This window comes from Tabrizicola sp. (genome assembly GCF_016793705.1).
GTDB lineage: Bacteria > Pseudomonadota > Alphaproteobacteria > Rhodobacterales > Rhodobacteraceae > Tabrizicola.
Genome location: NZ_JAEULO010000066.1, coordinates 1 through 55,223, shown reverse-complemented (window position 1 = coordinate 55,223; position 55,223 = coordinate 1). Strand labels below are relative to the sequence as shown.

At 66.9% G+C, this 55,223-nt stretch carries 55 protein-coding genes, 1 tRNA gene and 1 other RNA gene (1 of these 57 running past the window's edge); 36 read left to right on the top strand and 21 right to left on the bottom strand.

Annotated features, from left to right (window positions below; translation table 11 throughout):
• Positions 1-959, bottom strand: partial view of a type I polyketide synthase gene (locus JNJ68_RS16750; RefSeq protein ID WP_294984047.1) — the 5' portion only. Its footprint begins 5,368 nt before the window's first position; 959 of the gene's 6,327 nt are visible here — the first part of the coding sequence; its start codon is at positions 957-959; its stop codon lies off the left edge, out of view.
• Between the two features lie 413 nt (positions 960-1,372).
• On the opposite strand from JNJ68_RS16750, the gene JNJ68_RS16745 reads away from it, so the two are divergent.
• Genes JNJ68_RS16745 through JNJ68_RS16735 form a run of 3 tightly spaced genes read left to right on the top strand, consistent with a single transcriptional unit; the run spans position 1,373 to position 4,788 of the window.
• Positions 1,373-2,443 carry an AAA family ATPase gene (locus JNJ68_RS16745; RefSeq protein WP_294984044.1) on the top strand — a complete coding sequence of 357 codons (1,071 nt, stop codon included), beginning with the start codon at positions 1,373-1,375 and terminating at the stop codon, positions 2,441-2,443.
• Complete coding sequence (locus JNJ68_RS16740; protein ID WP_294984043.1) at positions 2,440-3,990, top strand: lipopolysaccharide biosynthesis protein; 1,551 nt, start codon at positions 2,440-2,442, stop codon at positions 3,988-3,990. The genes JNJ68_RS16745 and JNJ68_RS16740 overlap by 4 nt, the downstream gene beginning before the upstream one ends.
• Before the next feature lie 6 nt (positions 3,991-3,996).
• Positions 3,997-4,788: a CpsD/CapB family tyrosine-protein kinase gene (locus tag JNJ68_RS16735; protein WP_294984040.1), complete on the top strand. Its 792-nt coding sequence runs from the start codon at positions 3,997-3,999 to the stop codon at positions 4,786-4,788.
• A 141-nt stretch (positions 4,789-4,929) separates the two neighbouring features.
• On the opposite strand, the gene JNJ68_RS16730 is transcribed toward JNJ68_RS16735, so the two are convergent.
• Positions 4,930-5,004, bottom strand: a tRNA-Gly gene (locus JNJ68_RS16730).
• Positions 5,005-5,310: 306 nt separating this feature from the next.
• Here JNJ68_RS16730 and JNJ68_RS16725 point away from each other — a divergent pair.
• A complete protein-coding gene (locus tag JNJ68_RS16725; protein ID WP_294984037.1) occupies positions 5,311-5,559 on the top strand; it encodes an EF-hand domain-containing protein in 249 nt (82 codons plus the stop codon).
• A gap of 159 nt (positions 5,560-5,718) precedes the next feature.
• Positions 5,719-5,916 (top strand): CsbD family protein, encoded by a 198-nt coding sequence (locus JNJ68_RS16720; protein WP_294984034.1) that lies wholly within the window; start codon positions 5,719-5,721, stop codon positions 5,914-5,916.
• A 37-nt stretch (positions 5,917-5,953) separates the two neighbouring features.
• Here JNJ68_RS16720 and JNJ68_RS16715 read toward each other — a convergent pair whose 3' ends face one another.
• Complete coding sequence (locus tag JNJ68_RS16715) at positions 5,954-9,394, bottom strand: pyruvate carboxylase (protein WP_294984032.1); 3,441 nt, start codon at positions 9,392-9,394, stop codon at positions 5,954-5,956.
• A gap of 202 nt (positions 9,395-9,596) precedes the next feature.
• Between JNJ68_RS16715 and JNJ68_RS16710 the strand changes: the two genes are divergently transcribed.
• From JNJ68_RS16710 to JNJ68_RS16630, 17 genes are all read left to right on the top strand, one after another.
• On the top strand, positions 9,597-11,978 hold the full coding sequence (locus tag JNJ68_RS16710) for a UvrD-helicase domain-containing protein (RefSeq protein ID WP_294984030.1): 2,382 nt from the start codon (positions 9,597-9,599) through the stop codon (positions 11,976-11,978).
• Between the two features lie 180 nt (positions 11,979-12,158).
• Positions 12,159-12,800 (top strand): nucleoside/nucleotide kinase family protein, encoded by a 642-nt coding sequence (locus JNJ68_RS16705; protein WP_294984027.1) that lies wholly within the window; start codon positions 12,159-12,161, stop codon positions 12,798-12,800.
• Positions 12,801-12,944: 144 nt separating this feature from the next.
• Positions 12,945-14,108: a putative peptidoglycan glycosyltransferase FtsW gene (locus JNJ68_RS16700; RefSeq protein ID WP_294984026.1), complete on the top strand. Its 1,164-nt coding sequence runs from the start codon at positions 12,945-12,947 to the stop codon at positions 14,106-14,108.
• The gene (locus JNJ68_RS16695) at positions 14,105-15,199 is read left to right on the top strand and encodes a UDP-N-acetylglucosamine--N-acetylmuramyl-(pentapeptide) pyrophosphoryl-undecaprenol N-acetylglucosamine transferase (RefSeq protein WP_294984240.1); all 1,095 of its coding nucleotides are present in this window, start codon (positions 14,105-14,107) and stop codon (positions 15,197-15,199) included. Before JNJ68_RS16700 ends, JNJ68_RS16695 begins: the two co-directional genes overlap by 4 nt.
• On the top strand, positions 15,196-16,605 hold the full coding sequence (gene murC, locus JNJ68_RS16690; RefSeq protein ID WP_294984023.1) for a UDP-N-acetylmuramate--L-alanine ligase: 1,410 nt from the start codon (positions 15,196-15,198) through the stop codon (positions 16,603-16,605). The genes JNJ68_RS16695 and murC overlap by 4 nt, the downstream gene beginning before the upstream one ends.
• A gap of 79 nt (positions 16,606-16,684) precedes the next feature.
• Positions 16,685-16,951: a DUF2484 family protein gene (locus JNJ68_RS16685; RefSeq protein ID WP_294984021.1), complete on the top strand. Its 267-nt coding sequence runs from the start codon at positions 16,685-16,687 to the stop codon at positions 16,949-16,951.
• Positions 16,951-17,193: a DUF2484 family protein gene (locus tag JNJ68_RS16680; RefSeq protein ID WP_294984018.1), complete on the top strand. Its 243-nt coding sequence runs from the start codon at positions 16,951-16,953 to the stop codon at positions 17,191-17,193. Before JNJ68_RS16685 ends, JNJ68_RS16680 begins: the two co-directional genes overlap by 1 nt.
• Before the next feature lie 4 nt (positions 17,194-17,197).
• Positions 17,198-17,464 carry a hypothetical protein gene (locus JNJ68_RS16675; protein ID WP_294984016.1) on the top strand — a complete coding sequence of 89 codons (267 nt, stop codon included), beginning with the start codon at positions 17,198-17,200 and terminating at the stop codon, positions 17,462-17,464.
• 40 nt (positions 17,465-17,504) lie between these two features.
• Complete coding sequence (gene murB / locus JNJ68_RS16670) at positions 17,505-18,431, top strand: UDP-N-acetylmuramate dehydrogenase (protein ID WP_294984013.1); 927 nt, start codon at positions 17,505-17,507, stop codon at positions 18,429-18,431.
• A gap of 39 nt (positions 18,432-18,470) precedes the next feature.
• Positions 18,471-19,391: a D-alanine--D-alanine ligase gene (locus JNJ68_RS16665; protein ID WP_294984011.1), complete on the top strand. Its 921-nt coding sequence runs from the start codon at positions 18,471-18,473 to the stop codon at positions 19,389-19,391.
• Positions 19,392-19,414: 23 nt separating this feature from the next.
• Positions 19,415-20,275 carry a cell division protein FtsQ/DivIB gene (locus JNJ68_RS16660; RefSeq protein WP_294984008.1) on the top strand — a complete coding sequence of 287 codons (861 nt, stop codon included), beginning with the start codon at positions 19,415-19,417 and terminating at the stop codon, positions 20,273-20,275.
• Positions 20,272-21,606: a cell division protein FtsA gene (gene ftsA, locus JNJ68_RS16655; RefSeq protein WP_294984005.1), complete on the top strand. Its 1,335-nt coding sequence runs from the start codon at positions 20,272-20,274 to the stop codon at positions 21,604-21,606. The genes JNJ68_RS16660 and ftsA overlap by 4 nt, the downstream gene beginning before the upstream one ends.
• Before the next feature lie 197 nt (positions 21,607-21,803).
• The gene (ftsZ, locus tag JNJ68_RS16650; protein ID WP_294984003.1) at positions 21,804-23,447 is read left to right on the top strand and encodes a cell division protein FtsZ; all 1,644 of its coding nucleotides are present in this window, start codon (positions 21,804-21,806) and stop codon (positions 23,445-23,447) included.
• Positions 23,448-23,641: 194 nt separating this feature from the next.
• Positions 23,642-24,562 (top strand): UDP-3-O-acyl-N-acetylglucosamine deacetylase, encoded by a 921-nt coding sequence (gene lpxC, locus JNJ68_RS16645; protein WP_294984237.1) that lies wholly within the window; start codon positions 23,642-23,644, stop codon positions 24,560-24,562.
• A gap of 126 nt (positions 24,563-24,688) precedes the next feature.
• Positions 24,689-25,531 (top strand): outer membrane protein assembly factor BamD, encoded by an 843-nt coding sequence (locus tag JNJ68_RS16640; protein ID WP_294984001.1) that lies wholly within the window; start codon positions 24,689-24,691, stop codon positions 25,529-25,531.
• 33 nt (positions 25,532-25,564) lie between these two features.
• The gene (recN, locus tag JNJ68_RS16635) at positions 25,565-27,220 is read left to right on the top strand and encodes a DNA repair protein RecN (protein WP_294983999.1); all 1,656 of its coding nucleotides are present in this window, start codon (positions 25,565-25,567) and stop codon (positions 27,218-27,220) included.
• A 128-nt stretch (positions 27,221-27,348) separates the two neighbouring features.
• Positions 27,349-27,510: a DUF3563 family protein gene (locus JNJ68_RS16630; RefSeq protein WP_294983997.1), complete on the top strand. Its 162-nt coding sequence runs from the start codon at positions 27,349-27,351 to the stop codon at positions 27,508-27,510.
• Here JNJ68_RS16630 and JNJ68_RS16625 read toward each other — a convergent pair whose 3' ends face one another.
• A complete protein-coding gene (locus JNJ68_RS16625; protein ID WP_294983994.1) occupies positions 27,511-28,887 on the bottom strand; it encodes an FAD-linked oxidase C-terminal domain-containing protein in 1,377 nt (458 codons plus the stop codon).
• A gap of 97 nt (positions 28,888-28,984) precedes the next feature.
• Between JNJ68_RS16625 and purQ the strand changes: the two genes are divergently transcribed.
• The 5 genes from purQ (at position 28,985) to JNJ68_RS16600 (ending at position 36,995) form a co-directional block, all read left to right on the top strand.
• Positions 28,985-29,653, top strand: coding sequence for a phosphoribosylformylglycinamidine synthase subunit PurQ (purQ, locus tag JNJ68_RS16620; RefSeq protein WP_294983991.1), 669 nt, complete (start codon positions 28,985-28,987; stop codon positions 29,651-29,653).
• Between the two features lie 46 nt (positions 29,654-29,699).
• Positions 29,700-31,460: an ATP-binding protein gene (locus tag JNJ68_RS16615; protein WP_294983988.1), complete on the top strand. Its 1,761-nt coding sequence runs from the start codon at positions 29,700-29,702 to the stop codon at positions 31,458-31,460.
• Positions 31,461-31,470: 10 nt separating this feature from the next.
• Entirely contained in the window at positions 31,471-32,799 is a 1,329-nt protein-coding gene (locus tag JNJ68_RS16610; RefSeq protein ID WP_294983986.1) for a sigma-54 dependent transcriptional regulator, read from the top strand.
• Positions 32,800-33,019: 220 nt separating this feature from the next.
• Positions 33,020-33,889, top strand: coding sequence for a hypothetical protein (locus JNJ68_RS16605; protein WP_294983983.1), 870 nt, complete (start codon positions 33,020-33,022; stop codon positions 33,887-33,889).
• A gap of 427 nt (positions 33,890-34,316) precedes the next feature.
• The gene (locus tag JNJ68_RS16600) at positions 34,317-36,995 is read left to right on the top strand and encodes a ribonuclease E/G (RefSeq protein ID WP_294983981.1); all 2,679 of its coding nucleotides are present in this window, start codon (positions 34,317-34,319) and stop codon (positions 36,993-36,995) included.
• A gap of 54 nt (positions 36,996-37,049) precedes the next feature.
• Here JNJ68_RS16600 and JNJ68_RS16595 read toward each other — a convergent pair whose 3' ends face one another.
• Complete coding sequence (locus JNJ68_RS16595) at positions 37,050-37,280, bottom strand: sulfurtransferase TusA family protein (RefSeq protein WP_294983978.1); 231 nt, start codon at positions 37,278-37,280, stop codon at positions 37,050-37,052.
• 111 nt (positions 37,281-37,391) lie between these two features.
• On the opposite strand from JNJ68_RS16595, the gene JNJ68_RS16590 reads away from it, so the two are divergent.
• From JNJ68_RS16590 to JNJ68_RS16580, 3 genes are all read left to right on the top strand, one after another.
• A complete protein-coding gene (locus tag JNJ68_RS16590; RefSeq protein WP_294983976.1) occupies positions 37,392-38,147 on the top strand; it encodes a cytochrome c biogenesis protein CcdA in 756 nt (251 codons plus the stop codon).
• A 64-nt stretch (positions 38,148-38,211) separates the two neighbouring features.
• On the top strand, positions 38,212-39,429 hold the full coding sequence (locus tag JNJ68_RS16585) for a hypothetical protein (RefSeq protein ID WP_294983973.1): 1,218 nt from the start codon (positions 38,212-38,214) through the stop codon (positions 39,427-39,429).
• Complete coding sequence (locus tag JNJ68_RS16580) at positions 39,426-40,769, top strand: cytochrome P450 (protein ID WP_294983970.1); 1,344 nt, start codon at positions 39,426-39,428, stop codon at positions 40,767-40,769. The genes JNJ68_RS16585 and JNJ68_RS16580 overlap by 4 nt, the downstream gene beginning before the upstream one ends.
• Positions 40,770-40,837: 68 nt before the next feature.
• On the opposite strand, the gene purS is transcribed toward JNJ68_RS16580, so the two are convergent.
• Positions 40,838-41,077: a phosphoribosylformylglycinamidine synthase subunit PurS gene (gene purS / locus JNJ68_RS16575; protein WP_294983968.1), complete on the bottom strand. Its 240-nt coding sequence runs from the start codon at positions 41,075-41,077 to the stop codon at positions 40,838-40,840.
• Positions 41,078-41,141: 64 nt separating this feature from the next.
• Positions 41,142-41,894 carry a phosphoribosylaminoimidazolesuccinocarboxamide synthase gene (locus JNJ68_RS16570; protein ID WP_294983965.1) on the bottom strand — a complete coding sequence of 251 codons (753 nt, stop codon included), beginning with the start codon at positions 41,892-41,894 and terminating at the stop codon, positions 41,142-41,144.
• A gap of 179 nt (positions 41,895-42,073) precedes the next feature.
• Between JNJ68_RS16570 and JNJ68_RS16565 the strand changes: the two genes are divergently transcribed.
• From JNJ68_RS16565 to JNJ68_RS16555, 3 genes are all read left to right on the top strand, one after another.
• A complete protein-coding gene (locus JNJ68_RS16565; RefSeq protein ID WP_294983963.1) occupies positions 42,074-42,388 on the top strand; it encodes a DUF1476 domain-containing protein in 315 nt (104 codons plus the stop codon).
• 183 nt (positions 42,389-42,571) lie between these two features.
• Positions 42,572-43,585, top strand: coding sequence for a betaine--homocysteine S-methyltransferase (gene bmt, locus JNJ68_RS16560; RefSeq protein WP_294983960.1), 1,014 nt, complete (start codon positions 42,572-42,574; stop codon positions 43,583-43,585).
• Entirely contained in the window at positions 43,585-43,953 is a 369-nt protein-coding gene (locus tag JNJ68_RS16555; RefSeq protein ID WP_294983957.1) for a DUF4260 domain-containing protein, read from the top strand. Before bmt ends, JNJ68_RS16555 begins: the two co-directional genes overlap by 1 nt.
• Before the next feature lie 24 nt (positions 43,954-43,977).
• Here JNJ68_RS16555 and JNJ68_RS16550 read toward each other — a convergent pair whose 3' ends face one another.
• Positions 43,978-45,063, bottom strand: a complete 1,086-nt coding sequence (locus JNJ68_RS16550; protein ID WP_294983955.1) for a PA0069 family radical SAM protein — start codon at positions 45,061-45,063, stop codon at positions 43,978-43,980.
• 155 nt (positions 45,064-45,218) lie between these two features.
• Between JNJ68_RS16550 and JNJ68_RS16545 the strand changes: the two genes are divergently transcribed.
• The 3 genes from JNJ68_RS16545 to JNJ68_RS16535 all read left to right on the top strand — a co-directional run bounded on the left by JNJ68_RS16545 (position 45,219) and on the right by JNJ68_RS16535 (position 46,787).
• Positions 45,219-45,917, top strand: coding sequence for a B12-binding domain-containing protein (locus tag JNJ68_RS16545; protein WP_294983952.1), 699 nt, complete (start codon positions 45,219-45,221; stop codon positions 45,915-45,917).
• A gap of 75 nt (positions 45,918-45,992) precedes the next feature.
• Positions 45,993-46,151, top strand: a complete 159-nt coding sequence (locus JNJ68_RS16540) for a hypothetical protein (RefSeq protein WP_294983949.1) — start codon at positions 45,993-45,995, stop codon at positions 46,149-46,151.
• A 9-nt stretch (positions 46,152-46,160) separates the two neighbouring features.
• Positions 46,161-46,787 carry a DUF1638 domain-containing protein gene (locus tag JNJ68_RS16535; protein WP_294983947.1) on the top strand — a complete coding sequence of 209 codons (627 nt, stop codon included), beginning with the start codon at positions 46,161-46,163 and terminating at the stop codon, positions 46,785-46,787.
• Here the strand turns inward: JNJ68_RS16535 and JNJ68_RS16530 are convergent.
• From JNJ68_RS16530 to ssrA, 13 genes are all read right to left on the bottom strand, one after another.
• Positions 46,784-47,821, bottom strand: coding sequence for a zinc-dependent alcohol dehydrogenase family protein (locus JNJ68_RS16530; RefSeq protein ID WP_294983944.1), 1,038 nt, complete (start codon positions 47,819-47,821; stop codon positions 46,784-46,786). The genes JNJ68_RS16535 and JNJ68_RS16530 overlap by 4 nt on opposite strands.
• On the bottom strand, positions 47,821-47,922 hold the full coding sequence (locus JNJ68_RS16525; protein ID WP_363166037.1) for a ribbon-helix-helix domain-containing protein: 102 nt from the start codon (positions 47,920-47,922) through the stop codon (positions 47,821-47,823). The genes JNJ68_RS16530 and JNJ68_RS16525 overlap by 1 nt, the downstream gene beginning before the upstream one ends.
• Before the next feature lie 124 nt (positions 47,923-48,046).
• Positions 48,047-48,607, bottom strand: coding sequence for a porin family protein (locus JNJ68_RS16520; RefSeq protein WP_294983940.1), 561 nt, complete (start codon positions 48,605-48,607; stop codon positions 48,047-48,049).
• 105 nt (positions 48,608-48,712) lie between these two features.
• Entirely contained in the window at positions 48,713-48,943 is a 231-nt protein-coding gene (locus JNJ68_RS16515; RefSeq protein ID WP_294983937.1) for a ribbon-helix-helix domain-containing protein, read from the bottom strand.
• 102 nt (positions 48,944-49,045) lie between these two features.
• Positions 49,046-49,276 carry an N-(5'-phosphoribosyl)anthranilate isomerase gene (locus JNJ68_RS16510; RefSeq protein ID WP_294983934.1) on the bottom strand — a complete coding sequence of 77 codons (231 nt, stop codon included), beginning with the start codon at positions 49,274-49,276 and terminating at the stop codon, positions 49,046-49,048.
• 47 nt (positions 49,277-49,323) lie between these two features.
• On the bottom strand, positions 49,324-49,503 hold the full coding sequence (locus JNJ68_RS16505) for a DUF4169 family protein (protein ID WP_294983931.1): 180 nt from the start codon (positions 49,501-49,503) through the stop codon (positions 49,324-49,326).
• Positions 49,503-50,897: a class II fumarate hydratase gene (gene fumC, locus JNJ68_RS16500; RefSeq protein WP_294983929.1), complete on the bottom strand. Its 1,395-nt coding sequence runs from the start codon at positions 50,895-50,897 to the stop codon at positions 49,503-49,505. The genes JNJ68_RS16505 and fumC overlap by 1 nt, the downstream gene beginning before the upstream one ends.
• Positions 50,898-51,000: 103 nt before the next feature.
• Positions 51,001-51,552: an rRNA adenine N-6-methyltransferase family protein gene (locus tag JNJ68_RS16495; protein ID WP_294983926.1), complete on the bottom strand. Its 552-nt coding sequence runs from the start codon at positions 51,550-51,552 to the stop codon at positions 51,001-51,003.
• Entirely contained in the window at positions 51,552-52,010 is a 459-nt protein-coding gene (locus tag JNJ68_RS16490; protein ID WP_294983924.1) for a ClpXP protease specificity-enhancing factor SspB, read from the bottom strand. Before JNJ68_RS16490 ends, JNJ68_RS16495 begins: the two co-directional genes overlap by 1 nt.
• A gap of 84 nt (positions 52,011-52,094) precedes the next feature.
• Positions 52,095-53,345, bottom strand: a complete 1,251-nt coding sequence (chrA, locus tag JNJ68_RS16485) for a chromate efflux transporter (protein ID WP_294983922.1) — start codon at positions 53,343-53,345, stop codon at positions 52,095-52,097.
• On the bottom strand, positions 53,342-54,139 hold the full coding sequence (locus JNJ68_RS16480) for a sulfurtransferase/chromate resistance protein (protein WP_294983920.1): 798 nt from the start codon (positions 54,137-54,139) through the stop codon (positions 53,342-53,344). Before JNJ68_RS16480 ends, chrA begins: the two co-directional genes overlap by 4 nt.
• Before the next feature lie 110 nt (positions 54,140-54,249).
• Entirely contained in the window at positions 54,250-54,900 is a 651-nt protein-coding gene (locus tag JNJ68_RS16475) for a DUF1194 domain-containing protein (RefSeq protein ID WP_294983918.1), read from the bottom strand.
• A gap of 116 nt (positions 54,901-55,016) precedes the next feature.
• Positions 55,017-55,223: a transfer-messenger RNA gene (gene ssrA, locus JNJ68_RS16470) on the bottom strand; the annotation flags it as partial.

The window sequence follows — 55,223 nt, the reverse complement described above, 5'->3', positions numbered from 1 at the left end:
CATTCGACATAGTCCAGCGTCTCGGCCGGGGTCCCCGCGACGGCAAGCGCCGTCGCGATGCAGGCCGACTGCCCCTCCACCGAAGGGGCCAGATAGCCTGCCTTCGCAGCCCCATCGTTGTTGACCGCGGACCCCTTGATGATGCCCCAGACATGGTCGCCATCCGCCAGCGCATCGTCCAGCCGCCGCAGCAGCACGGTCCCCGCGCCCGAGCCGAAGACCGTGCCCTGCGCCCGGTGGTCAAAGGCGTGGCAGACCCCGTCGGGCGACAGGACCTCACCCTCCTTGTAGATGTAGCCCCGGCCCTGGGGCAGGTCGATGGTCACGCCCCCCGCCAGCGCCATGTCGCATTCGCCGTTCAACAGCGCCTGGATCGCGTAGTGCGTGGCGACCAGCGAGGTCGAGCAGGCCGTCTGGAGCCCGAGGCTTGGCCCCTTGAGGTCGAAGACATGGCTGACGCGGGTCGACAGGAAGTCCTTGTCGTTGCCGGTATGGCGGAGGAGGAACATGCCGGTGCTTTCGACCAGCGCGGGGTTCGAGCAGAGGTTGAAGTAGAAATAGCTGCCCATGCCGCAACCGGCGAAGACGCCGATGCGGCCCTTGAAGCCTTCGGGCGTGTGGCCGGCATTCTCCAGCGCCTCCCAGGCAACTTCCAGGAACTGCCGGTGCTGCGGGTCCAGGATCGCGGCCTCTTTCGGCGAGAAGCCGAAGAATTCCGCATCGAAGCGGTCGAAGCCTTCCAGCAGCGCGGCCGCCGGGACATAGTTCGGATTGCGCAGCAGGGCGGGGCTTTCGCCCGAGGCAAGGATTTCCTCCTCGCTCAGCTGCCGGACAGCGCTGCGCCCGTCACGCAGGTTTTCCCAATACGCCTGGATGTCGGCCGCACCAGGCAGGTGCGCGGCCATCCCCACGATCGCAATGTCGGTGTCTGCGGGGGTGTCCTGCATCACGTCCTTCATGCACCTGCCCTCTCGACATGGCTGCGGCGGCCTGCGCCAAGGCCGCCAGTCGCTATTCGCGGCGGCTCGAATTCATTCCCCGGCCCGGTCGGTGCCAAGGTGACACTATGTGTCGGCACAAACCCACCTACTTTGCAACATCCCGAAAACCGGGCGGAGACCAGGACCATCAACGATTCGCGAGCCGACAAAATTTCCTTGAGCTTTCCTACATGACTCTGCTTGGATACGCACGGATATTGGGTAAGAAAATGGCCATTCCTGGGGCAAAACCGGCCCTAGCCTGCTGATTTCCATACTTTGTTTCCAGCCCGGCACCAGTACTCTGGAAGCCGTCGCCATGCCGGGGAAGTTTGCTTATTAGAGGGGGGACAAGTCCCCCTGAGTCCGGGGAATTGCTTAAAGGTGAGTAGATGACGCGCAGCAGGTCCCGCAAGTTGTTGTCCCGCATCCTGTGGCTGGACCCGGGTGCCGCAGACGACGACCCGCCCGGGGCCGAGCTGACCCCCGCGCCGCCACCTGTCGCCCTTCCTGCAGCCGAACCGTTCCCCCAGCCAGCCCCGCCCAAGCCCGCCGTCAGCACCCGCAGCCGGTCGCGCTATATGTTCGATGCGCCCGCCTCGGCCCGGACCGCCGACATCTACACCGAGCATTTCGGTCTGACCGCGCGGCCTTTCGCGCTGACGCCCGACCCCGATTTCCTGTTCTGGCCGCAGTCGCACCAGCGCGCCTACACGATGCTGGAATACGGCGTGCACGCCCATGCCCCGATCACGCTGATCACCGGCGAAGTCGGCGCGGGCAAGACGACGCTGCTTCTGCACCTCGTCCGCTCGCTTGGCCCGGAGGTCCGTGTCGGCCTGATCTCGAACCCCCACGGCTCGCGTGCCGAGCTGTTGCGTTGGGTCCTGCACGCACTGGAGCAGCCCGCCGAGATCGACGAAAGCTATGTTGATCTCTTCTCGCGCTTCCAGAGCTTCCTGCTGTCGGAATACGCGGCGGGCCGGAATGTCGTGCTCATCTTCGACGAGGCGCAGAACCTCAGTGCCGAGGCTCTTGAGGAGCTGCGGATGTTCATCAACATCAACTCCGGCAAGGACGAGGTGCTGCAACTCGTGCTGATCGGCCAGCCTGAACTGCGCGATCTGGTGTCCCGGCCGGGGATGCGGCAATTCGCGCAGCGCGTGGCGGCCAGCTATCATCTTGCGGCGATGGACCTGAAGACGGTGCGCGGCTACATTCCACATCGGCTGAAGGTGGCCGGCTGCGACCGGCGAATCTTCAGCGCGACGGCGGTGAACCTGATACATGAGGTGAGCGGGGGTGTTCCCCGCCTGGTCAATCAGCTATGCGACCTTTCGCTGGTCTACGCCTTCACCAGGGGAAAGCAGGTCGTCACCCAGGCGACTGTCCAGCAAGTCCTTGATGACGGTGTATTCTTTTCCGCGAATGCCACAAGCCCGGCGAATGAGACTGTCGAATGACTTTTGATCCGCGATTCTATCTCTCCCTGATCCTGCGGCGGCTGCCGATCATCATCGCCATCGTCTTCACGGCGACCATGGCCGGCATCCTCTATGCGCTGTCCATGTCTCCGGTCTACCGGGCCGAGGCACGCCTGCTGATCGAAAGCCCGCAGATTCCCGACAACCTGGCCGCCTCGACCGTGGTGTCCACCGCCGACGAGATCCTGCTGGCGATCCAGCAACGGATCATGACGCGCGAGAACCTGCTGAGCATCGCCACTGCGCACAATCTGTTCGAGGGCATGACCCAGGAAACCGAGGAACAGAAGCTGGCCCAGATCGGCAACCGGGTGGCGATCTACATGCCGACCAACCAGGGCAACACCGGAGTGGTCATCGTGTCCTTCGCCGCGCCCGAGCCCGAGCTGTCGGCCAGCGTGACCAACGAGATCGCCCAGCAGGTCCTGGCCTGGAGCACGGAACTGCGCACCCAGGCTTCGGGCAATACCCTGGACTTCTTCGAGCAGGAGGTCCGTCGTCTGACCGCCGAGCTGGCGCAACAGAACGCAGAAATCCTGGAGTTCGAGCAGAAGAACCGCGATGCGCTGCCGGAAAGCCTGGAATACCGCCGCACGCGGCAGGCCTCGCAGCAGGAGCGGCTCTTGCAGGTCAACCGCGAACTGGCCGCATTGCGCGACCGGCGCGACCGCCTGACCGAGCTTTACGACCAGACCGGCCGGCTTGTCTCGTCGGGCGTGGACCGCACACCCGAGGAAATCCGCCTGGAAACCGCCCGGCAGGAGCTTGCCTCGGCCCTGGTGGTGATGTCGTCCACCAACCCGCGGGTGAAGGCGCTGCAACAGGAAGTCGCCGCGCTGGAAGAGGCGGTGAAGTCGCAGCTGGGCGCCAGCACCGGCGGAAAGCTGTCGGCCTTCGAGGTTCAGATGCTGGATATCGACGGGCAGATCACCTACCTCGCCGAGCAGAAGGCCGGGCTGGAGAAGGACCTCGAGGCGCTTGAAACCTCGATCGACGCAACGCCGGCGAACTCGATCCGGCTGGCGGAGCTGCAAAGCAACTACGAAACGTTGCGCGTGCAGTACGAGCAGGCGGTGGCCAGCCTGTCCGAGGCGCGGATGGGCGACCGGATCGAGGTCACCGACCGCGGCCAACGCATCACCGTGATCGAGGCGGCAGTGCCTCCTGCCTACCGCTCCGAGCCGAACCGCAAGCGCATCGCCATCGCCTCCTTCGGGGCCGGAGTGATCCTGTCGGGCGCGCTTCTGCTGTTGCTGGAAGTCCTGAACCAGACGGTCCGGCGCCCGTCGGAACTGGTCAAGGCGCTGGGGGCGCCGCCCTTCGGCACCATCGGCTATCTGGACGGCGCGCCTCCCCGGCACCGCTGGTCGGCCAACCGGCTGGCGACGCTGGCTGTCTTCCTGATCAACATCCCGATCATCCTTCTGGTTGTCCATATGTACATCGCCCCGATCGGCACGCTGATCGGCCTTGCGCCGAACCCGCCCGCGGCGGGTGACGCCCCCGCCCCTGTGAAGACCGAGTAGACCCAGATGGAACGGATCCAGTCAGCCCTCGCCAAGGCACGTTCGGCCCGCGACCGCAAACTTCAGACCGGGACCCCCGCCGCCGACAGCGGCCCCTGGCAGGAGCTTGCCGAGATTCGCCCGGACCAGATGCTGCTGGCACGCAACCGAATCGTGACGCGGAACCCGGGGAAGAACGCCGCCAGTTTTGACGTGATGCGCACCAATCTGCTGCGGGCCCTGCGCGCAAATTCCTGGACCCGGGTCGCCGTGACCTCGCCGACCCCGGGAAGCGGCAAGTCGACGGTCGCGCTGAATCTGGCCTTCAGCCTGGCTCGACTGACCGACAAGAGGGTGCTTCTGGTCGAACTTGACCTGCGGCGACCGTCGCTGTCGGGCATTCTGGGCCTGTCCGACGTGCCGCAGTTCGCCACGCGGCTGCGGGAGGGGCAACTCGACATGACCCAGGTCAGGCGCGTCGGGTCCAATCTGGCGCTCGCGCTCAGCGGGACTGGCGTGACAAGCCCGGCCGAGCTTTTGTCGGCCCCGCGCACCGCGGACCTGATTGATGCGCTCGAGGCGCGGCTGCGCCCGGATGTCATCCTGTTCGACATGTCGCCGATGCTGGTCAGCGACGACGCGCTTGCCTTCCTCGACCAGGTCGACTGCGCGCTGATGGTTGCTGCGGCCGAGGAAACGACCGTTGCCGAGATCGAGAAATGCGGCAAGGATCTCGCCATGCGGACCCAGGTGCTGGGCGTGGTGCTGAACAAGTGCCGTTACATGGAAGACGAGGAATCGCGCGCCTATTCTGACTGAGCCGCGCTTTCGGTGCTTCCGCATCACGCGCCGCCGCGAAGGCCTGGCCACCACCGGGACGAGCATCGCAGGACTTCGACTGTCCGGCAGGCATGAAAAAGCAAATGGCGCCCCGGAGGGCGCCATTCCTGCTGACCAAACTGGAGCGGGCGATGAGATTCGAACTCACGACCCTAACCTTGGCAAGGTTATGCTCTACCCCTGAGCTACGCCCGCACCGTCTGGACGAGAGGGGATTTATAAAGACCAGCGGGGGGCCGCAAGAGGGAAAGTGCAGTACGATGAAAATTTCTCGCACCAAGGCCCGGGCCGGGTCTGCTGCTCCTGCGGGTCGGTTTGCGCAGATGATGCAATCGCGGCGTCAAGCCTTGTTTAGGCAGTGTAAAATCGCTGTGAGGTTTGCGCAAACAGCGGCGGAATCATCTTGGATTCTAAAACGTTATTAATAGTTTGCGCGACGAAGGCAGTGACGCCTTCTCGCGCGGCTGCGCATGCTGCGTTGCCGCAAACTGGAGAAAGACCATGACCAAATTCGCCCTCGTTCTGGCCGCTTCGGCCCTGACCGCCACGGCCGTCTTCGCTCAGGAGGCTGCCGCCCCGGTCGTTGCCGACGCCGATGCGAACGGCAGCTTCTCGCTGGCCGAAGTGCAGGCCGTCTACACCGCCGTCACCGAAGAGGCCTTCAAGGCCGCCGACACCGACGCTTCGGGCGAACTGTCGGCTGAAGAACTCCAGGCCGCCGTCGACGCGGGCGCCTTCACCGCCGCCTGATCGGCAGCGCTGCCGGACCGGGCCGTCCTTCGGGGCGGCCCTTTTCATATCGCATGGCGCCGCCGATCGGTACATGCGTCGGGAACCGCGCCCGGTGCGGATCGTTGTCCCGGCATGAAGGCCGCGCCCGACGCGCCGCCATCGGACAGGAGAAAGACGATGAACCAGGACCAGATCGCGGGCAAATGGAAGCAGCTCAAGGGCGAGGCGAAAGTCATGTGGGGCAAGCTGACCGATGATGAGCTTGACCAGGCCGAGGGTCAGGCCGATAAGCTGGCCGGGCTGATCCAGGAACGCTACGGCAAGACCAAGGAAGAGGCGCAGACCGAAGTCCGCAAGTTCTTCGACCGGGTCTGACGACAGGCAGGGCGGGGACTGATCCCCGCCCGATGCCTTATTCCAGCTCGATCAGCAGGTCCTTGGCCTCGATCTGGCTGCCCGGATGGACATGAATCGCCTTGACCGTGGCCTCACGGTCGCAGTGCAGGCCCGTCTCCATCTTCATCGCCTCGATGTTCAAGAGCAGATCGCCGGCCCGCACCTTCTGACCCACCGTAACCGCAATGGACGCCACCGCCCCCGGCATCGGCGCGCCGATATGGGCGGGGTTGCCTTCTTGCGCTTTCGGCTTCGCTGCCGTCTTCGCCTTGATCGCCCGGTTCGGCACCCGGATCACCCGGGGCTGGCCGTTCAGTTCGAAGAAGACCCTTGCGTCGCCTTCCTCGGTCGTTTCGCCCACCGCCTGCAGCCGGATTTCAAGCGTCTTGCCGGGGTCGATCTCGACCGCGATCTCGTCGCCGGGCTGCATGCCGTAGAAGAAGGTCGGCGTCGGCAGGGTGCGGACCGGGCCGTATTGACGGTGGCGGCCCATGTAGTCGAGGAAGACCTTGGGATACATGAGATAACCGTTCAGGTCCTCGTCATCGACGGTGATCCCGTTCATCTCGGCCGAGACCTTCTTGCGCGTGGCCTCCAGGTCCACCGCAGGCATCGACTTGCCCGGCCGTTCGGTCAGCGGCTTCTCGCCCTTCAGCACCTTCTTCAGGATGCCTTCGGGCCAGCCGCCATGTGGTTGCCCCAGGTTGCCTTTCAGCATGTCTGCCACGCTTTCGGGGAAGGCGACGTCGACCTTGGGGTCCTCGACCTGCGCGCGGGTCAGCCCCTGCGCCACCATCATCAGCGCCATGTCGCCCACGACCTTTGAGGACGGCGTGACCTTCACGATGTCGCCGAACATCCGGTTCGCATCGGCATAGGCCTGTGCCACCTCGTGCCAGCGCTCTTCCAACCCCAGCGACCGCGCCTGCGCCTTGAGGTTGGTGAACTGCCCGCCTGGCATCTCGTGCAGGTAGACTTCCGAGGCCGGGGCCTGGAGGCCGCTTTCGAAGGCCGCGTACTGCTTGCGCACCGCTTCCCAGTAGTCCGAAATCTGCCGGATCGCCGCGATGTCCAGCCCGGTGTCCCGGTCGGTGTTCCGCAGCGCCTCGACGATGGACCCCAGACAGGGCTGCGAGGTCCCGCCCGAGAAGGCATCCATCGCCGCGTCCACCGCGTCCACCCCCGCATCGCAGGCTGCCAGCACCGTCGCCGCCGCAGCCCCGCTGGTGTCATGGGTGTGGAAGTGGACCGGCAGGCCGATCTCCTGCTTCAGCGCCTTGACCAGGACGCGGGCAGCGGCAGGCTTCAACAGCCCCGCCATGTCCTTCAAGCCCAGCACATGCGCGCCCGCCGATTTCAGCTCTTTCGCGCGGTCGAGGTAGTATTTCAGGTCATACTTCGACCGGGCGGGGTCCAGGAGGTCGCCGGTATAGCAGATCGTCCCCTCGCAGAGCTTGTTCGCCTCCAGCACGGCATCCATCGCGACGCGCATGTTTTCGACCCAGTTGAGGCTGTCGAAGACGCGGAACACATCGACCCCGGTCTTGGCGGCCTGCAACACGAAGGACCGCACAACGTTGTCGGGGTAGTTGGTGTAGCCGACGCCGTTCGAGGCGCGCAGCAGCATCTGCGTCATCAGGTTCGGCATCGCCGCCCGCAGGTCGCGCAACCGCTGCCAGGGGCATTCCTGCAGGAAGCGGTAGGCCACGTCGAAGGTGGCGCCGCCCCAGCACTCCACGCTGAACAGCTGCGGCAGGTTCGCCGCATAGGCGGGCGCGACCTTGATCATGTCGATCGACCGCATCCGGGTCGCGAGCAGCGACTGGTGGCCGTCGCGCATGGTGGTGTCGGTCAGAAGAACCTTGGTCTGTGCCTTCATCCAGTCGGCCACCGCCTGCGGACCCTTCTGTTCCAGCAGGTTGCGCGTGCCCATCGCAGGGTCCGCCTTGGGCAGCGGCGCTTTCGGCGGCTTTGCTTCCGCCGGAGGCTTGGCGCGCCCCGCCGTCTCGGGGTGGCCGTTCACGGTGATGTCGGCGATGTAAAGCAGGATCTTCGTCGCCCGGTCACGCCGCTTCTTGAAGGCGAACAGCTCGGGCGTCGTGTCGATGAACTTGGTGGTGTAGGTGTCGTCCAGGAAGGTCTTGTGCTTCAAGAGGTTGATCACGAACTCTATGTTCGTCGCCACCCCCCGGATGCGGAATTCGCGCAGCGCCCGGTCCATCCGGGCGATCGCCTTCTCCGGCGTCTGGGCATGGGCCGTCACCTTCACCAGCAGCGAGTCGTAGTACCGCGTGATGACCGAGCCCGCATAGGCCGTGCCGCCGTCGAGCCGGATGCCGTTGCCGGTGGCCGAACGATAGGCCGTCAGACGCCCGTAGTCGGGGATGAAGTTGTTCAGCGGGTCTTCCGTCGTCACCCGGCATTGCAGCGCATGGCCGTTCAGCTTCACGTCTGCCTGCGATGCCACTCCGGTCGCCTCGGGCAGCGATTTGCCCTCCTCGATCAGGATCTGCGCCTGGACGATGTCGATGCCGGTCACTTCCTCGGTGACGGTATGCTCGACCTGCACCCGGGGGTTCACTTCGATGAAGTAGAAATGCCCCGAGTCCATATCCATCAGGAACTCGACCGTTCCCGCGCATTCATAGGCCACATGGCCGCAGATGCGCTTGGCCATCTCGCAGACCTCCTCGCGCTGTTCCTGCGTGAGGTAGGGCGCTGGGGCGCGTTCGACGACCTTCTGGTTCCGCCGCTGGACGGTGCAGTCGCGTTCCCACAGGTGCCAGACATCGCCCTGCTTGTCGCCGAGGATCTGAACCTCGACGTGGCGGGCGCGGGTGATCATCTTTTCGAGATAGCCTTCGCCATTGCCGAAGGCCGCCTCCGCCTCGCGCCGGCCTTCGCGAACCTTGGCTTCCAGCTCCTCCTCCGACAGGATCGGCCGCATCCCCCGCCCGCCGCCGCCCCAGCTGGCCTTGAGCATCAGGGGATAGCCGACCTCCTTGGCCTGCTTCTTGATCAGCGCCATGTCATCGCCCAGCACTTCCGTTGCCGGGATGACCGGGACGCCTGCCTCCATCGCCACCCGCCGGGCGCTGGCCTTGTCGCCAAGCGCGCGCATTGTGTCGGCCTGCGGGCCGATGAAGGTGATCCCGGCCTGATCGCAGGCATCGACGAAATCCGGGTTCTCGGACAACAGGCCATAGCCCGGATGGATCGCATCCGCCCCCGCCATCCGTGCGACCCGGATGATCTCGGGGATGCTCAGGTAAGCGCCCACGGGGGACAGCCCCTCGCCGATCCGGTAGGCCTCGTCCGCCTTGAAGCGGTGCAGGCTCAGCTTGTCCTCCTCGGCATAGACCGCGACGGTCTTCTTGCCCATCTCGTTCGCCGCCCGCATGACGCGGATCGCGATCTCGCCGCGGTTGGCGACCAGAATCTTCTTGAACTCGGGCATCGGCGGCTCTCCCCAGGCAGCAGGACGGGTGCACATTAGGGGTGCTGCGCTGCAGCGCAAGAGACTTTGACGGCGATTTCCAACTGAATTGCGACATGGACGGATGTCGCAACCGATGCTGCACAGGGAAGCAACGGCCTGCAAGAACAATGAAGGAACGCTGGCCCTTTCCCCCCGCGCCGATCCCGCTATACTGCCGGGCATGACCGGATGGGACGAAGACCAGGCTTTTGAGGCCGCCGTCGTTCCGCTGTCGCAGCGCGCGATGGCGGCGCGGGCGCAGCCATCGGGACGCGAGGATTATCTCGACGGCCTGAACCCCGCGCAGCTGGACGCCGTCCGTGCGCTGGATGGTCCGGTCCTGATGCTCGCTGGGGCGGGGACGGGCAAGACCAAGGCCCTGACCGCCCGGATCGTCCATCTCCTGCACCAGCGCCGCGCCCGCCCGAACGAAATCCTGGCCGTAACCTTCACCAACAAGGCCGCGCGCGAGATGAAGGAGCGGGTCTACCGGATGCTGGGCGAAGTGGCCGAGGGGATGCCCTGGATGGGCACCTTCCACTCGCTCTCGGTGAAGATCCTGCGGCGGCATGCCGAACTGGTGGGGCTGAAGCCGAACTTCACCATCCTCGACACCGATGATCAGATCAGGCTTCTCAAGCAACTGGTGCTGGCGGCGAACATCGACGAAAAGCGCTGGCCCGCTCGCCTGCTCGCCAGCCTGATCGATGGCTGGAAGAACCGCGCCTGGACGCCGGAGAAGGTGCCGTCCTCCGAGGCGTCAGCCTACAACAACCGGGGAACCGAGCTTTATGCGGCCTATCAGGACCGGTTGAAGACCCTGAACGCGGTGGATTTCGGCGACCTGCTGCTGCATTGCGTCACCATCTTCCAGACCCGCCCCGACGTGCTTCAACAATACCAGCGCTGGTTCCGCTACATCCTCGTCGACGAATATCAGGACACCAACGTCGCCCAATACCTCTGGCTGCGGCTGCTGGCGCAGGCGCACCGGAACATCTGCTGTGTCGGCGATGATGACCAGTCGATCTACGGCTGGCGCGGGGCCGAGGTCGGCAACATCCTGCGCTTCGAGAAGGACTTCCCCGGCGCGCAGGTCATCCGGCTGGAACAGAACTACCGCTCCACCGGCCATATCCTTGCGGCGGCAAGCGGCATCATCGCCAAGAACGCTGGCCGCCTCGGCAAGACGCTGTGGACCGCCGGAGAGCTTGGCGAGAAGGTCCGCCTGATCGGCCACTGGGACGGCGAGGAAGAGGCCCGCTGGATCGGCGAGGAGATCGAGGCGATCCAGCGCGGCACCCGCGGCATGGAGCCAGTGGACCTGAACCACCAGGCGATCCTCGTCCGTGCCTCCCACCAGATGCGGGCCTTCGAGGACCGTTTCCTCACCATCGGCCTGCCTTACCGTGTGATCGGCGGCCCGCGCTTCTACGAACGCCAGGAAATCCGCGATGCGATGGCCTATTTCCGGCTGGCGGTCAGCCCCGACGACGACCTCGCCTTCGAGCGTGTGGTGAACCTCCCGAAACGCGGCCTCGGCGACACCGCGCAGTCGAAGATCAACGTGCTGGCGCGCGGGGCAGGGGTGTCCTTGCTGGACGGCGCGCGCGAGGCGCTGGCGAAGGGGGTGATCCCCGGCAAGGGGGCCTCGCAGCTGCGGGCCTTTGTCGATGGGATGGACCGCTGGCATGTGGCGACGCTGCACCCGGAGTACGACCACATCCGCCTGGCCGAAACGATCCTCGATGAGTCCGGCTACACGGAAATGTGGCAGACCGACAAGACGCCGGAGGCTCCGGGGCGGCTCGACAACCTCAAGGAACTGATCAAGGCGCTGGAGCAGTTCGACAACCTGCAAGGCTTCCTGGAACACGTCTCGCTCATCATGGACAACGAGACCGAGGGGGCGGAGGAGAAGGTCACGATCATGACCCTTCACGCCGCCAAGGGGCTGGAGTTTCCGGTGGTCTTCCTGCCGGGCTGGGAGGACGGGCTGTTCCCCAGCCAGCGCAGCATGGATGAGAGCGGGCTGAAGGGACTGGAGGAGGAGCGGCGGCTGGCCTATGTCGGGATCACCCGGTCCGAGGAGCTATGCACGATCAGCTTCGCCTCGAACCGGCGGGTCTATGGCCAATGGCAGAGCCAGCTTCCCTCCCGCTTCATCGACGAACTCCCGCAGGATCATGTCGAGGTCCTCACCGCCCCCGGCCTCTACGGCGGCGGCTACGGGGCGGCGGCTCCGGTGGGGTTCGGGTCGAGCCTGGAGGACCGGGTCTCGAAGGCCGACGTCTACAATTCCCCCGGCTGGCGGCGGTTGCAGGAGAACCAGTCGCACCTGCCCATCCGGCAGCCGCAGGAGGCGCGGCATGTGGTGATCGATATGGACGCGGCCTCGCCCTATGTGATCGGGGACCGGGTGTTCCACCAGAAGTTCGGCTATGGCGAGATCATGGGGATCGAGGGCGACAAGCTGGACGTGGAGTTCGACCATGCCGGGTCGAAGAAGGTGGTGGCCCGCTGGGTGATCCCGGCGGATCAGGTGGATGACGTGCCGTTCTGAGGCGCGACGTGTCCACGGTGGACATTTTCGGATTATACCGTATAAACAGTAGCTTGGTCGTGAGTGCTTACGGTTTCTTAACTTCTGTCCGCAGGGCCGCGAGGCGGCAGGGGAACGGGCCTGTCTTGCGTGCACTCTGCGACTTCGTGCAAGGTCGCGCAAATCCGGGGGAGGGGCGGAATGACGGCGGAAACCACCGAGATCGCGGCACTGGCCGATCTGCTGGAAGCGCGCGCCGCCACCGGAGGACGGGTCATCGCGGCGTTGGCGGGCGCTCCCGGATCGGGGAAATCCACCCTTGCCGACAAGCTGGCGGGCAAGCTGAACGGTCGGCAGGTGGGGTTGGCGGCGGTGTTGCCGATGGACGGGTATCATTATGATGACCTGCATCTGGTGCCTGCCGGGCTGCGGCCCCGGAAGGGCGCGCCGATGACCTTCGACGTGGGCGGGCTTTACCACACGCTCCTCCGCCTGCGGGCGCGGGAGGAGGCGGAGGTCGCCGTTCCGGTCTTCGACCGCAAGATCGAGATCGCCCGGGCGGGAGCGCGGCTGATCCCGAAAGAGGTGCCGGTGATCCTGGTCGAGGGGAACTGGCTCTTGCTCAACCAGTCGCCCTGGGACAGGCTGCGCCCGATGTTCGACCTGACGGTGATGGTCGAGGTCCCCGAACACGCCCTGCGCGCCCGGTTGCGGGGGCGGTGGGAAAGGCTGGGGCTGACGGAAGCCGAAATCATCGAGAAGCTCGAGGAAAACGACCTGCCGAACGGGCGCTGGGTGCGCGACGGGTCGATCGCGGCGGACCATGTGATCCGCAACGGATAGGCGTTACGGCGCGACAAATTCCCCGCTGAGAAGACTTGCATTCGCGCTGGCCTTGCAAAGGGTTTGGCGCTAGTCTGACCAGCGAAGACCCGGGGAATACACTCGGGCTTCCAAAGGCAGAGCAGGCGTAACAGGCGGTTTTCCATGACTGAAATGGTCTATGGCTCCAATCCCGTTCGGGTGTCCGAGCCGGTCATCCCACGCTGGTGGCGCACGATCGACAAGTGGACGCTGACCAGCGTCTTCATCCTGTTCGGGGTCGGGCTGTTGCTGGGTCTGGCGGCCTCGGTGCCGCTCGCGACGCGAAACGGGCTGGAGCCGTTCTACTATGTGCAGCGCCAGGCCTTCTTCGGTGGGGTGGCGCTGGTGGTGATGCTGGGCATCTCGATGATGCCGCCCGACATGGTGCGGCGGTTGGGGGTGATGGGCTTCGCGGTGTCGATGCTGGCACTGATGCTGCTGCCTTTGTTCGGGACGGATTTCGGCAAGGGCGCGGTGCGCTGGTTTTCCTTCGGGTTCGCCTCGGTCCAGCCGTCCGAGTTCCTGAAGCCGGGCTTCGTGATCGTGGTGGCCTGGCTGATCGCGGCGAGCCAGGACCTGAACGGCCCGCCGGGCAAGCTTCTGTCCTTCGCGCTGACGCTGGTCGTGGTCGGTTTCCTGGCGATGCAGCCGGACTTCGGCCAGTCGGCGCTGGTGCTGTTCGCCTGGGGGGTGGTCTATTTCGTCGGCGGGGCGCCGATGCTGCTGATTGCGGTGGTGGGTGGTCTGGTCGCGGGCGGCGGGCTGTTGTTCTATGAAAGCTCGGAGCATTTCGCGCGGCGGATCGACGGGTTCCTGTCGCCGGATGTCGACCCGCGGACGCAGCTTGGCTATGCCGCGAACGCGATCCAGGAGGGCGGGTTCTTCGGCGTGGGCGTGGGCGAGGGGCAGGTGAAATGGTCGCTGCCGGATGCGCATACCGACTTCATCATCGCGGTGGCGGCTGAAGAATATGGCCTGCTGCTGGTGCTGGGCATCCTCGCGCTTTACTGCGTGATCGTGGTGCGGTCGCTGTGGCGGCTGCTGCCCGAGCGCGACCCGTTCGCGCGGCTGGCGGGGGCGGGTATGGCCTGTATCTTCGGGGTGCAGGCGATGATCAACATGGGCGTGGCGGTGCGGCTGCTGCCTGCCAAGGGGATGACGCTGCCCTTCGTGTCCTACGGCGGGTCGTCGGTCATTGCCGCGGGGATCACGCTGGGGATGCTCTTGGCGCTGACGCGGGAACGGCCGCGCGGGCAGATGAGCGACGTCTTCCGGCGGGGTCGCTGATGGCGAAGCTTCTCCTGATCGCGGCGGGGGGCACGGGCGGGCATATGTTCCCGGCGCAGGCCCTGGCCGAGGCGATGCTGGCGCGTGGCTGGCGGGTGAAGCTGTCCACCGATGATCGTGGCGCGCGCTATGCCGGCGGGTTCCCGGCCGAAGTGACGGTGGAGAAGGTGGCGAGCGCCACGTTTGCGCGGGGCGGGGCAGCGGCAAAGCTTCTGGTGCCGTTCCGGATCATCGGCGGGGTCTTTGGCGCGATCTGGTCGCAGCTGCGCGACAAGCCGGCGGTGGTGGTGGGGTTTGGCGGCTATCCCTCGATCCCGGCGCTGTCGGCGGCCTGGGTCTTGCGGCGGCCGCGGATGATCCATGAGCAGAACGGGGTGCTGGGCCGGGTGAATCAGGTCTTTTCCCGGCGGGTCGACAAGGTGGCCTGCGGGACATGGCCGACGGCGCTGCCCGTGGGCGTGACCGGGGAGCCGGTGGGCAATCCGGTGCGGCAGGCGGTGCTGGACCGGGCCGCGGCGCCTTATATCCCGCCGGGGGACTATCCGATGGCGCTTGTGGTGATCGGGGGATCGCAGGGTGCGCGCATCCTGTCCGATGTGGTGCCCGCGGCGGTGGCGCTGTTGCCGGAAGCCTTGCGGGCGAACCTGCGCGTCGCGCATCAGGCGCGGGACGAGGACGGGGCGCGGGCGGCGGCTGCCTACGAGGCGGCGGGGGTCAGGGCCGAGATCGCGCCGTTCTTCACCGACATTCCCCGGCGGTTGTCGGAGGCGCAGCTGGTGATCAGCCGGTCGGGCGCGTCCTCGGTGGCGGACATCAGCGTGATCGGGCGCCCGGCGGTGCTGATCCCCTATGCGGCAGCGACCGGGGATCACCAGACGGCGAATGCGAAGGGGCTTTCTGACGCAGCGGCGGCGGTGATTGTGCCGGAGAGCGCGCTTGACGCGGGCTCGCTTGCGGGCCACATCGCCGCGATCCTGAGCGATCCGCACCGGGCCGAGACGATGGCGAGGGCGGCGTTGGGCGAGGGCAAGCCGGACGCGACGGCGCGGCTGGTGGCATTGGTTGAAGAGTTGGCCGGAGACGCAAAATGAACGCAGCGACGAAGCTTCCGCTGGAGCTGGGGCCGATCCATTTCGTCGGCATCGGGGGCATCGGGATGTCGGGCATCGCCGAGGTGCTGATGACGCTGGGCTATCCGGTGCAGGGCTCGGACGCGAAGGCGTCGAAGATCACCGACCGGCTGGTGAAGCTGGGCGCCACCTTCTTCGAGGGGCAGCGGGCCGAGAACATCGGCGACGGCGTGTCGGTGGTGGTGATCTCCAGCGCGATCAAGAAGGGCAACCCGGAACTGGAAGAGGCGCGGCGCCGGAAACTGCCGGTGGTGCGCCGGGCCGAGATGCTGGCGGAACTCATGCGACTGCGGTCGAACATCGCGATTGCCGGGACGCATGGCAAGACGACGACGACGACGATGGTGGCGACGCTTCTGGACAAGGGCGGGTTCGATCCGACGGTGATCAACGGCGGGGTGATCCACGCCTATGGGTCCAACGCTCGCGCGGGGGCGGGGGAGTGGATGGTGGTGGAGGCGGATGAGTCGGACGGGTCGTTCAACCGGCTGCCCGCGACCATCGCCATCGTGACCAACATCGACCCCGAGCATATGGAGCATTGGGGGACCTTCGACGCGCTGCGGAAGGGGTTCCTGGATTTCGTGTCGAACGTGCCGTTCTACGGGCTGGCGGTGTGCTGCACGGATCATCCCGAGGTGCAGGCCTTGGTCGGGCGGGTGACGGACCGGCGGGTTGTCACTTTCGGCTTCAACGCGCAGGCGGATGTGCGGGCGGTGAACCTGAGTTACGAGAACGGGGTGGCGCATTTCGACGTGGCGCTGCAGGGCGAGGGTGGAGTGATCGAAGGCTGCACCCTGCCGATGCCGGGGGATCACAACGTCAGCAACGCGCTGTCGGCGGTTGCGGTCGCGCGGCATCTGGGGATGAAGAAGGACGAGATCCGCGAGGCGCTGGCCGGATTCGCCGGCGTCAACCGGCGGTTCACCCGGGTGGGCGAGGTGGGGGGCGTCACGATCATCGACGACTACGGCCATCACCCGGTGGAGATCGCCGCCGTGCTGAAGGCGGCGCGGCAGGCGACCAAGGGGCGGATCATCGCGGTGCATCAGCCGCATCGGTATACTCGTCTCAGCCATCTGTTCGAGGAATTCTGCACCTGCTTCAACGAGGCGGATGTGGTGGCGATCGCCGAGGTCTACGCGGCGGGCGAGGACCCGATCCCGGGTGCGAGCCGCGATGATCTGGTGGCTGGGCTGATCGCCCATGGGCACCGCCATGCGCGGGCCTTGCAGGACGAATCCGAGCTGGTGCGGCTGGTGAAGGAACAGGCGCGGTCGGGGGACATGGTGGTCTGCCTGGGCGCGGGGACGATTTCTGCCTGGGCCAATGCGCTGCCTGCGAAGCTGGTGGGGCAGGCGGTATGAGGGGAGACAAGACTTTTCGAAAAGTCTTGCAAATTCCTTCGAAGGAATTTGGTCCCCTGAACCGAACGGTTCGCGCCGTATGAGCACACCGCTGATCCTCGGCTGCCTTTGGGTGCTGGCGGCCGCCGCCACCGCGATGCTGCCGATGCGGTGGCAGATGGTGCCGGGACTGATGCTTCTGGTCGCGGCCCCGGTGCTGTTGGCCTGGATCGGCACGGCCCATGGCTGGCTCTGGCTGGCCATCGGGCTGTTCGCCTTCCTGTCAATGTTCCGCAATCCGCTGCTTTACTTCCTGCGCCGGGCAACGGGCCGTCCGGCCCGGTCGCCGAAGGAGCTGGAGAAGTGATGCTGCCCCTGGCCCTGTGTCTGGTCTGGCTGATCGCGGCGAATGTGATCGGGATGTTCCCTTCACGCGACCTGCATTGGCGGGCGGCCTATGTGATGATCGCCATCGGCGTGCCGCTCCTGGGCTGGGCGACGTGGGAGAGCGGTCCGGTGGTTGGCCTTGTGCTGCTGGCGGCGGGGGCGTCGATCCTGCGCTGGCCGGTGGTCTTCTTCTGGCGCTGGCTGCGCCGTCAGGTGGGCTAGGGCGATGCCGGGTCTGGTCTGGGTGATCGGAGGGGGGACCATCGTCTTCGCCGGGGTTATCGCCCATGCCATGACGCGGCGCTACGGCTGGGGCGCGGCGCTCGCGCTCCCGGTGCTTGCGCTGGTCCTGATGATCGCGATGCAGTGGCAACGACGAGGGCTGTCTGTCGCCGAAGGGGTGCAGATGGCCAAGGCGACCCTGGTCTTTGCGGCCCCGATCCTGCTGGGTGTGGCGATCGGGATCACGACCGCACGGCTGCGGCGCCGCTGAGGGCTTGCGTGGGGCGCGAAACCGCCGCAGAAACCTGGCCATGACCAAACTTCCCGAGACGCGCGGTGTGCTGACGCCGGATCGCCCGCTGGCCGACCTGACCTGGCTGCGGGTGGGTGGCCCGGCGGACTGGCTTTACCAGCCGGCGGACGAGGCCGATCTGGCGGATTTCCTGGCGGCACTGGACCCTGCGGTCGCGGTGTTCCCGATGGGCGTGGGGTCGAACCTGATCGTGCGGGATGGCGGGTTGCGGGCGGTGGTGATCCGGTTGGGGCGAGGGTTCAATCGGATTGAGGTTCAGGGCGACCGGATTATCGCGGGGGCGGCGGCGCTGGATGCGCATGTGGCGAAACGGGCGGCGGAGGCGGGGCTGGACCTGACCTTCCTGCGCACCATTCCCGGCAGCATCGGCGGGGCCGTGCGGATGAATGCCGGGTGCTACGGGTCCTATGTGGCCGATGTGCTGGAGGAGGTTCGGATCGTCACCCGTGACGGGAGGATCGAGACGCTGCCTGCCAGCGCGCTGCACCTGCGCTACCGGCAGAGCGAATTGCCTGCGGGGGCGGTGATCGTGCAGGCTGTGTTCCGGGCGGGAACGGGCGACCCGGCGGCTTTGGAGGCGCGGATGGCGGAGCAGATCGCCAAGCGCGATGCCAGCCAGCCGACGAAGGAGCGCAGCGCGGGGTCGACCTTCCGCAATCCGGCGGGGTTTTCGTCTACCGGGAAGGCGGATGACAGCCATGAATTGAAAGCCTGGAAGGTGATCGACGACGCCGGAATGCGCGGGGCGCGGGTCGGCGGGGCGCAGATGTCCACCATGCATTCCAACTTCCTGATCAATGCCGGAGGAGCGACAGCCGCCGATCTGGAAAATCTGGGCGAGGAGGTCAGGAAAAAGGTTTACCAATCAAGCGGTATCACGCTAGAGTGGGAAATCATGCGGGTCGGAGAATATCCGCGCGAATAACAAGTCACGGGTCGGCAACAGACCCGGATGAGGCAGTGTATGGCGGGCGCATCGAGCAGGATGGCCCCCAAAGTGGCGGTTCTGATGGGTGGGCTTTCCGCTGAGCGGGAGGTTTCCCTCGTCTCCGGGCGCGCATGCGCCAAAGCCCTTGGGGAGGCCGGGTATGGGGTGATCGAGGTCGATTGCGGCCCCGATCTGCCTGCGCGGCTGGCCGAATTGCGCCCCGACGTCTGTTTCAACGCCTTGCATGGCCGCTGGGGCGAGGATGGCTGCGTCCAGGGCCTGCTGGAATGGCTTGGCATCCCCTATACGCATTCCGGCGTGCTGGCCTCGGCCCTGGCGATGGACAAGGTGAAGACCAAGGAGGTCTACCGCGCGGCCGGGCTGCCGGTGGTGGAAAGCGTGCTGGCGACGCGGGAAGAGGTAGAGGCGGGGCATGTGCTGCCGGCTCCTTACGTGGTGAAGCCTTACAACGAGGGGTCCTCGGTCGGGGTCTATATCGTGCGCGAGGGGGCGAATGCGCCACGGCTGGCGGCGTCGATGCCTGCGGTGGTGATGGTCGAGACCTATGCTCCGGGGCGCGAGCTTTCGGTATCGGTGATGGGCGACCGCGCGCTGGCGGTGACGGATATCATCACCGACGGCTGGTATGACTATGACGCGAAATACAAGCCGGGGGGCAGCCGGCATGAACTGCCCGCGAACATGCCCGCAGAGGTGACGGCGGCCTGTCTGGACTATGCGTCGCGTGCCCATCTGGCGCTGGGCTGCCGGGGGCTTTCGCGCACCGACATGCGCTGGGACGACAGCCGGGGCGTGGACGGGATCATCCTGCTGGAGACCAACACCCAGCCCGGGATGACGCCCACGTCTCTGGCGCCCGAACAGGCTGCGCTTCGCGGCCATTCCTTCCCGGCGTTGTGCGACTGGCTGGTGAGGGATGCGTCATGCAATCGCTGAGCGCCCGCCGTCCTGCTGCGCGTATGCGCCGCGACCCGGCACCGTCGAAATGGGACTACCGGCTGCAACGCTGGATGCTGACGCCCTACGTGCGCGGCTTCGTGGTGAAGGGCATCCCGACGCTGGTGATCCTGGGGGCCGCCGCGCTGTGGTTCAGCCACGAGCCGAACCGGCAGGCGGTGATCGGGCAGCTGACGCATCTGCGCGAGGAGTTCGAGGCGCGACCCGAATTCCGGGTGTCGCTGGCGCGGGTCGAGGGCGCGTCGGATGATCTGGCCGCGGCGGTCAGGGCGAAACTGGCGCTGCCCTTGCCGATGTCGTCCTTCGATATCGACCTGGATGCTGCGCGGGCACGGATCGAGGCGCTGGATGCGGTGAAGAAGGCCGACCTCCGGGTGCGGTCGGGCGGCATCCTGCAGGTGGTGATCACCGAGCGGGTGCCGGTCGCGGTCTGGCGCACCGAGGACGGGCTGACGCTGGTCGACGAGACCGGCCACCGCGTCGCGGGGCTTTTGTCACGGGCCGACCGGGCCGACCTGCCGCTGATCGCGGGCGAGGGGGCGGATGCCGCCACGCCGGAAGCGCTGGACCTGATCGCCGCCGCCGGGCCACTGACCCCGCGCATCCGGGGGCTGGTGCGCGTCGGCGACCGGCGCTGGGACCTGGTGCTCGACCGCGACCAGCGCGTGCTCTTGCCCGCGACCAACCCGGTGCAGGCGCTGGAGCGCCTCTTGGCGCTGGACCATGCCCAGGACCTGATGAACCGCGACATCCTGACCGTCGACCTGCGGTCGGACCACCGCCCCACCCTTCGCCTGACCCCCCATGCCCTTGCCGATATCCGTCGCGCGCAAGGCCTAGACACCGTGGAGAACGAACTGTGACCGATCTCTATACTTCCCAGCGTGCCATGCGGAACATGCGTCGGGCTGCCATGCAGCGCGGCGTGATCGCCATTCTGGACGTAGGCACAAGCAAGATCGCCTGTCTGATCCTGCGCTTCGACGGGCCGGACCGGCTGCGCGAACAGGATGGGGTCGGGCCGATGGCCGGGCAAAGCCAGTTCCGGGTGATCGGGGCGGCGACGACGCGGTCCCGGGGGGTGCGTTTCGGCGAGATCGCGGTGATGAACGAGACGGAACGCGCGATCCGCACGGCGGTGCAGGCGGCGCAGAAGATGGCGAATGTGCGGGTCGACCATGTGATCGCCTGCTTCTCGGGGGCGGAGCCGCGCAGCTATGGGCTGGCGGGGGAACTGGACCTGCAGGACAGCGTGGTGACGGAGCAGGACGTGTCCCGTGTGCTGGCGGCCTGCGACGTGCCCGACCTCGGGCATGGCCGCGAGGTGCTGCACGCCCAGCCGGTGAACTTTGCGCTGGATCACCGTTCCGGCCTTGGCGATCCGCGCGGGCAGATCGGGCACCGGCTGGCGGTGGACATGCATCTTCTGTCGGTCGAGGGCGACGTGGTGCAGAACCTCTTGTACTGCATCAAGCGCTGCGACCTGGAATTGGCGGGGATTGCCTCCTCGGCCTATGTCTCGGCGATTTCCAGCCTCGTCGAGGACGAGCAGGAACTGGGCGCGGCCTGCATCGACATGGGCGGCGGGGCGACCGGTATCTCGATCTTCATGAAGAAGCACATGATCTATTCGGATTCGGTGCGGATGGGCGGGGACCATGTGACCTCTGACATTTCCAAGGGACTGCAGATCCCGCTGGCGGTGGCCGAGCGGATCAAGACGCGGCACGGCGGGCTTTACGCCACCGGCATGGACGACCGCGAGATGATCGACATCGGCGGCGACTCGGGCGACTGGGAGAAGGACCGCCGCCAGATCAGCCGGACGGAACTGATCGGCATCATGCGCCCGCGCGTCGAGGAGATTCTGGAGGAGGTTCGGGCCACGCTGGATGCGGCGGGGTTCGACACGCTGCCGAGCCAGCAGATCGTGCTGACCGGCGGCGCCAGCCAGATCCCCGGCCTCGACGGCATCGCGACGCGGGTGCTGGGCCAGCGGGTGCGGCTGGGGCGGCCGCTGCGGGTGCAGGGCCTGCCGCAGGCGGCGACCGGGGCGGCCTTTGCCAGCGCGGTGGGCCTTTGCCTCTTCGCCGCGCATCCGCAGGACGAATGGTGGGACTTCGAGATTCCGGCGGAACGCTACCCGGCACGCTCGCTGCGGCGGGCCGTCAAATGGTTCAAGGATAACTGGTGAACACTATATCCACGCGAGCAGGGCGAAATACCGCTGATTTCGGGGGTTTGACCCCCAGATTTCGTGGCTGCGCAATAGTTTTTGCGTGACCTTTGCAATGCATGTGGATAGAATCGGGGATAAGTCGGCCTTCCGCAGGGGAATTCACGCGAGAAAGGCCCGATAAAACAGGCGGCGGACAACGGACAGGCAAACCCATGGCACTCAATCTGACGATGACTTCGGAGCGTGAAGAGCTGAAGCCGCGCATCACCGTGTTCGGTGTGGGCGGTGCGGGCGGCAACGCGGTGAACAACATGATCGACAAGATGCTGGAAGGCGTCGAGTTCGTCGTGGCCAACACCGATGCGCAGGCCTTGCAGCAAAGCCGGGCAGGCGCGCGCATCCAGATGGGTGTGAAGGCGACGGAAGGTCTTGGGGCAGGGGCCAGGCCGACGGTGGGGGCCGCTGCGGCGGAAGAGACGATCGAAGAAATCGTCGACCACCTGGCCGGAGCGCATATGTGCTTTATCACCGCGGGCATGGGCGGCGGCACCGGCACGGGTGCGGCGCCGATCATCGCGCAGGCCGCGCGCGAGCTGGGCGTGCTGACCGTGGGCGTCGTGACCAAGCCCTTCCAGTTCGAGGGCGCCAAGCGGATGCGTCAGGCGGAAGAGGGAATCGAGTCGCTTCAGAAAGTTGTCGACACGCTGATCATCATCCCGAACCAGAACCTGTTCCGGCTGGCGAACGAGCGCACGACATTTACCGAAGCCTTCGCGATGGCCGACGACGTGCTGTATCAGGGCGTAAAGGGCGTGACCGACCTGATGGTGCGGCCCGGCCTGATCAACCTCGACTTCGCCGACGTCCGCGCCGTGATGGACGAGATGGGCAAGGCGATGATGGGCACGGGCGAGGCCACCGGCGAGGATCGCGCGGTGCAGGCGGCGGAGAAGGCGATTGCCAACCCGCTTCTGGACGAGATCAGCCTGAACGGCGCCAAGGGCGTCTTGATCAACATCACCGGCGGCCATGACCTGACGCTGTTCGAACTGGACGAAGCCGCGAACATCATCCGCGAGAAGGTGGACCCGGAGGCCAACATCATCGTCGGCTCGACGCTGGACACGGCGATGGAAGGCCGCATCCGCGTGTCGGTCGTGGCGACCGGCATCGACGCCTCCGCCGCGAACAAGGCGGAGCCGCCGGTTGCGCGCCGGTCGATGGGCGCGCCGCTGACGCTGGCGCCCGCGCCGCAGCACGAGGCCCCGCGCGCCGCTGCACCGGTCTATGCCCCCGCGCCCGAGCCGGTGATGGAAGACCGCGTCGCCTTCGAGGAAGAGGTCGACGAGGTTGCCGATGCGGCGTTCGATGCTGCGGCGTCGCGCGCCGACATGGAGGCCGACGACCTTTCCATCGCCGACGACCTGCCGCCCCCGGCCTATCGTCCGCAGGCCCCGGCCCAGCCGACGCTGGTGCGGTCGACCCCGGCGGCCATCGAGGCCGATGCCTCGGTCTTCGTTGCGCCGAAGCCGCGCGTGGCAGGCCAACCCTCGCCCGAGGCGCTGGCCCGGCTGCAGGCCGCGGTGAGCCGTCCGGGCAATGCGCCGGCGAAGTTCAACCGTCCGGCCCCGGTGGCTGCCCCGGTCCCGGCGGCCGCCCCGGCCTCGGCTGCGGCGAAACCGCGCTTCGGCATCGGCTCGCTGATCAACCGGATGGCCGGTCATCTGGAGGCCGCGCAAGCCGCGCCCGCTGCGCGCAACCAGCCGCCGGTCACCGCCTATGACGACGATCACGACATGGGTTCGGATCAGGACCGGATCGAGATCCCTGCCTTCCTGCGCCGCCAGGCCAACTGAAAAGAACGCGGCATCAACCTTTCGGAAAGGCTCGGGCGACCGGGCCTTTTCTTTTTGGATCAATGGATTGCGGCTGTTTCAATCCTGTCACATACCGTCACAAAGAGTGAGTTGAGCTTGCGCCCTTCAAGGAATAATTAACCTTTCAATCGGAACGGGCGTCGAACCCGCTTCCCATGAGGTTGAGCGAGAACGTGCAGAACACCCTGAAATCCCCAGCCGTCTTTACCGGTGTCGGCCTGCATGGCGGCGAATCCGTCCGCATGGTCGTGCGCCCGGCCGGAGCGGATCACGGGGTCTGGTTCCGCCGTACCGACGTGGTCGACCGCGATCCGATGGTCGCGGCGCGCTGGGATGCGGTGACGCCTTCGAAGCTTTGCACGGTGATCGAGAATGCCGATGGCGTCTCGATCTCCACCATCGAGCATATCATGGCGGCGCTGGCCGGATTTGCGATTCACAACGCGCTGGTCGAGATCGACGGGCCGGAAGTGCCGATCCTTGATGGGTCCTCGGTGCCGTTCATTGAAGGCTTCCTGGCGGCGGGGATCGAGGAACAGGACCTGCCGGTCCGTGCCGTCCGCGTGCTGAAGCCGGTCGAGGTGCGCGAGGGAGAGGCGATGGCCCGGCTGGAACCGGCCAACATGCTGGAGATCGACTTCCGCATCGACTTTGCCGACGAGGCCATCGGGGTGCAGGCGCGGCGGCTGAACATGGCCAACGGCGCCTTCGTGCGCGAGCTGTCGGACAGCCGCACCTTCTGCCGCCAGTCTGACGTGGATGCGATGCGCGCCCGCGGGCTTGCGCTTGGCGGCACGCTGGAGAACGCGGTGGTCTTCGACGGCGACCAGGTGCTGTCGCCGGGCGGCCTGCGCCATGCCGACGAGCCGGTGCGGCACAAGATGCTGGACGCGGTGGGCGACCTTGCCTTGGCGGGCGGGCCGATCCTGGGCCGTTACACCGGCGAACGCGCGGGTCATGCCCTGACGAACCGCCTGCTGCGCGCGCTGTTTGCCGACCCCTCGGCCTATGCGATCGTCGATTGCGGGCCACGGACCTTGGGCAAGCTTCCGGGCGTGGGCGTCCATGCGGGCGATTTGCCGGCGCGCAACTGACCTCTGCCGACTGTCGAAAAGTCACGAAAGGCGTTTTGCGCCCCGGATTTTTCTGTGCTAGGACGAGCCGAAGGTGCGAGCCGAGAACAGGGCGAACCGCCCGGGCTACAGGTGGATAGGCGAAGAATGTCAGGCAGAAGGCCCGGCGCAGGGTTCCTCAAGACGGCGCTTCTGGTTGCGATGCTGGCGGGCTGCGGGGCTGGCCGCTCGAACGAGCGCGCGCTTGATAGCTACACCGCCGAAGAGATCTACAAGAAGGGCGAGCTGGAGCTTGAGACCAGCAAGAAGCCCAAGGACGCGCTGGTCTACTTCCAGGAAGTCGAGCGGCTGTATCCCTACACCGAATACGCCAAGCGCGCCCTGATCATGCAGGCTTACGCGCATCACCGGGCCAAGGAATATCCCGAGGCCCGCGATGCCGCGCAGCGCTACCTGGACTTCTACCCCGGTGACGAGGATGCGCCCTATGCGCTGTACCTGATGGCCTTGTCCTACTACGACCAGATCGACGACGTGGGCCGCGACCAGGGGATCACCTTCCAGGCGCTGCAAGGCATGCGCGACGTGATCGAGACCTATCCCGACAGCGAGTATGCCCGCTCGGCCATGCTGAAGTTCGACCTGGCCTTCGACCAGCTGGCGGCGAAGGAGATGGAGGTCGGGCGCTACTACCTGAAGCAGCGCCACTACACCGCAGCGATCAACCGCTTCCGCGTCGTGGTGCAGGATTTCCAGACCACGACCCACACCGCCGAGGCGCTGCACCGGCTGGTGGAATGCTACCTGGCGCTTGGCCTGACCGACGAGGCGCAGACGGCGGGGGCGATCCTGGGCTACAACTACCAGTCCTCGCCGTTCTACGACGACACGTTCCGCCTGTTGAAGGGCAAGGGTCTGTCGCCGGAAGCCAAGGGCGAAGGCTGGCTGCGCACGATCTATCGCCAGATGGTGAAGGGCGAGTGGTTGTAAGGATGGTGGGGGTCACCCACCCTACGAACGCCGATGCTGCGTAGTCTCGACATCCGCGATGTGCTGATCATCGACCGGCTGAGCCTTGACCTGGGGCCGGGCCTGAACGTCCTGACCGGCGAGACGGGGGCGGGGAAGTCGATCCTGCTGGATGCCCTGGGCTTCGTGCTGGGCTGGCGGGGCCGGGCTGAACTGGTGCGCCAAGGCGCGGCACAGGGCGAGGTGACGGTGGTCTTCGACCTGCCCCCGGGCCACGCGGCGCGGTCTGTGCTGGAAGAAGCAGGGATCGCGGCGCCCGACTCTTCCGACGGCGAGCTGATCCTGCGCAGGGTCAATGCCGCTGACGGGCGCAAGACGGCCTTCGTCAATGACCGTCGCGTCTCAGGCGAGGTGTTGCGCGATCTCTCCGACCAACTGGTCGAACTGCACGGCCAGCATGACGATCGGGGACTGCTGAACCCGCGCGGGCACCGGGCGCTGCTGGATGGCTTCGCGGGGCTGGACCTTGCGCCTTTGCGTGGGGCTTGGGCAGCGCAGCGCGAGGCGCGTAGCGCACTGGCCGAGGCGGAGGGAGCCCTGGCGCGGGCCGCGGCGGAAGAGGAATTCCTGCGGCATGCGGTGGCCGAGCTGGACAAGCTGAACCCCCTGCCGGGTGAGGATGAGGCCTTGGACGCCCGCCGTCGCCTGATGCAGGGCGCGGGGCGGATTCGGGAAGATGTGGCGAAGGCGCTGATGGCGCTGTCGGACGAGGGCGCCGAGGGCCGGATGCGCGATGCCCTGCGCTGGCTGGACGGCGCGGCGGAGAAGGCCGAGGGCGGCCTCGACGCGCCAATGGAGGCCTTGAACCGGGCTCTGATCGAGCTGGGCGAGGCGCAGGGCGGGGTGGAACGCGCGCTGGAGGCGCTGGACTTCGATCCGGGCGAGCTGGAGCGGGTCGAAGAGCGGTTGTTCGCGATCCGGGCTTTGGCGCGGAAGCATGGCGTGCTGGCGGACGATCTGGGCGGCTTTGCCGAGGGGCTGCGGGCGCGGCTGGCAGCCATCGACGGCGGAGCGGCGGGGATTGCCAGGCTGGGCAAGGCGGTGGCTGAGGCTGAGGCCGCCTATGCGGCGGAAGCGGCGCGGGTGACGAAGGCGCGGGTTGCGGCGGCGAAGCGGCTGGATGCGGCGATGGCGGCGGAGCTTGCGCCCCTGAAGATGGAGCGCGCGGTTTTTGCGACCGAGGTCACGGCGGGCGAGCCGGGGCCGGAGGGAGTGGATGCAGCGACCTTCACCGTCGCCACCAACCCCGGTGCGCCTGCCGGGCCTTTGAACCGCATCGCCTCGGGGGGGGAGCTTTCGCGGTTCCTGCTGGCGCTGAAGGTCTGCCTCACCGGCGACAGCCCCGGCCTGACGCTGATCTTCGACGAGATCGACCGGGGTGTTGGAGGCGCGACGGCGGATGCGGTCGGGCGGCGGCTGAAGGCGCTGGCAACGGGCGCGCAGGTGCTGGTCGTGACCCATTCGCCGCAGGTCGCGGCCTTCGGGGCGCGGCACTGGCGGGTGGAGAAGCGGGTGGCCAAGGGGCAGACGCTCTCTACCGTCACCGGGCTGGGGGCCGAGGAGCGGGTGGAAGAGATCGCCCGGATGCTGGCGGGCGACACCGTGACCGAGGCGGCGCGGGCGGCGGCGCGGGCCTTGCTTCAGGATTGACCGTCCTGCCCAAAGCCGCGCCGGATTTGTGACGATCCATGCATTCGGCGCATGGCGGGACTTCCGGGCTGGTTCTTTAATGCTGCGCTGCAGCGTCCTATCTTCAGGGCACGAAGAAAGGACATATCATGTTCAACCTGTTAAAATCGCTGGTTTCTGGGAAGGCCTTCCCGCGCATCGCCGATCTGGAGCGTGCCTATCTGAACGGCTCGGTGTCGCTTGTCGACCTGGAACGCCGTCAGCGCGAGATCGACCAGGGCCTGTTCCGCCGGTCGAGCTTTGACTACTGATCATGGCTGACCCGGCACCAGTTTGCCGGGATTCATGAGGTTCAACGGGTCGAGCGCGGCCTTGACCGCACCCATGACCTGCCAGCCCTCGCCATGTTCCGCCGCCATCAGGGGCAGCTTGCCGAAGCCCACGCCATGTTCGCCGGTGATCGTGCCGCCCAGGCGGAGGGAGCGTTCGGCCATCCTGTGCGCCAGTGACTTCGCGATGGCGGCTTCCTCTGGCTTCGACGGATCGACCAGCAGGATCGCGTGGAAATTGCCATCGCCGACATGGCCCAGGATCGGCCCCGGAATCCCCGATCCCGCGATGTCGGTCCGAGTCTCCTCAACCGCTTCCGCCAGGGCCGAGATCGGCACGCAGGTATCCGTGACCACTGCCTTCGCGCCCGGTTGCGAGGCGAGGATCGCCCGGTAGGCCGAATGGCGCGCGGCCCAGAGCCGGGTGCGGTCTTCCTGTTTTTCCGCCCAGTCCAGACCCGATGCGCCGAACTCCGCCGCCAAGGCGCGGAAACGGCTGACATCCTCGGCCAGGCCCGCCGGATGCCCGTGGAACTCCACCAGAAGCTGCGGGGCAAGGGGCAGGGTGAGGTGGGAAAAGGCGTTGCAGGCGGCGACCGTGGCTTCGTCCAGGAATTCGATCCGCGCCGGGGTCGGGCCCATCTGCATCGTCGCGATCACGCAATCGACCGCTGCCGCAACTGACGGGAAGGCGGCGACGGCGGTCATCACCGCCTCGGGCTGGCCGTGAAGCGTCAGCGTCAGTTCGGTGATCAGCCCCAGCGTTCCCTCGGACCCGACGAAAAGCGCGGTCAGATCGTAGCCCGCCGAGGATTTCGGCGCGGCCGTCCCGGTGCGGATCACCCGGCCACCCGCCAGCACGACCGTGAGCCCCTGCACGTTGTCCCGCATGGTGCCGTAGCGCACCGCGGTAGTGCCGGAGGCGCGGGTCGCGGCCATCCCGCCGAGCGAGGCGTTCGCGCCGGGATCGACCGGGAACATCAGTCCTGTCGTTCGAAGTTCCTGATTCAGCGCCTCGCGGGTGATGCCGGGCTGGACGCGGACGAGGCGATCCTCGGGGCGGATCTCCAGCATGGCGGCCATGTCGCGGAAGTCGACGACCACGCCCCCGGCAAGCGCCAGTGCGTGCCCTTCCAGCGAGGTCCCCGCGCCCCAGCCGATCAGGGGAACGCGGTGGGTGGTGGACCATTCGGCCAGTGCCGCCACCTCGGCGGTCGAGCGGGGGAAGGCCACGGCATCGGGCGGGCCGCCCGTGACCAGGCTTTCGCTTTGCGCGTGTTCGGCAAGGACGGCCCCGGCGACCGAGACGCGGTCGCCGAGGAGCGCGCGCAGCGACGAAAGGGCGGGATCGGGCAGCATTTCTCCAGCCTAGCGGCTTTCCCGAACGGCACAAGCTCTGGTCCTTCACGACGCTTTCGGCTATCAGGCCGCCATCCAGCCACAGGGAGTCGCCCCGATGAAAGCCGCCGTGATCACCTTTCCGGGATCGAACTGCGACCGCGACCTTGCCGTCGCGTTCGAGGGCGCGGGGTTCCAGGTGGTGCGGGTCTGGCACAAGGAGAGTGCGCTACCCGACGGCGTGGATGTCGTGGGCATTCCCGGCGGCTTCAGCTTCGGCGACTACCTGCGCTGCGGGGCCATCGCCGCGCAATCGCCGGTCAGCGCGGCGATCCGCGCCCATGCAGAGAGGGGCGGCTATGTGCTGGGGATCTGCAACGGGTTCCAGGTCGTCACCGAGATGGGCCTCCTGCCCGGCGTGCTGATGCGCAATGCCACGCTGAAATTCGTCTGCCGCACAATCTCGCTGAAGGTGGCGACCACCCGATCCGACTTCACCAGCGCCTATCGGCCGGGGCAGGAGATCCGCATCCCCATCGCCCACCACGACGGCAACTACACCATCGACGCCGAGGGTCTGGCGCGGCTGAAGGGCGAGGACCGCATCGCCTTCACCTATGCGCAGAACCCCAACGGCAGCATGGCCGACATCGCGGGCGTGCTGTCGGAGAACCGTCGCGTGCTGGGGATGATGCCGCATCCCGAACGCGCGACCGAGGTGGCGCTGGGCGGCACCGACGGCCAGGGCCTGTTCGCTTCACTCATGCGCGGGATGGCGCTGGCCTGACCCCCATCGGCTTGAGGCGGCCCGGACCCGGCCCTAGTCTTGGGCCATGACCGCCAGCGATCCCAACATTGCGTCCCCCTCGACACCGGGCCTGCCCTGGCGTGCCAAGCTGGCCGTGGTGTTGCTGGTGATTCTGGCGATTGTCGTGGTGCTGGTGTCGAACCGGCTCTTGACCGACCGCTACACCGCCGACACCCGCAGCCGGGCCGAGGTTCGGCTGGCGCTTTATACCGGGAACCTGATGGCCGAATTGCAGCGGACCTCGGTCGTGCCGCTCTTGCTGGCCTCGGACCCCGATCTGCGCAAGGCGCTCAAGGACGGCAATTTCTCGGCCACCTCGGCCAAGCTGATCGCGTTGCAGGGCGAGCTTGGGGTAGCCTCCATCCGCCTGGTCGATGCCGACGGGCGGGTGGTGGGCGCGACCAACCGCAACGTGCTGGGGACGAACCTTCGCAACGAGATCTCTTTCGTGGCGGCGCAGCGGGCAAAGGACACTGTCTTCTCTCCCGTCAAGCGCGAGGCGGGCGGGTTCGATTTCCTGTATTCGCGTGTGGTGATGGTGGATGCCAAACCGCTGGGCGTGATCATCGTCTCGGTCGACCTGATGAAATACGAACGCGCCTGGACCGGGTTGCTGGACGCGATCATGGTGACGGACAGCGAGGGCACCGTCGTGCTCTCGACCGAACCGCGCTGGCGGGGCCTGCCGATGGCCGAGGCGCTGGCGTTGCGCGACCCGCCCTCGGCCCTGGCGCGGGCCCTGCGGGCGACGGCGGAATGGACGCAGGACCCGCCCGACGCCTATGTCCGGGGCGAGGCGGTGATGAAGACCGAATCGCGGGTGCCCTTCCGGGGCTGGCGGATCGCCACCTTCACCGCCTATGGCTCGGTCCGCGAGCAGGTGAACGGCATCCTGGCGCTGGAGATCATGGGCTTCGCGATCCTGATGGCCTTCACCTTCTACCTGCTGTCGCGCCGGGCCTGGTCGCGGTCCCTGTCGTTCCAGCGGGAATCGGCGGAACTGCGACTTCTGAACGCCCGGCTGCAACGGGCGATTGCCGAGCGCGAGAAGGTGAAGAAGGACCTGGAGGTGGCCGAGCTGACGCTGGCGCAGTCCTCGAAGCTGGCGGCCCTGGGCGAGATGTCGGCGGCTGTGAGCCATGAGCTGAACCAGCCGCTTGCGGCGATGAAGACCTATCTGGCAGGCGCGCGGCTTCTGTTGCAGAGGAAGCGCCCGGATGAGGCGCTGTCCAGCTTCCAGCGGGTCGACGATCTGATCGAACGGATGGGCGCGATCACGCGGCAGTTGAAGTCCTACGCGAGAAAGGGCGGAGAAGCCTTTGAAGAGGTTGATCTTCGCGCCTGCGTTTCCTCGGCGCTGGCGATGATGGAGCCGCAGTTGAAGGCCCGGGTGGTGAAGATCAGCCGGGGGATGCCTCGGCAGGCGGTGATGGTCATGGCCGACCGTCTGCGGCTGGAGCAGGTCATCATCAACCTGCTGCGCAACGCGCTGGATGCGACGAAAGACACCAAGGACCCGCAGATCGACATCCTTCTGTCGGCGGGGGAAACCGCGACCCTGACGGTGCGCGACAATGGCCACGGGATCACCGATCTCGAGAACCTGTTCGAACCCTTCTACACGACGAAGAAGCCGGGAGAGGGGGTGGGGCTGGGCCTTGCGATCTCGTCCGGGATCGTCACCGATCTGGGCGGCCGTCTGACCGCACGGAACGGCGATGGCGAAGGGGCGGTTTTCGAGATGCAGTTGCCGATCCTTGGCAACAAACAGGAAGCAGCAGAATGAAGAGGTCCCAATGGCCCGCGCAATGAAAGTCGCGATCGTCGATGACGAGGCCGACATGCGGCAGTCGATCAGCCAGTGGCTTGCGCTGTCGGGGTTCGATACGGAAACCTATGCCAGCGCGGAAGATGCGCTGAAGGTGATCGGGCCGGATTTCCAGGGCGTCGTGGTCAGCGACATCAAGATGCCGGGGATGGACGGGATGGCCTTCCTCAAGCGGCTGATGGGGCAGGATTCGGGCCTTCCGGTCATCATGATCACCGGCCACGGCGACGTGCCGATGGCGGTCGAGGCGATGCGGGTGGGGGCCTTCGACTTCCTGGAGAAGCCCTTCAATCCCGACCGAATGACCGAGCTTGCCAAGCGCGCGACCCAGGCGCGGCGGATGACACTGGACAACCGGGCGCTGCGGAAGGAACTCGCGGACGGGTCGACGATCATCAAGAAGCTGATCGGCACCAGCCCGGCGATGGAGCGGCTGCGCGAGGACATCCTCGACCTGGGGCAGGCGGACAGCCACGTGCTGATCGACGGCGAGACGGGGACGGGCAAGACGCTGGTCGCCCATGCCCTGCACGCCGTGGGGCCGCGGGCGTCGAAGAAGTTCGTGGCGATCTCCTGCGCGGCCTGGTCGGAGGACAAGCTGGCGGCGCGGCTGTTCGGGCCGGGCGAGGACGGGGCCTTGCCGCTGGTCGAGGAGGCGCGGGGTGGGACGCTGTGCCTGGAGGACATCGAGGCGCTGCCGAACGCCTTGCAGGCGCGGCTGCTGACCTTCATCAACGATCAGGGGGTGCCGCCCGAGACGCGGATCATCGCGATCTGCAACAGCCACGCCCCGGACACGACGCTGGAGCAGGTGCTGCGGCCGGACCTTTTCTACCGGCTGGGGGCGATGACGATCGTGCTGCCCCCCTTGCGGACCCGGGGCGAGGATATCCTGCAACTCTTCACGCGGCTGTCGGAACAGTTTGCCGAGGAATACGGCTGCGACGCCCCGCAGGTGACGGCGCAGGAGGCGGCGCAGCTGTTGCAGGCGCCCTGGCCGGGGAATGTGCGGCAGCTGGTGAACATCGCCGAGCGGGCGGTGTTGCAGAACCGGCGGGGGTCGGGGTCGATTGCGAGCCTTCTGATGGCCGAGAACGAGGCTTCGGGGCCGGCGCTGACCACCGAGGGCAAGCCTTTGAAGGACTATGTCGAGGCCTTCGAGCGGATGCTGATCGACAACACGATGCGGCGGCACAAGGGGTCGATCGTGGCGGTGATGGAGGAGCTGTGCCTGCCGCGGCGGACGCTGAACGAGAAGATGGCCAAGTACGGGCTGACCCGCGGGGACTATGTGTGACCCTCGGGTTGTCCACGGTGGACTGAAATTGGTAGGCAAGTAAATCAGTGGCTTGGCTGTAGGCGTTCAGGAATCGTTAGGAGTTTGGCGCGCCTGCGACGAGGAGACCAAGTCGAAGGAGGAGGGTGTGGCGGGCCGGACTTGCCGGAACCTCGCAACCGTGGCTTTCTGGCCCGACCGGGCGGGAGGGCGACAGGTGGCAGGGACAAGGCGGAGCGGGTTGGTCATCGCAATTCTGGCGGCTGGCCCGGCGCAGGCGGAATGCCTGGGGTCCTGTGCGGACGACTTGCTGGCGGCGCTGATCTCTCTGGTGGTCTATGGCGTGATCGGGATCGTCCTTCTGGTGATGCTGATCCGGGCGAAATGGCGACGGGCGGGTCTTTGGGCGCTGGCTGTCGGCCTTGTGCTGGCGATCGGGCTGCCGTTGATCAGCCAGGGGTGGCTCTCCTGGCGGCTTCGGTCGATGGAGGCTCATGAAATCGTGGGAACACCGCCGCCCCTGGCGGATGTGACCCCGTTGATGATCGCGCCGGACAGCTATTGCGAAGACAGTCCTTGCGGGGCCGTGCTGGAGGGGCGCGGGTCGACCGGCCTGTATGTGCTGCCGGTGGAGGGGTTGAGCGGCTTCGATCTGACCCGGCCGATCCCGCTGGCCGACCTGCCGCTGCAACATTGGTCATGGTCCACGACAGGCGTGGGCGAACGCCGGGTCCTGACCGAAGACGAACGGCGCGAGGCGGCAGGGCGGATCGACTATCTGATCGTTACATCCTGGCCCTACACGCAAGGTGAACCCGGAGCCATCGAAGCGGCCTTGCGGCCGAACCCGGTGCTGGAGGGCCTGTCGCCCGACGCGGCGGTGCGATTGCTGATGGCGCGGCTGCCCTCGGTCGCGGACGGATTGTCCTTCGCCACCATGGGCTTCGATCTTCTGGACCTGACGCTGACCAGTCGCGCGATGGCCTTGCCTCTGGCGCCACGCAACACGCAAAGGGCGGACAACAGGCCGACCGGGATCGAGCAGGCGGTCGCAGCGATCTGCCCGGCCGGGGAAGGGGCCTCGTCGTGCCGCGAGATGCTGGAACAATAAGCCTTGCCTCGGCGCCCGATCTTGCATGACAGCCGGGTGACGGCTGGGTGAAATTCGCCATTGCCCTTGGTCGCGCTTTGCCGATAGGGTCGGGCCGAGGCGGTCTGTCCGCCCTGGAAATTCTCTCCCTTGCTGCCGGGCGCGTGGAAACGTGTCCCTTCTTGGGAGCCGGATCGGTCGCAAGACCGTGCACATTGCCTGCAAGTCCCTGGATTTGTTGGCTTTCAGAGGTGAAGGGCCGCCTGGCCCTTCAATTTGTAACCGCGATGAGGCTTGGGAGCACCTTGAGCATTGGACCAGTCGACCCACCGGGTCGGAGGCCGATGCATCTGCTTCACGCCCGCGCCCAGACAAGCCGCCCCGTTCGTTTCGTTTCCCCGTCTGGTCCGCCAGGCGGCCCGTTGCGCCCGGGGCGCAGTGGACCAAAATGTCAAAGAAAATGCTTATCGACGCCACCCACACCGAGGAAACCCGGGTGGTCGTGGTCGACGGAAACAAGGTCGAAGAATTCGATTTCGAGACCGTAAACAAGCGCCAGCTGGCCGGGAATATCTATCTGGCCAAGGTGACGCGGGTCGAACCCTCGCTTCAGGCGGCCTTCGTTGAATATGGCGGCAACCGCCACGGCTTCCTGGCCTTTGCCGAAATCCACCCGGATTACTACCAGATCCCGGTCGCCGACCGTAAGGCGCTGATCGAGGAAGAGCGGGCGATGGCCCGCGCCGAGGAAGAGGAAGAGAACCGCCGCTCGCGCCGCCGCCCGCCGCGCCCCGCGGCGAAGGCCGAGCAGGTGAAGTCCGACGACGCCGTGGTTGAGGGTCCGTCCGGCATGGATGTCGTGGACCTTGGCGAGGACGAGACCCACGACGGCCCGCTGGTCGAGGCGGCGGCGGTCGAGGCGACCGAGCCGGAGCAGGACCATGGCCATGATCACGAGGGCCACGATCACGACCACCACAACGAGTCGGTCGAGAGCGGCAATGACGGGCGCTACCGCGCGGTGGATCACGCCAGCGACACCGACGAGGAAATCGAATCCATCGCCGAAGAGGACGTGGCCGAGGAAATCGCCCAGCCGCGTCGCCCGCGCGCCCGGCGCTACAAGATCCAGGAAGTGGTCAAGGTCCGGCAGATCATGCTGGTCCAGGTGGTCAAGGAAGAGCGCGGCAACAAGGGCGCGGCGCTGACGACCTACCTGTCGCTGGCAGGTCGCTATTGCGTGCTGATGCCGAACACGGCCCGGGGCGGCGGGATTTCCCGCAAGATCACCAATGCGGTGGACCGCAAGAAGCTGAAGGAGATCGCGGGCGATCTGGAGGTGCCGGAAGGCGCGGGCCTGATTGTGCGGACGGCGGGGGCCAAGCGGACCAAACCGGAAATCAAGCGCGATTACGAATACCTGATGCGGCTTTGGGAGCAGATCAGGGAACTGACGCTGAAGTCGATTGCGCCAGCGAAGATCTACGAGGAGGGCGACCTGATCAAGCGCTCGATCCGTGATCTGTATTCCCGCGAGATCGACGAGGTGCTGGTCGAGGGTGAAGGCGGCTATCGCACCGCCAAGGACTTCATGCGGATGATCATGCCGAGCCACGCCAAGCAGGTGGTGCGCTATCAGGACCAGACGCCCTTGTTCGCGAAGCATCAGGTGGAAGGCTACCTTTCGGGCATGTTCAACCCGGTGGTGCAGCTGAAATCCGGCGGCTACATCGTGATCGGCGTGACCGAGGCGCTGGTGGCCATCGACGTGAACTCGGGCCGGGCCACCAAGGAAGGCTCGATCGAGGAAACCGCGCTGAAGACCAACGTCGAGGCGGCGGAAGAGATCGCCCGCCAGCTGCGGCTGCGCGACCTTGCCGGGCTGATCGTGATCGACTTCATCGACATGGAAGAGCGGCGCAACAACGCCACCGTCGAGAAGCGGCTGAAGGACAAGCTGAAGACCGACCGCGCGCGGATTCAAGTGGGGCGGATTTCGGGCTTCGGCCTTCTGGAGATGAGCCGGCAGCGGCTGCGGCCGGGGATGCTGGAATCGACCACGCAGGCCTGCCCGCATTGCCATGGCACCGGGCTGATCCGGTCGGACGATTCGATGGCGCTGACGGTGCTGCGGGCGCTGGAGGAAGAGGGCACGCGGAAACGGTCGCGCGAGGTGCTGCTGAAGGCGCCGGTCGGGATCGTGAACTACCTTTTCAATGCGAAGCGCGAGCATGTGGCGCTGATCGAGGCGCGCTATGGGATGAGCGTGCGGATCGAGGCGGACCCGATGATGGTCTCGCCGGATTACTCCATCGAGAAGTTCAAGACCGCGTTGCGCGCGGTGCCGGAGACGCCGGTGGTCTCGGGCCATGCGGGTCTGATGGGGGCGCCGGTCGAGGAAGAGGAGGACGAGGATTACGCCCTCGACCTGGTCGAGGAGGAAGCCGAGGAAACGGAGGCCGCTGCGGCGGCTCCGGCGTCGGGCGAGGGTGACGGGCAGCCGGGACGCAAGAAGCGTCGGCGCCGTCGGCGTCGGCGGGGTGGCCAGCGCGATGGCGTGGCGGCTGCGGGCGGCGAGGCCGGGGCCGAGGAAGACGGAGAGGACGATGGCGACGACGATGCGGGCGAGACCGCCGAGGGCGTGGCTGTCGAGGTAGCGGAAGTGGTGGCGGTGGTCGAGGATGCGCCTCCTGCGAAGCCGAAGCGGGTGCGCAAGCCGCGCGGCGCCAAGGCCGAGGCGGCGGAGGTCGCGGTGGCAGAGGTCGCTGTGGTGGCAGAGGCTGCGCCCGAGCCGGTGGCCGAGGCGCCGGTCGAGCAGAAACCCGCGCCGAAGAAGCGGGCGAGCCGGGCCAAGGCGGCAGCGCCGGTGGCCGAGGCTCCGGTCGCGCCCGTCGAGGCGGTTGCGGAACCGGCGGCGAAGCCTGCCCGCACGCGCGCGCCGCGGTCCAAGGCGGCGGAGCCTGTGGTGGAAGCCGTGCCCGAGGCCCCGGCGCTGGCGCCCGATCCAGGGATGATCCCGACGGCGGAGACGCTGATCGCTGACCCTGCCGAGGCGGTGGCGCCCGAGCCGGTGGCGGACGAACCGGCCAAGCCCAAGCGCAAGGGCTGGTGGTCGCTGGGCCGCTGAGGCGGAAAGACAGGATTGGGGACGGGCGGTCGGGGAACGGCCGCCCGATTTCATTCAGCCGCGGCGGATGAGGTGAAGGGTCACGTTGCCCTCGGCCTGCGTGCCGAGATAGGCGTGCCCCGCCTCGGCGCAGAAATGCGGCAGGTCGATTTCGGCCATCGCATCGGTCGCGCGGACGCAAAGCACGGTGCCGGGCGCAAGGGACAAAAGCCGCTTGCGCGCGCGCAGCACGGGCAGGGGGCACAGAAGCCCCTCGCAATCCACCATGTCATCCCAGTCGGCCATGCGCGGGGTGTAGCGGGGCGAGCGCAGCCCGGCAAGGTTGCGGCGCGGCCACGCGCATGTGACGTGCTGTCCCCGTGACGGGGCGGAAGAAAGCGGCTAAGGGGGGCGAGCATGTTCGGAATCGAGATCATAGACGCCGCCCTGATGCCCGCGATGCTGGTCGCGCTGGTGGCGGGGGTTCTGTCTTTCCTCAGCCCCTGCGTCCTGCCCATCGTGCCGCCCTACCTCGCCTATATGGGGGGGATTTCGGTGGGCGAGATGAAGGACGGCTCGCAGAAGCACCGGGTGATCCTGCCCGCGTTGTTCTTCGTCCTGGGCCTGTCGACGATCTTCCTGCTGCTCGGCTTCACCGCATCGGCCTTCGGGAGCTTCGTGCTGGAGAACCAGGTCCTGCTGGCGCGCATCTCGGGCGTCGTCATCATCATCTTCGGCCTGCATTTCCTGGGCATCTTCACGATCCCGATCCTGCACCGCGAGATGCGGGTCGATGCGGGCGACCGGGGCGGGTCGGCCTTCGGGGCCTATCTGCTGGGCCTCGCCTTCGCCTTCGGCTGGACCCCGTGCATTGGTCCGCAACTGGGCGCGATCCTGTCGCTGGCCGCGCAGGAAGGCAGCATGGAGCGGGGAACGCTGCTCTTGGGGGTCTATGCGCTGGGGCTGGGCCTGCCGTTCCTTCTGGCGGCAATTTTCATCGATAATGCAATGCACTTGATGGCAAAGCTCAAGCGCTACATGAAGCTGATCGAGCGGTTGATGGGCAGCCTGCTGATCCTTGTCGGTCTGGCGCTGGTCACTGGCGCCTTCACCGATTTCAGCTACTGGATGCTGGAGACCTACGAGTTCCTCGGCGTGCCCTTGCCGGGCTGATCGGGTGGACGAAGGCTTCCCTCCTGCCAACCAGCGGTTAAGCTAAGCCGGTCAGACTGGCGGGATGAGCGTGGTTTCAGACAGCGAGACGGATAGTGTGGCGGGCGCCTTTCGGCGTCATGTGCTGTACATTCCGGGCTATGACCCGTTCCCGCCGCGCCGCTACCGCGAATTGTACCGCACGGAAGGTGCGGCACAGGCGGCGATCTCGGGCTATCAGTTGGCGATCCGGCCCCGCACAGGGGAAACCTATGGCTGGACCGTCGTTGCCGGGATGGACGGGCGGGCGGTGGAGACAGAGGTCGAGGTGCTGGTCTGGTCGGACCTGGTGAAAGGGTCGATGGATCGCGGCATCCTTGGAACCTATGGCCAACTGGCGCGGACGGCCTGGCTTTATCTGTCCTCCGGCGCGCTGTTTCGGCTGATCCGGCTGCGCAAGGGGCCGATGATCGCGGCACTGTATCCGGCGGTGCTGCTGGTCGTTCAGGCGATTGTTGCGCTGGCGGCGGGGGGGCTGGTCCTCTGGTTGGCGCGGGCCTTGCCCTGGGGACTGGGCTGGCTGATGACGCTTCTTGCCGGATGGGCGGTGCTGGAGGGGTTCCGGCGCCTCGACCACCGGCTGTTCGTCTACTACCTGATGCACGACTACGCCTTTACCACGGTCGAAGGGGGGGCCTATCCCGCGGTGCTGGAGGACCGGCTTGCAGTGTTCCGGGGGCGGGTGCGGGCGGCGCTGGGGTCGGGCGTCGACGAGGTGCTGGTCGTCGGCCATTCCTCGGGCGTGCATCTGGGGGTCTCGCTGCTGGCCGACCTGATCCGCGAGGGGGTGCCGGGCTGCCCGGCGCTGGGGTTCCTGAGCCTGGGGCAGGCCGTGCCGATGGTGTCCTACCTGCCGGGAGCGGCGCGGTTGCGGGGGGATCTGGCCTATCTGTCGACACGGGAGGAGTTGACCTGGGTCGATGTGACGGCTCCGGGGGATGGGTGCAGCTTCGCGCTCTGCGATCCGGTGGCGGTCAGCGGGGTCGCGCCGGAGGGGCAGCGCTGGCCGCTGATCCTTTCTGCGGCCTTCACCCAGACCTTGAGCCCGGAGAAATGGCAGACGCTGAAGCGGCGCTATTTTCGGCTGCATTTCCAGTATCTCTGCGCCTTCGACCGTCCCGGCGACTATGATTACTTCCGTATCACCGCCGGGCCGCTGACGCTGGCGGAGCGGTTCCGGGGGCGGAAGCCTTCGGCCAGCCGGATCACCACCCCGCTCTCGCCGTTCCAGGATGTGGCATGAGCCCGGTGCTGCCCCCGAAGCCGGAACCGCGGGCGGACAAGGTCTCGCTCTGGGGCCATCTGCGGGCCTTCCGGCGCGATATATTGTCGGCGCAACCGGCGCGGCTGTATCGGGCCTGGATGGCGGAGTTCCGCACGCCCTTCTTCGAGAGCTACCTCTGCAATGACCCGGCCCTGGTGCGGCGGGTGCTGGATGAGCGGTCCGCCGATTTCCCGAAGTCGGACCGGGTGACGGAGGGGCTGCGGCCCCTGCTCGGTCGGTCGGTCTTCGTGACGAACGGCGAGGACTGGCTGCACCAGCGGCGGATCATCGACCCGGCCTTCGAGGGCGGGCGTGTGAAGGAGGCGTTTCCGGCGATCTGGGCGGCCTCTGAGGCGGCGGTGGCGCGGATGGAGCCGGGCGAGGTGGAGGCGGAGCTTGCGGCCAGCCATGCGGCGGCGGATGTGATCTTCCGGACGCTGTTTTCCATCCCGATCGAGGACCAGGTGGCGCAGGCGGTGTTCCATGAGTTCCGGGCCTATCAGCGCTCGGCGCCGATCCTGAACCTGGGCGCCTTCCTGCCGCTGCCACGCTGGGTGCCGCGGCTGCATCGGCGGACGACCTTGCGCTCGGCAAAGGCGATCCGGGGGCTGATCGAGGGGCTGACGGCAGAGCGGGCGGAGGCGATTGCCGAAGGGCGGGCGCCCATGGATCTTGCGACGAAGATCATGACCACGCCGGACCCGGTGACGGGGGAGGCTTTCGGCACGGCGGAGATGGTCGACCAGGTGGCGATCTTCTTCCTTGCCGGGCACGAGACCAGCGCCTCTGCCTTGGGCTGGGCTTTGTATCTGCTGGCGACGCATCCGGAGGTTCAGGAGCGGGTGGCGGCGGAGGCCGGGGCGCTTCGACCGGAGTTCGGGGTGGTGGGGGCGCTGCGCTTTACCCGCGACGTGTTCCGCGAGGCGCTGCGGCTTTATCCGCCGGTGCCGATGCTGGTGCGTGAGACTGTGCGGGCGGAGGAGTTTCGGGGGCGGAAGGTAAAGCGGGGGGCGCAGGTGGTGATCAGCCCGTGGCACCTTCACCGGCATGAAAGGCTGTGGGATCGGCCCGATGCGTTCGATCCCGACCGCTGGGTGGGTGAGGGGAGGGAGACTGCGCGGGAGGGCTATCTGCCGTTCTCGCGGGGGCCAAGGGTCTGTCCGGGGGCAGGGTTCGCCATGCTGGAGGGCACGCTGATGCTGGCGCATCTGGTGCGGGCGTTCCGGTTTCAGGCGGTGGAGGGGCGCGTCCCGGTGCCGGTGGCGCAGCTGACGGTGCGGGCGAAGGACGGGATCTGGTTGCGGGCAGTGCGACGGTAGATCGGCAGATTGCCCATCCTACGGAGCGTCTGGCGTAGGATGGTGCGTGACTTTGCGCGCCTTTGACGTCAGGCCAGTTCGACCCGGTAGCTTTCGATGACGGTGTTCGCGAGAAGCTTCTCGCACATCGCCTTGACGTCGGCCTCGGCCTTCGTGCGGTCGGTCTCGGCCAGGTCCAGCTCGATCACCTTGCCTTGCCGCACGCCGCTGACGCCCTGGAACCCGAGCGAGCCGAGCGCGTGGCGCACCGCCTCGCCCTGGGGATCGAGGACGCCGGTCTTCAGCATGACGGTGACGCGAGCTTTCATCGGGGCCTCCGGGTTCGCGGGTTGCCCGGTCCTTAGCGAAGGGCCGGACGGGGGGCAAGGGGCCCTAGTTGATCAGCGTGGGCTTCGTCGTGTGGGTGACGTTCGACGGCAGCACGCCAAGGCGGCGGGCGAGTTCGGTGTAGACGTCGGCCAACGGCTGCGGGTCAGGGACGGTGCCGTCGGGCCGTTCCGGCTGGCGCATGTCCCAGAGGCGGCAGCTGTCGGCGCTGATCTCGTCCGCGACGATCAGGCGCATGAAGTCGCCCTCCCAGATCCGGCCGACCTCGATGCGGAAGTCGGCCAGGCGGATGCCCACGCCCATCATCACGCCGGAGAGGAAGTCGTTGACCCGCAAAGACAGGGCCACGATGTCGTCGAGGTCCTGCTGGCTGGCCCAGTTGAAGGCGACGATATGCTCCTCGGCCACCAGCGGGGACTGGAGCTTGTCGTCCTTGAAGTAGTATTCGACGATCGGGCGTGGGAGCTGCGTGCCTTCGGGGATGCCGAGGCGCTGCGACAGGGGACCTGCGGCGAAGTTGCGCACGACGACTTCCAGCGGAATGATCTCGGCCATCCGGACCAGCTGCTCGCGCATGTTGATGCGGCGGATGAAATGGGTGGGCACGCCGATCTGGTTGAGGCCTGCCATGAAGAATTCCGACAGACGGTTGTTCAGCACGCCCTTGCCTTCGCGCATCGCGGGGGCGGCGACGGTGGGGGCGTTGTCGTCCTTGAAATACTGGATCAGCGTGCCGGGCTCGGGTCCTTCGTACAGGATCTTGGCCTTGCCTTCGTAGACCTTCTTGCGCCGTGCCATGGTTCACTCGATCAGGGGGGCGGCGACAGGGCTTGTGCCTTCAAACCGCTTTCCTTGGCCTATAGTCCAAGGGGGCCATACCCGCAAGGCGCGAGCGGCCCGCGCGCGGCCAAGGGGGCTTGCGGTGATGGGGCGCGCGGGGCATATGGAATGAAACGCCAGCATGTCCGGGGGAGCCCATGACCACGTTCGACGACCGCGAGAATGCCTTCGAGGCCAAGTTCGCGCATGACAGCGAGATGCAGTTCCGGGCCGAGGCGCGGCGCAACAAGCTGCTGGGGCTCTGGGCTGCCGGCTTGATGGGCAAGGCAGACGATGCAGCGGCCGCCTATGCGCTGGAGGTCGTGAGCGCCGATTTCGAGGAAGCGGGCGACGAGGACGTGGTGCGCAAGGTGGTGGCCGATCTGGCGGGCAAGGCGAGCGCCGAGGAGGTCCGGGCGAAGATGGCGGAACTGCTGCCGGTCGCCAAGGCGCAGCTTCTTTCGGAACTCTGACGGACCGCAGGGTCTTGCGAGGCGCGTCCCGCGGGGCCGCGCCTTTTTCTTTGCGCTGAAGGGTCGCGGCTTGGTGTCGGCGAACATGAGCCGGATGCCGGGACAGCATGAGGAATATGAAATTGCCTATGACCGCAACCCATGGCAGAGGAATGGGGTGAGGCCGCCCGAAGGAACCCTACGATGACCGATGCACTGACCCGTATGCTTGACGCGCGCGATTGGCTGATGGCCGATGGGGCGACGGGGACCAATCTTTTCAACATGGGGCTCTCGTCGGGGGAACCGCCGGAATTCTGGAACATCGAGAAGCCCGCAAATATCCGCAAGCTCTATGGCGATGCGGTGGCGGCGGGGTCGGACCTGTTCCTGACCAATACCTTCGGCGGCAATGCGGCGCGGCTGAAGCTGCACAATGCGCAAGGCCGGGTGGCCGAGCTGAACCGGGTCGGCGCGGCGCTGGGGCGCGAGATCGCCGACAAGGCGGGGCGTCCGGTGATCGTCGCGGGTTCGATGGGGCCGACGGGCGAGATCTTCGAGCCGATGGGCACGCTGACGCATGCGCTGGCGGTGGAGATGTTCCATGAGCAGGCCGAGGCTTTGAAAGAGGGCGGCGCGGATGTCCTTTGGGTCGAGACGATCTCGGCCCCCGAGGAATACCGCGCGGCGGCGGATGCCGCGCTGCGGGCCGACATGCCCTGGTGCGGCACGATGAGTTTCGACACGGCGGGGCGGACGATGATGGGGATGACCTCCTCGTCGATGGCGGAGATGGTGGAGCGGCTGGTCAACCCGCCCATCGCCTTTGGCGCGAATTGCGGGGTGGGGGCGTCGGACCTGATGCGCACGGTGCTGGGCTTTGCGGCGACGGGGACGGAACGCCCGATCATCGCCAAGGGCAATGCGGGCATCCCGAAATATCACGACGGGCATATCCACTACGACGGCACGCCGGAACTGATGGCGGAATATGCGGTGATGGCGCGGGATGCGGGCGTCAGGATCATCGGCGGCTGCTGCGGCACGATGCCGGAACACCTGCGGGCGATGCGGGTGGCGCTGGAAAGCCGGCCTAAGGGCAACCGGCCCTCGCTGGAGACGATCCAGGCCAAGCTTGGCGGGTTCTCCTCGGCCTCGGACGGGACGGGGGACGACGCGGGCGCGGGTCGGCGGGAACGGCGCGGGCGAAGGGGCTGATGGCGTTGGCCCGGGGCTGGCAGCGTATCGAGGGGGCACTGGTCTTTGCGGGGGTACTGGTTCTTTTGGCGAGGTCCTGGGACCCTTTTCTGGGCTGGCTGCTGGTTCCGGCCTTTTTCGCCCCCGATCTTTCTATCCTTGCCTACCTCGCGGGTCCGCGGGCCGGGGCGCTGGCATATAATGCGGTCCATGTCTACGGCTTCGGCGTCATGGTTCTTGCGATCGGTGTGCTCACCAATCTGTTCTATGTTCAGGACCTTGGCTTTCTCTGGCTTGCCCATGCCGGATTCGACCGGATGCTGGGCTATGGGCTGAAGCTGGACTCGGGGTTCCGGGACACCCATCTGGGCCGCATCGGTCGCGGCTGAGCGCCGCCAGCAGGCCTGCGCCGGTCAGAACAGCGATAACTGGTCCCCGGCTTGCGGCGGAGGCTGGAAAAGGTCTGTCCGCAGAGCGGGCAACCCTTCCCCCAACCCCAGCCGCTTGCGGGCGAGGGTGGCGCGGCGGTGGATCAGCTCGGCCCAGAGACCCTGGCCGCGCATCCGCTTGCCCCAGTCCGGGTCATAGTCGCGACCGCCATGCAGCTCGCGCACGCGGCCCATGACGCGGGCGGCGCGGTCGGGGAAGGTGCCCTGGAGCCAGTCGCGGAACAGCGGCGCGACCTCCAGCGGCAGGCGCAGCGGTATGGTGTTCGCGGCCCGCGCCCCGGCGTCGCGGCCCGCTTCCATAACCGCCTCAAGCTCGTGGTCGGTCAGCGCCGGGATCAGCGGCGAGACCTGGATGCGCACCGGCACGCCCGCTTCGGCCAGCCGCCGGATCATCTGCAACCGCCGCTTCGGGGCTGGCGCGCGGGGTTCCATCTTGCGGGCGAGGGTCTCGTCCAGTGTCGTGACCGAGATCGACGCCGAGGCCAGACCTTCCGCGGCCATGGCGGCGATCAGGTCGATGTCGCGTTCGATCGTGGTGCCGCGGGTGGTGATCCAGACCGGGTGGCGGAAGGCCCGCAGCACCTCAAGGATCTGCCGCATGATTCCGTGATCGCGCTCGATGGGCTGGTAGGGGTCGGTGTTGGTGCCAATGGCGACCGGTGCAACCTTGTAGGCGGGGCGGCGCAGTTCTGCGTCGAGCACGGCGGCGATCCCGGGGCGGGCGATGAGCCGGGTTTCGAAATCGAGCCCGGGGGAGAGGTTCAGCCAGGCATGGGTCGGGCGGGCATAACAGTAGATGCAGCCATGCTCGCAGCCGCGATAGGGGTTGATCGAGCGGTCGAAGGGCAGGTCGGGCGAACGGTTGTAGGTCAGGGCGGAGCGGGGACGCTCCAGTCGGACGTCGGTCGCGACCAGGTGGTCGTCTTCGGCCATGTTCCAGCCGTCGTCGAAAGCCTCGCGGCCCGTCGCCTCGAACCGGCCCGCGGGATTGCTCTCGGCCCCCCGCGCACGGATGCGCTGGCCGGGCAGGATGCCTGTTTTTCTGGTCATCGCGAAAGACTAGAACAAACTAGGAACATTTGCCACCACTTTCCATCCGGCGACGGCTTCCTGTCGGCTTTCATCCGGTGTATGTCGCTTGTCGCATAGTGACCGCGTCGGTTTCGGATCATCACCATGTCAAACCAAACGCGTGGAGCGCAGCCATGGCCGACGAAGACGATATCATCCTGTCCGAGCTGTCGGATGACGAGCTTGTGCTTCAAATGCACGACGACCTGTACGACGGTCTCAAGGAAGAGATCGAAGAGGGCGTCAACATCCTGATCGGACGCGGCTGGGCGCCCTATGACGTGCTGACCAAGGCCCTGGTGGCGGGCATGACCATTGTCGGCGCCGACTTTCGCGACGGCATCCTCTTCGTGCCGGAAGTGCTGCTGGCCGCCAACGCGATGAAGGCGGGGATGGCGATCCTGAAGCCCTTGCTGGCCGAAACCGGCGCGCCGCGCATGGGCAAGATGGTGATCGGCACGGTCAAGGGCGACATCCACGACATCGGCAAGAACCTTGTCGCGATGATGATGGAAGGCGCGGGCTTCGAGGTCGTGGACCTTGGCATCAACAACGCGGTCGAGAAGTACCTGGACGCGCTGGAAAAGGAACAGCCCGACATCCTGGGCATGTCGGCGCTGCTGACCACGACGATGCCCTACATGAAGGTCGTGATCGACACGATGAAGGAAAAGGGCCTGCGCGAGGAGTATATCGTGCTGGTCGGCGGGGCGCCGTTGAACGAGGAGTTCGGCAAGGCCATCGGCGCCGACGCCTATTGCCGCGATGCCGCGGTGGCGGTGGAGACGGCGAAGCAGTTCGTCGCCCGCAAGCACAACCAGCTGAACGGCTGACGCACGCCCAAGTGATTCGGGGGGGCTTGCATGAGCCGCCCCCGAAGCGCAGATTGAGGGTCAGGGAGACGCGACATGCCCTTGACTCATTTCCTTGGATTGATCGCCCTGGTGATCGTGGCGGCCGGACTGACGATCTGGCTGGCGATCTGGACCGGGGTTCCCTTCGCGGCCCTGGCCTTCGCGGCGCTTTCGGCGAGCGTGATCCTGACCTGGACCCGTGTCAGCCGGTAAGGCCTGGCCATGGATGACGTCACCCTTTCCGAAACCGGGCTTCCGCCTGCCCGTGCGGGCCGGATTCTGCTGATCGCCTGCGGCGCGCTGGCGCGTGAGGTGCTGGCGTTGAAGCAGACGAATGGCTGGGAGCATCTCGATCTGCAATGCCTGCCTGCCAACTGGCACCACTATCCCGACCGGATCGTCCCTGCGGTAGAGAAGCTGGTGGCGGAACGGCGCGGTGCCTATGACGGCATCTTCGTGGTCTATGCCGATTGCGGCACCGGCGGGCAGTTGCAGGCGGCCTGTGACCGGCTGGGCGTCGAGATGATCGCCGGGCCGCATTGCTACAGCTTCTTCGAGGGCAACGATGCCTTTGCGGCGCTGGACGAGATGACGGCCTTCTATCTGACCGACTTCTCGGTCCGCCAGTTCGATGCCTTCATCTGGCGGCCCCTGGGTCTTGAGCGCCACCCGGACCTGCGCGACTTGTATTTCGGCAATTACACCAAGCTCGTCTACCAGGCGCAGCTGGACGATCCCGCGCTGGACTTGAAGGCGCAGGACTGCGCGCGGCGCTTGGGGCTGGCCTACGAGCGGCGGCTGACCGGCTATGGCGATCTGGCGGTGACGCTGGGGCGGGTCGCGGGTTAGGCGGCGAAATCGGTGATCACCGCGACGCCGGGGGCCGTGGGGCCGTCGAAGGCTCTCAGCTCTTCCGTCGCCCGGCTGAGCGGGACGGTGCGGGCGACGATCGGGCTGACGTTGATCCGGCCGGTCTCGATCAGCGACAGGAGCGTCGGGTAGCGCCAGGCGGGCATTCCCCTTGTGCCGAAGACCGAGAGCTGCCGCATGTAGAGCGTGTTCATGTCGATCTGCATCTGCGCGGTATGGCCGGTGGGGAGGCCGACCTGGACATGGCGGCCGAGCGGGCGCAGGCAGCGCAGCGAAGCATTCGCCGTGGCTTCAATCCCCAGCGCCTCGACGCTGACATGGGCGCCGCCCTGGGTGAGGTCGACGATCCTGGCGGCCACGTCGCCCTCGCGGGCATCAAGGGCGGCTTCGGCGCCGAGGGTCAGGGCGTGGGAGAGTTTCTCGGGCACCAGGTCGATCACGATGACCCGGGCGCCGAGGGCCTTGCCGATGAGGAGGCAGGAGAGGCCGATCCCGCCGGTGCCGTGGACGGCCAGCCATTCCCCCGCTTGCAGCGCCGCCCGGCCGGTCAGCGCGTGATAGGCGGTGGTGACGCGGCAGCCGAGGCCTGCGGCGAGGGCAGGCGACAGGCTTTCGGGCAGGCGGGTCAGGTTGTGGGCGTGCGGGACCGAGACATATTCGGCATAGGCGCCACGGTCGCCGAAGCCTGGCACGCGCTGGGCGCGGCAGGTGGTGGTCTGGCCCGACCGGCACTCCGGGCAGTCGCCGCAGGCCAGGATGAAGGGAGCAATGACCCGGTCGCCGGGTTTCCATTTTGCGAGCGGCCCGGCCTCGACCACCTCGCCGCAGTATTCGTGGCCGGGAATGTCGCCGGGCTTCACTTTCGGGTGCTCGCCGACCCAGCCGTGCCAGTCGCTGCGGCAGATGCCGCAGGCGAGGGTCTTCAGGATGACGCCGTCCGCTTCGCAGAGCGGGTCGGCGACGGATTCCAGCGACAGGGGCTGGCGGTAGGCACGAAGGACGGCGGCGCGCATCAGGCTCTCCGGTAGTGGTTCAGGCAGAAGGCCCGGATCGCCGAGGCGAGGCCTTCCTGTCCGCGACGCGTGGCGTCGATTTCAGCGGCAAGGTCGTTGATGCGGGTCTGCGCGAGACGAAAAGGAACGGAACTGCGTCACCAGGCCTGGGGCTGGCCATGAACGGTGGCTCACAGGCTATCGCGATCGGCCGTGGCGCTGGGCAGGGCGACCGAGAGGGCGTGATCAGAACTTCAGGCCGACGCGCAGGGACAGGCTGCCAAGATCGGCATCCAGCGTGTCGCCATCCACGTTCCAGTCGCTTTCGATGTCGCGCAGGATGTATTCCCCGCCGAGAAAGACCCGGGGCGAGACCAGATAGTCGACGCCGATACCGTAGAGAATGCCGTTGCCGCTGAAGGATTCGTCGAACTCGGTCCATCGCGAAGCCGTCACACCCAGGGTGCCGTAGACCAGCGCACTGCCGAACGCATAGCCCGCGCGTCCCTTGAGATCGAAAAACGAGGTGAAGAGGAAGTTCGGGTTGCCAACCTCTTCGACATCCCCCTTCGAATAACTCAACTCGCCGCCGAAGACCCAGGGTCCGTTGCTGGTATTGTAACCCGCGATGAGGCCGACCGTGGTCCCGTCCAGATCGAAGGCGCCGCCGTCGTTGTACAGCATGTCGCCCGAATTGTCCGAACCGAGCAAGCCGACATATGTCCCGTCCCAGGCCGAGGCGTCCTGCGCGAGGACGGGATGTCCGGCCAAGAGCAGGAAAGTGAAGGAGGCGCGCATGGTTTTCATGGCAGAAGCTCCACGGTTGCAATTGCACCGTGCGCTCCGAGGCGGTTTTGGCAAAGTCCTCTCAGGGGCCGGCGGGCCGCTTCAATGCGGGATGTGCCGCTTTTGTCACGCTTGCCGCCGCTGAGCCGTCAGATGCCGCAGCACGAAAACCCGTATCGCCGAGGCCAGGCCCTCGTCCCCGGTCCGCGCATCGTCGATGTCGGCGGCGAGTTGGTTGAGGGCGATGCCCTGCTCGGCGGCGATGGCGCGGAAGGCGTCCCAGAACTCGGGTTCCAGCGAGACGCTGGTGCGGTGGCCGTGCAGGGTGAGGGAATGCTTGGCGGGGCGGGTGGTCATGGCGGGAGCGTAGCGCAACGGTTGGCGTTGTCACCGGAGTTTTCGAAAACTCCGGTCCGGACCCTTCAAAGGGTCCGTCACGATTTCTTTGAAGAAATCGTTTCACGCGACTTGACGGATCGATTCCTGATTGCCGAAAATGACGAATTGACCGGCGTTCTCCACGACTGGAAAACCGCGTCTTTTCATCTCTTGAAGAAAAGTCTCCCGACCGACATAGCGTTCCACGTCGCGTACTTTTCGGCGGATGACACCGCCTTCCCGCGCCGCCTGTGACGAGAACAGGTGGGAGATCCACTGATCGGACGACAGGAATTCCGGCATGGCTGACATCGGCGCGCCTCCTGCCGCAACCCTGCAGCAGCGAGGTTAACGGCGCGTTACTCCGTTTCGCGCCGGTGCCCGTCCAGCTCCCGCGCCGCTTTCTTGGCCCGCGCCTTCTCCAGATCCCGCTCCGCCTTGGTCCGCCCATGCTTCGCGGCATTGGCATCGGAAGTCGAGCGGGCGGCCTTGCGGGCCGCCTGCTTCTTCGCGCGCGCCAGGTTGACGACCCCGCCCATCAGCCTTTCGGGCCGACCATGTCCTCGGGCCGCACGATGCGGTCGAAGGTCTCGCCATCGACGAAGCCAAGCGCAATCGCTTCTTCCCGCAGCGTGGTGCCGTTCTTGTGTGCGGTCTTGGCCACCTTGGTCGCGTTGTCGTAGCCGATGGTCGGCGCCAGCGCCGTCACCAGCATCAGGCTTTCCTTCATCAGCTTGTCGATCCGCGCCACGTTGGCCTGCGTGCCCACCACCATGTTGTCGGTGAAAGAACCCGCCGCATCGCCCAGAAGCTGGATCGACTGCAAGACGTTGTAGCTCATCATCGGGTTGTAGACGTTCAGCTCGAAATGCCCCTGCGAGCCCGCGATCCCCACCGCGGCGTCATTGCCCATCACCTGCGCGCAGACCATGGTCAGCGCCTCGGCCTGGGTCGGGTTCACCTTGCCCGGCATGATACTGGATCCCGGCTCGTTCTCCGGCAGGATCAGTTCCCCAAGGCCCGAGCGGGGGCCGGAGCCGAGGAGCCGCAGGTCGTTGGCGATCTTGAAGAGCGCGGCGGCGACCGTCTTCAAGGCGCCCGAGAACATCACCATCGCGTCATGCGCGGCCAGCGCCTCGAACTTGTTCGGGGCGGTGACGAAGGGCAGGCCGGTGATCTTGGCGATCTCTGCCGCCACACGTTTGTCGAAGCCGACCCTGGTGTTGAGCCCGGTGCCGACGGCAGTGCCGCCCTGCGCGAGTTCATAGATGTCGGGCAGGCACATCTTCACCCGCGCGATCCCCTTGTCGACCTGGGTCGCATAGCCGGAGAATTCCTGACCCAGGGTCAGCGGCGTCGCGTCCTGAGTATGGGTGCGGCCGATCTTGATGATGTCCTTGAACTCGACCGACTTTGCCCACAGCGCCTTCGACAGCTTCTCCAGCCCCGGGATCAGAAGGTCGCGGGTGTGCATGCCGATGGCCACATGCATCGCCGTGGGGAAAGTGTCGTTCGAGGACTGGCCCATGTTCACATGGTCGTTCGGATGGACCGGCTTTTTCGAGCCCTTCACGCCGCCCAGCATCTCGATGGCGCGATTGCTGATCACCTCGTTCGCGTTCATGTTCGACTGGGTGCCCGATCCGGTCTGCCAGACGACCAGCGGGAAGTTGTCGTCGAAGCGGCCCGCGATCACCTCGTCCGCCGCGGCCACGATGGCATTGCCCAGCTCCGCCGAGATGTCGCCCTGCGCCATGTTGACCAGCGCGCAGGCTTTCTTGATCACGCCGAGCGCGCGAATGATCGGCACCGGCTGGCGTTCCCAGCCGATGGGGAAATTGATGATCGACCGCTGCGTCTGCGCGCCCCAGTACTTGTCGGAGGGAACCTCCAGCGGGCCGAAGCTGTCGGTCTCGGTACGGGTCGCGGTCATCGGGGCCTCCTGCCTGCTGTCGCGCCCCCAATAGCGCCCCGGGCGGGTGAAATCAATTGGCATACATTGGTATACCGTGGAGGGGCCGCAAATGTCGCAGGCTTCAGGCCCGGCGGAAGCGATAGACGGTGGCGGGGGGCAGGTTGGCCCAGACCTTGTGCCCCTTGTTCACCGAAAGGCCAAGCGCGGCGATGGTTTCCGGCGGCAGCGGCGCGCGGGGACCGTAGGTGAACTGCACATAGCGCCCGCGGGGGGCGAGGATCGCGAAAGCGGCGCCGACGATGCCCTCACGGACCTCGGGCGGCATGGACAGCAGCGGCAGGCCGGAGATCACCGTGCCGACATCGGGCGGGACCAGCCGTGCGGCCTCTTGCGCGGGGAGCTGGTGGACCGTCACGCCGGGGAATTTCTGCCGCAGCCAGGCGACGAATTCCTCGTCCAGTTCGAAGAGCGTCAGGTTCTCGGGCGGGACGCCGCGGGCCAGGATCGCCTCGGTGAAGCGCCCGGTGCCGGGGCCGAATTCCACCACCCGCCCGCTTTTCGGGCCGAGACCCAGGGTCATGGCGCGGGCCAAAGTGCGGGAGGAGGGGGCAATCGCCGAAACCTGCCGCGGGTTCTTCAGCAGCCGGCGTCGGAAAAGCGCGAGATCGCTCATCAGTGTTTGCGGAACTGGTCCAGCGAGACGATCTCGGCGTCCTGACGCGCGGGTTCGTCTTCGACCTCGACCTCGATATCCTCGTCGTCCTCGTCTTCCCCTTGCTCCTGCGTCTCGAAGCGCAGGCCGAATTCGACGGAGGGGTCGACGAAGGTGCGCAGCGCGTCGAAGGGGATCACCATCGGCTCGGGGTTGTTGCCGAAATTCAGGGTGACGGAGAAGCCTTCGTCATCGACCGACAGGTTCTCGAACCAGTGCTGGATGACGACGGTCATCTCGGTCGGATAGCGTTCCTTCAGCCAGTCGGCGATCTGCACGTCGGGATGGGTGGTGTCGAAGGTGATGAAGAAATGATGCGCGCCTGGCAGGCCGTGTTCGGCAACTTCGGTCAGGACCGACTGGATCAACCCCCGCATCGCGCGGTGCATGAGATTGCCATAGTCGATGCTGCGCGCCATGAGCCGTCCTTTCCGGTTGGGGTGCAGCATAGGGGATTCGGGGGCCAAGGGAAGGGGTGGATGCGTCCGGCCGTCGCGGCCTGATCAAAGAGCCGCCGCCGCCGCTGAGGCGAGTGCGGAAAGCGCCAGAACAACCGGAAGCGGCAGATGCCGGACCAGAAGACCCCAGGCCGCGAAGGCCGCGATCAGCAGGGGCACGGGGCGCAGGCTGCCGGGCTCAGGCAAGGTCAGGTGCAGGGGGCCGAGGGCGACCTCGGGGACGCTGGCGAAGAGGACGTGCAGCGCGAACCAGAGCGAAAGGTTGGCGATTACCCCCACCACGGCGGCGGTGATCGCGGCCAGCGCGCCGGAAAGGCGGGGCATGTGGGTGAGGCGTTCGATGAAGGGGGCGCCGACAAAGACGAAGAGGAAGGAGGGGACGAAGGTCATCCAGAGCGCGATGGCGGCTCCGGCAAGGCCGAAGGTCCAGCCTCCAGTCTGATGCGCGGCCATGAAGCCGACGAATTCGGTGACCAGGATCAGCGGGCCGGGGGTGGTCTCGGCCAGGCCAAGTCCGTCGATCATCTGCGGCAGGGTCAGCCAGCCCTTCGCCTGCACCACGTCCTGTGCCATCCAGGCAAGGACGGCATAGGCGCCGCCGAAGGTAAGGACGGCGAGCTTCGAGAAGAAGAGGCCGATCTCGGCCAGGCGGGCGGGGGCGGAAAGGATCAGGACGCCCAGCGGCACCAGCCAGACTGCCAGCCAGACGGCGGCGGCCTTCAGGGATCGGGACAGGGCGGCGGGTGGGGCGGGGGCGTCCGGCGCACCGGCGGGGGCGCGGAAGAACCCCCAGAGGCCTGCGGCAAGGATGATCACCGGGAAGGGCAGCTTCAGCGCGAAGAGGCCGAGGAAGGCGAGAGTGGCTATGGCATGAGCCTCGCGCGATTTCAGGGCGCGGCGCGAGACGCGGATCAGCGCCTCGACCACGATGGCAATGACGGCGGCCTGGACTCCGGTGAACAGGGCCGCGACGAGGGGGACCTCGCCGAAGGCTGCGTAGATGAGGGACAGGGCCAGGACGACCAGCGCGCCGGGCAGGACGAAAAGGCCTCCGGCGATCAGGCCTCCTGTCACGCCGTGCAGCCGCCAGCCGATCCAGGTGGCCAGCTGCATCGCCTCGGGTCCCGGCAGGAGCATGCAGAACGAGAGGGCGCGGAGGTAGTCGGGTTCCGGGACCCAGCGTTTCTCGTCCAGGATGATCCTGTGCATCAGCGCGATCTGCGCCGCCGGGCCGCCGAAGGACAGGCAGCCGATGCGGGCGAAGGTGCGGGTCAGGTCGGAAAGGGGCGTGCTCATTCGCGGCGTCCTGCGGGCCAGTCGTGGCCTTCTTCATGCCCGTCGCGGGCCCAGCGGTAGAGCGCATCGTACAGCGCGATCCCGGCCTCGAGCTGTTGCAGATCGTCGCGACACATGCGGGACAGGCCGACGGACAGGGCCAGAAGGCCCGCCGCCTGGGGGACGAGGTCGTGCCGGTCGGTGTCTGCCCCCCGGACCACGGTGGCCATGCGGTCCAGTGCCTGAGTGTGAAGCTGGAAATCGTCCAGCAGGGCATCGAAGGTGCAGCGGTCCTTGCGATGGCTGAAGGTCACGCCCTCGATGTCGAAGGGAATGGCAGCGAAGCGGTCGGCGACGGCCCGGACTTCGGCGGGGGCGACGAACAGGAAGCGCGCCGTCGGATCGATGAACCGGCGGATGAGCCAGGGGCAGGCGATGCGGTCGATCTTCGGCCGGTGGCGCGTGACCCAGGGGGCTCCGGGCGGCGGCAGGAGGGAGAGCGGAGTCATCGGCAGACCGGCGGCCTGCCAGGCCAGGGCGCCGCCTTCCAGCACCTCGGCCTGCCAGCCAAGGGTGCGCAGCCAGGCGGCGGCGCCTTCGGACAGCTTGCGGCCCCCGGCGCAGACCAGGATGGCGCGGCCCGGCGGGTCGGTCAGGGTGGCGACCCGGTCGTGCGGGATCAGGCGGGCGGTGGGCAGGGTGCGGGGCAGGGCGACGACGTCCTCCTCGGCGCGGACATCGAAGATCGCGGGCGCGTCGGGGGTGCCGATCAGGCGGAAGGCTTGTGCGGGGGTGATCTGGCCGAACTGGGGCATGGGGCATCCTTGGCATGGGTCAGGGATGCGACACTTGGGCCGAAGCCTCACGGGGCGGGCGCGGACCCCATGCGCCAAGGGGTAGGGCCTGGGCGCGGGCCGGTCAAGGGTCAGCCGACGGGTTTGGTCAGCTCGCGCAGGAGCTTGAGGCGCAGGGTCTCGGCATAGTCCTGAAGCCCGCGGGCGGTGACGGTGAAGCCGCCGGGGGTGATGATCCGGTTGCGGTAATAGTTGGTGATCGGGAAGGCGGGGCCCGGTTCCTCGATGGCGATGGCGTTGATTGTCAGGCCCGCTTCGATGGCTTCCGAGCGGGCCCTGGCGTCGGTGAAGCCCGCGTTCTCCTGCCCGTCGCCGGAGATGTCGATCACGCCGCGCGCGCAGTCGGGGACGGCGGCGAACTGGGCGGTCGCGAAGCGGATCGCCTGGCCGACGGCGGTGTCCGAACCGTTGAAGGCGCGGGGGATGGCAGCGGCGCGCGCGGCGAAGCGGGCGACATCGGCGTGGGTGAGCATCCGTCGCCAGGGCAGGACAAGGGCCTGCTCCTCGACCCCCGACCACTGGATGACGGCGAGCGCGACCTGACCTGCGACCAGCGCCTCGGCGACCTCGGGGTCGGCAAGGGCGGTGGCGAGGCCTTCGGCCTGGAGCCGGTAGTCACCCGCGTCGATGGAGCCGGAAACGTCGATGGACAGGAGCAGCGCCGTCTCGCAGGCGAGGGCGGGATGGGCGGCCAGGCAGAGAAGGAGGGCCGTGCGGAGCATGGGGCAGGATGGGTCGTCACCAAGGCTCTGGCAAGCCGCTCGCCGTGCCCTTCGGTTCTCCTCGCTTGCGCAGGGGCGACGAGAAGCCGAAGGCGAACGAGGAGCAGTGCGGGGAAGGTGCCGGATTCTGTTGCCAGGCTCCGGCGGGCCCCGCCTTACGGTGCTACCCGAAAGGGCTTAGGTTTGGTATTGCGAGCCGCTTACGCGGCCAGCGCCACCGGAGCACGGTTGTCGTTGGCAACTGTGATCATGGACCGATAACGGTGGTACCTCACCGAGCGAAAGCTGGCCTCTTTGGTCGTTCGTCGATCCTATTTCGGCCC

Bases quoted from the DNA above. Each gene is read 5' to 3' on its own strand.
- chrA (WP_294983922.1), bottom strand. From the start codon at position 53,345: ATGAGCACGCCCCTTTCCGACCTGACCCGCACCTTCGCCCGCATCGGC.
- JNJ68_RS16615 (WP_294983988.1), top strand. From the start codon at position 29,700: ATGACCGCCAGCGATCCCAACATTGCGTCCCCCTCGACACCGGGCCTG.
- JNJ68_RS16545 (WP_294983952.1), top strand. From the start codon at position 45,219: ATGGCCGACGAAGACGATATCATCCTGTCCGAGCTGTCGGATGACGAG.
- murB (WP_294984013.1), top strand. From the start codon at position 17,505: ATGACCAAACTTCCCGAGACGCGCGGTGTGCTGACGCCGGATCGCCCG.
- JNJ68_RS16600 (WP_294983981.1), top strand. From the start codon at position 34,317: ATGTCAAAGAAAATGCTTATCGACGCCACCCACACCGAGGAAACCCGG.
- JNJ68_RS16675 (WP_294984016.1), top strand. From the start codon at position 17,198: ATGCCGGGTCTGGTCTGGGTGATCGGAGGGGGGACCATCGTCTTCGCC.
- JNJ68_RS16580 (WP_294983970.1), top strand. From the start codon at position 39,426: ATGAGCCCGGTGCTGCCCCCGAAGCCGGAACCGCGGGCGGACAAGGTC.
- JNJ68_RS16740 (WP_294984043.1), top strand. From the start codon at position 2,440: ATGACTTTTGATCCGCGATTCTATCTCTCCCTGATCCTGCGGCGGCTG.
- JNJ68_RS16510 (WP_294983934.1), bottom strand. From the start codon at position 49,276: ATGTCAGCCATGCCGGAATTCCTGTCGTCCGATCAGTGGATCTCCCAC.
- JNJ68_RS16595 (WP_294983978.1), bottom strand. From the start codon at position 37,280: ATGGCCGACTGGGATGACATGGTGGATTGCGAGGGGCTTCTGTGCCCC.
- JNJ68_RS16590 (WP_294983976.1), top strand. From the start codon at position 37,392: ATGTTCGGAATCGAGATCATAGACGCCGCCCTGATGCCCGCGATGCTG.
- JNJ68_RS16705 (WP_294984027.1), top strand. From the start codon at position 12,159: ATGACGGCGGAAACCACCGAGATCGCGGCACTGGCCGATCTGCTGGAA.
- JNJ68_RS16565 (WP_294983963.1), top strand. From the start codon at position 42,074: ATGACCACGTTCGACGACCGCGAGAATGCCTTCGAGGCCAAGTTCGCG.
- JNJ68_RS16495 (WP_294983926.1), bottom strand. From the start codon at position 51,552: ATGAGCGATCTCGCGCTTTTCCGACGCCGGCTGCTGAAGAACCCGCGG.
- bmt (WP_294983960.1), top strand. From the start codon at position 42,572: ATGACCGATGCACTGACCCGTATGCTTGACGCGCGCGATTGGCTGATG.
- JNJ68_RS16680 (WP_294984018.1), top strand. From the start codon at position 16,951: ATGCTGCCCCTGGCCCTGTGTCTGGTCTGGCTGATCGCGGCGAATGTG.
- JNJ68_RS16570 (WP_294983965.1), bottom strand. From the start codon at position 41,894: ATGGCACGGCGCAAGAAGGTCTACGAAGGCAAGGCCAAGATCCTGTAC.
- JNJ68_RS16515 (WP_294983937.1), bottom strand. From the start codon at position 48,943: ATGACCACCCGCCCCGCCAAGCATTCCCTCACCCTGCACGGCCACCGC.
- fumC (WP_294983929.1), bottom strand. From the start codon at position 50,897: ATGACCGCGACCCGTACCGAGACCGACAGCTTCGGCCCGCTGGAGGTT.
- JNJ68_RS16685 (WP_294984021.1), top strand. From the start codon at position 16,685: ATGAGCACACCGCTGATCCTCGGCTGCCTTTGGGTGCTGGCGGCCGCC.
- JNJ68_RS16530 (WP_294983944.1), bottom strand. From the start codon at position 47,821: ATGCGCGCCGCCGTCCTTCGTGCCTACCGCCAGCCCCTGTCGCTGGAA.
- JNJ68_RS16665 (WP_294984011.1), top strand. From the start codon at position 18,471: ATGGCGGGCGCATCGAGCAGGATGGCCCCCAAAGTGGCGGTTCTGATG.
- JNJ68_RS16735 (WP_294984040.1), top strand. From the start codon at position 3,997: ATGGAACGGATCCAGTCAGCCCTCGCCAAGGCACGTTCGGCCCGCGAC.
- JNJ68_RS16625 (WP_294983994.1), bottom strand. From the start codon at position 28,887: ATGCTGCCCGATCCCGCCCTTTCGTCGCTGCGCGCGCTCCTCGGCGAC.
- JNJ68_RS16505 (WP_294983931.1), bottom strand. From the start codon at position 49,503: ATGGGCGGGGTCGTCAACCTGGCGCGCGCGAAGAAGCAGGCGGCCCGC.
- ftsZ (WP_294984003.1), top strand. From the start codon at position 21,804: ATGGCACTCAATCTGACGATGACTTCGGAGCGTGAAGAGCTGAAGCCG.
- JNJ68_RS16710 (WP_294984030.1), top strand. From the start codon at position 9,597: ATGACCGGATGGGACGAAGACCAGGCTTTTGAGGCCGCCGTCGTTCCG.
- recN (WP_294983999.1), top strand. From the start codon at position 25,565: ATGCTGCGTAGTCTCGACATCCGCGATGTGCTGATCATCGACCGGCTG.
- JNJ68_RS16585 (WP_294983973.1), top strand. From the start codon at position 38,212: ATGAGCGTGGTTTCAGACAGCGAGACGGATAGTGTGGCGGGCGCCTTT.
- JNJ68_RS16540 (WP_294983949.1), top strand. From the start codon at position 45,993: ATGCCCTTGACTCATTTCCTTGGATTGATCGCCCTGGTGATCGTGGCG.
- JNJ68_RS16480 (WP_294983920.1), bottom strand. From the start codon at position 54,139: ATGCCCCAGTTCGGCCAGATCACCCCCGCACAAGCCTTCCGCCTGATC.
- JNJ68_RS16720 (WP_294984034.1), top strand. From the start codon at position 5,719: ATGAACCAGGACCAGATCGCGGGCAAATGGAAGCAGCTCAAGGGCGAG.
- JNJ68_RS16700 (WP_294984026.1), top strand. From the start codon at position 12,945: ATGACTGAAATGGTCTATGGCTCCAATCCCGTTCGGGTGTCCGAGCCG.
- purQ (WP_294983991.1), top strand. From the start codon at position 28,985: ATGAAAGCCGCCGTGATCACCTTTCCGGGATCGAACTGCGACCGCGAC.
- JNJ68_RS16555 (WP_294983957.1), top strand. From the start codon at position 43,585: ATGGCGTTGGCCCGGGGCTGGCAGCGTATCGAGGGGGCACTGGTCTTT.
- JNJ68_RS16715 (WP_294984032.1), bottom strand. From the start codon at position 9,394: ATGCCCGAGTTCAAGAAGATTCTGGTCGCCAACCGCGGCGAGATCGCG.
- JNJ68_RS16640 (WP_294984001.1), top strand. From the start codon at position 24,689: ATGTCAGGCAGAAGGCCCGGCGCAGGGTTCCTCAAGACGGCGCTTCTG.
- purS (WP_294983968.1), bottom strand. From the start codon at position 41,077: ATGAAAGCTCGCGTCACCGTCATGCTGAAGACCGGCGTCCTCGATCCC.
- JNJ68_RS16520 (WP_294983940.1), bottom strand. From the start codon at position 48,607: ATGAAAACCATGCGCGCCTCCTTCACTTTCCTGCTCTTGGCCGGACAT.
- JNJ68_RS16630 (WP_294983997.1), top strand. From the start codon at position 27,349: ATGTTCAACCTGTTAAAATCGCTGGTTTCTGGGAAGGCCTTCCCGCGC.
- JNJ68_RS16745 (WP_294984044.1), top strand. From the start codon at position 1,373: ATGACGCGCAGCAGGTCCCGCAAGTTGTTGTCCCGCATCCTGTGGCTG.
- JNJ68_RS16550 (WP_294983955.1), bottom strand. From the start codon at position 45,063: ATGACCAGAAAAACAGGCATCCTGCCCGGCCAGCGCATCCGTGCGCGG.
- JNJ68_RS16490 (WP_294983924.1), bottom strand. From the start codon at position 52,010: ATGGCGCGCAGCATCGACTATGGCAATCTCATGCACCGCGCGATGCGG.
- JNJ68_RS16610 (WP_294983986.1), top strand. From the start codon at position 31,471: ATGGCCCGCGCAATGAAAGTCGCGATCGTCGATGACGAGGCCGACATG.
- JNJ68_RS16660 (WP_294984008.1), top strand. From the start codon at position 19,415: ATGCGCCGCGACCCGGCACCGTCGAAATGGGACTACCGGCTGCAACGC.
- JNJ68_RS16725 (WP_294984037.1), top strand. From the start codon at position 5,311: ATGACCAAATTCGCCCTCGTTCTGGCCGCTTCGGCCCTGACCGCCACG.
- murC (WP_294984023.1), top strand. From the start codon at position 15,196: ATGAACGCAGCGACGAAGCTTCCGCTGGAGCTGGGGCCGATCCATTTC.
- JNJ68_RS16475 (WP_294983918.1), bottom strand. From the start codon at position 54,900: ATGCTCCGCACGGCCCTCCTTCTCTGCCTGGCCGCCCATCCCGCCCTC.
- JNJ68_RS16535 (WP_294983947.1), top strand. From the start codon at position 46,161: ATGGATGACGTCACCCTTTCCGAAACCGGGCTTCCGCCTGCCCGTGCG.